Genomic DNA, 57,671 nt, shown 5'->3' on the forward strand with positions numbered 1-57,671 from the left:
CCGACTTTATCAGAGGTTCTGAGTCGGAATTCCCGCCCCCTCCGGGGACTGGTTCCGGTGCACGAAGCGGCCGGGTTCCCGTCTGGGCGGAGCCGTAAACGTACTGGAGCGGGGCGCCTCGATGCAAATCGAGGCGCCCCGCTCCCGGTTCAGGCGTGCCAGGGTCCGACGGACCGTCAGACCTCCACCACCACAGGGAGGATCATCGGCCTCCGTCGGTAGTTGTCCGAGACCCACTTGCCCAGGGTCCGGCGGATGAGCTGCTGCAGTTGGTGCGGTTCCACGACGCCGTCCTGGGCCGACCGTTCCAGGACCTCCGTGATCCGCGGGACGACGTCGCCGAAGGCCGAGTCCTCGATACCGGAGCCGCGGGCCTGGATGTGCGGCCCGCCCGTGATCTTGCCGGTGGACGAGTCCACGACCACGAAGACCGAGATGATGCCCTCGTCCCCGAGGATCTTGCGGTCCTTCAGTGCGGGCTCGCCCACGTCACCGACCGAGAGGCCGTCGACGTACACGTAGCCGGCCTGGACCTTGCCGGAGATCTTCGCCTTGCCCTCGACGAGGTCCACGACCACGCCGTCCTCGGCGATGACGATGCGGTCGTGCGGGACGCCGGTCAGGGCGCCCAGCTCGGCGTTGGCGCGCAGGTGGCGCCATTCGCCGTGTACCGGCATCAGGTTCTTCGGACGGCAGATGTTGTAGAAGTACAGGAGCTCGCCCGCGCTGGCGTGGCCGGAGACGTGCACCTTGGCGTTGCCCTTGTGGACGACGTTGGCGCCCCAGCGGGTCAGGCCGTTGATGACGCGGTAGACCGCGTTCTCGTTCCCGGGGATCAGCGACGACGCCAGGATGACGGTGTCGCCGGGGACGATGCGGATCTGGTGGTCGCGGTTGGCCATGCGGGACAGGGCCGCCATGGGTTCGCCCTGCGAGCCGGTGCAGACCAGGACCACCTCGTGGTCGGGGAGGTCGTCGAGCGTCTTGACGTCCACGACCAGGCCCGGCGGAACCTTCAGATAGCCTAGGTCACGTGCGATGCCCATGTTGCGGACCATCGAGCGGCCGACGAAGGCGACCCGGCGGCCGTACTCGTGGGCCGCGTCCAGGATCTGCTGGATGCGGTGCACATGGCTGGCGAAACTCGCCACGATGATGCGCTTGCCGGCGCCGGCGAAGACCTGGCGCAGGACGTTGGAGATGTCGCGCTCGGGCGGGACGAAGCCGGGAACCTCGGCGTTCGTCGAGTCGGAGAGGAGAAGGTCGATGCCTTCCTCACTCAGACGGGCGAACGCGTGTAGATCCGTGAGACGGCCGTCCAGCGGGAGCTGGTCCATCTTGAAGTCACCCGTGTGGACCACCATGCCGGCCGGCGTGCGGATGGCAACGGCCAGGGCGTCCGGAATGGAGTGGTTGACCGCGACAAACTCGCAGTCGAAGGGACCGACGCGCTCGCGGTGTCCCTCCGCCACCTCCAGGGTGTACGGGCGGATGCGGTGCTCCTGCAGCTTCGCCTCGATCAGGGCGAGGGTCAGCTTGGAGCCGATCAGCGGGATGTCCGGCTTCTCGCGGAGGAGGAAGGGGACACCGCCGATGTGGTCCTCGTGGCCGTGCGTGAGGACGATGCCCTCGATGTCGTCGAGGCGGTCCCGGATGGACGAGAAGTCCGGCAGGATCAGGTCGATGCCCGGCTGCTCCTCCTCGGGGAAGAGCACGCCGCAGTCGACGATCAGCAGGCGGCCGCCGTACTCGAAGACGGTCATGTTCCGGCCGATTTCGCCGAGACCGCCGAGCGGGGTGACGCGCAGGCCGCCCTCGGGAAGCGACGGGGGCGGGCCGAGTTCAGGATGCGGATGGCTCAAAAGACTCTCCTCAAACACGCGCGCCACGTACCGGTGGGCACGTGGCGCGCGTGACGTTCGTGCAGAAGCAGTTGTCGTTGTGGGCGCAGGCACCGGTGGCCTGCTTATTCAGTTGTGAAGTCTGGCCGCGCGACACGCGCGAAGTCTGGTGCTAGAGCTGTACCCCGCCGGCGGCAAGATCGATCTTGAGCTGGGCGATCTCCTCGGGCGCGAGCTCGACCATGGGGGCGCGCAGGGGCCCGGCGGGTAGTCCCTGGAGGGCGAGCGCGGCCTTGGTGGTCATCACGCCCTGGGTGCGGAACATGCCGGTGTAGACCGGGAGCAGCTTCTGGTGGATCTCGGTCGCCTTCTGGACGTCACCGGAGACGAAGGCCTCCACCAGAGCCCGCAGGTCGGGCGTGACCACGTGGCCGACGACCGAGACGAAACCGACCGCGCCCACGGAGAGCAGCGGCAGGTTGAGCATGTCGTCGCCGGAGTACCAGGCGAGGCCGGAGCGGGCGATGGCCCAGCTGGCGCGGCCGAGGTCGCCCTTGGCGTCCTTGTTGGCGACGATCCGCGGGTGCTCGGCCAGGCGGACGAGTGTCTCGCTGTTGATCGGGACGCCGCTGCGGCCGGGGATGTCGTACAGCATGACCGGCAGTTCGGTGGCGTCCGCGATGGCCGTGAAGTGCCGGTAGAGGCCTTCCTGCGGCGGCTTGTTGTAGTACGGAGTGACGACCAGGAGGCCGTGCGCGCCGACCTTCTCGGCCGTGCGGGCGAGCTCGATGCTGTGGTGGGTGTCGTTGGTGCCGACGCCGGCGACGACGTGGGCACGGTCTCCGACCGCCTCCAGGACGGCCCGTACGAGATCCGCTTTCTCCGCGTTGCTGGTGGTCGGGGACTCGCCGGTGGTCCCGTTGATGATCAGGCCGTCGTTGCCTGCGTCCACCAGGTGGGTGGCGAGCCGCTGAGCGCCGTCGAGGTCGAGTGCGCCGTCCGCCGTGAAGGGCGTGACCATGGCGGTGAGGACCCGCCCGAAGGGGGTCTGCGGAGTGGAGGTCGGAGCCATGGGTAACACGCTACTCGCTGCTCCAGGCGTGGTCTGCCTTAGGGGGCCGGGAAAAGTCATGACAAAGAAGGAGCCCGGCACTGCCTGCTCGGGGGTTCAAGCAGTGCCGGGTCCGTTTGATCAGGCTAGATGAACTTCTCTAAATGCCGCAATACGGACACTTCGTGCAGCTGACCCGTACATCTGTGCCCTACGGGAGAACGAGGGTGCGTTACGGGGCCACACGGCCGTTCGTATTGAAGGCCGCGTAGGTGAGTGGCATGAGCCTGGCCCACTCGGCCTCCATCTTCTCGCCGACCATCTCGATCTCCCGCTGCGGGAAGGACGGGACCTTCGCCAGTTCGTGCTGGGTGCGCAGGCCGAGGAAGTGCATGAGCGAACGGGCGTTGCAGGTGGCGTACATCGAGGAGAACAGGCCGACGGGGAGGACCGCGCGGGCCACCTCGCGGGCGACGCCGGCGGCGAGCATCTCCTGGTAGGCCTCGTAGGCCTGGCGGTAGGAGTCCTCCATCGTGCGGGTGACCAGCTCCTGCTGTTCCCGGGTGCCCTCGACGAAGACGTACTTGCCCGGACGTCCCTCCTGGACCAGCCTGCGGTCGGCGCCGGGGACGTAGAAGACCGGCTGGAGCTCGCGGTAGCGGCCGCTCTCCTCGTTATACGACCAGCCCACGCGGTGCCGCATGAACTCGCGGAATACGAAGATCGGGGCGCTGATGAAGAACGTCATCGAGTTGTGCTCGAAGGGGCTGCCGTGCCGGTCCCGCATGAGGTAGTTGATCAGGCCCTTGGAGCGCTCCGGGTCCTTGCCCAGCTCGTCCAGGGACTGCTCGCCGACGGTCGAGACGCGGGCGGCGAAGAGCACGTCGGCGTCGGACGCGGTGTGCTTGACGAGTTCGACGGTGACGTCGCTGCGGAAGCTGGGCTTGAGGTCGTCGGCGGGGGTGTCGGTCACGACTCGGAGGGTCCTTCCATCACTTCTCTCGGGCGGCGTCCACTCTACGGCCCGGCACCGACATCGGTGCTTTCGGTGCCGGGACGCGACAACTTCGGTGAACATCTGCGAATTCGGCGAATCCTGGCACCTTTCGGGGCACCCGCTCGTCTGTGTCAGTGAGAGTCACCCGTTCGATCCCGGAAGGGAGAAGTACCCCCGATGTTCCGTCGGCGCGAACCCGTACCGTTCGCCTTCCTCGCCGAAGCCGACAAGTTCCGCAGCAATGTCACTCCCCCGCCTCGTGAGCGGGCGTCCGTCGGTCAGATAGCCGGACGCTGGCTGCTGGGGCTGACCATCATCTCGGCACTCGCGGGCTCCCTGGTCATCGGGATGCCGGCGCTCAGTCCGGACCAGTCGGCGCAGTCGCAGCAGTCCCAGGCGTCCCAGGGGCGCTGACTGCGTACTGACTCCATCCGGACCCCCTAGGGTGGTGAGCAGGGACACAGGTCGATAACCTCACCGGGCACAGCCCATGCATGGATTGAGTGAGGACCCAGCCGTGCCCCTGCCCTTCCTTACGGCCGACCGCGCATTCGAGGCGGCGGACGACGTCGCGCTGCCGTTCGACGACCGCGACCGCTGGCGGCGCCCCTACCGGCCCGGCCCGTGGCGCGTGGGCGCGGCCGCGATCCTGCTGCTGCTCGCCTCGTACGTGCTGTTCGCGGCCGTCATCATCGCGCTGACCGACTCGGTGTCCCAGGCGGGTGTGGTGCTCGGCATCGCACTGCTCGTCATCGCCGGTGCCCTACGGCTCCTGCGCGTGGGGGTGTGGGTGAGCGCGTACGGGTTGCGGCGTGTGGGTTTCCTGCTCACGCGGACAACGCCCTGGGCGCAGATCACGGCCGTGCGGACGGTTCAGCAGCCGGTGCGCTGGCTCGGACTGCCGCGCACCGTTCAGGGGCAGGCGCTGCTTCTCGTACGGCATGACAGGGCCGCGGACGACGCGCCGGCCCTGCTGACCACGCACAACGCGGACTTCCTCGCGCGGGCCGACGCCTTCGACAGGGCGTCGGACGCGATCGAGGCGTGGGCCGAGGAGTACCAGCGCCCCTGAGTCGGGGCCGATGTCCGACAGCGACGCGAAAGGGGCCGGTCCGCAGGAGTTGCGGGCCGGCCCCTTTCGCGTACCGCAGGGGGTGGGTTCAGGCCTGGACCGGCTTGCCGTCGTGCAGGGCGATCGCCCGTTGCATGGCCTTGCGGGCGCGCGGGGTGTCGCGGGCGTCGTGGTAGGCGATGGCCAGGCGGAACCAGCTGCGCCAGTCGTCGGGCGCGGCTTCCGTCTCCGCCTTGCGCTTGGCGAAGACCTCGTCGGCGGAGTCACGGTCGATGCGGCCGCCGGGGGTGCGCTTCAACTCGTCGACGGGCAGGCCGCCCTGGGCGTCGAGTTCGGCGGCGAGCTGGTTGGCCCTGCGGACGAACTGGGTGTTCTTCCACAGGAACCACAGACCGATGACCGGCAGGATCAGTACCGCCACCCCGAAGGTGACGGTGAGGAGTGTGCCGGTCTGTATGAGCATGACGCCGCGGCTGCCGACCAGGACGAAGTAGATGACCAGGACGGCGGCCGTGATGGCGTAGGTGAGCTTCGCGCGCATGGCAGTCAGGGGCTCAGTTCAGGTCCAGGAAGTGTTCCAGGCCGAAGGTGAGGCCCGGAGTGGTCACCACGCGGCGGGCTCCCAGCAGGATGCCCGGCATGAAGCTGCTGTGGTGCAGCGAGTCGTGGCGGACGGTCAGGGTCTCGCCCTCGCCGCCGAGCAGGACCTCCTGGTGGGCGAGCAGGCCGCGCAGGCGGATGGCGTGCACGGGGACGCCGTCCACGTCGGCGCCCCGCGCGCCGTCCAGGGCGGTGGCCGTGGCGTCCGGTGCCGGGGCGGAGCCGGCCGCGCGGCGGGCCTCGGCGATGAGCTGGGCGGTGCGCGTGGCGGTGCCCGACGGGGCGTCCACCTTGTTCGGGTGGTGCAGTTCGACGACCTCGACGGACTCGAAGTAGGGCGCGGCGATCTGCGCGAACCTCATCGTCAGGACGGCCCCGATGGAGAAGTTCGGCGCGATGAGGACGCCGGTCTCCGGGGACTGGGCCAGCCACCCCTTCAGCTGGGCGAGACGCTCGTCGGTCCAGCCCGTCGTACCGACGACGGCGTGGATTCCGTGCCGTACGCAGTAGTCGAGGTTGTCCATCACCGAGGCCGGCGTGGTCAGTTCGACGGCGACCTGGGCGCCGGCCTCGGCCAGCGTCTCCAGCTTGTCGCCGCGGCCGAGGGCGGCCACCAGCTCCATGTCCTCGGCGGCCTCGACGGCCCGCACCGCCTCGGAGCCGATGCGGCCCTGGGCACCGAGGACCGCCACGCGCAGCTTGCTCATCTTCTTGCTTCCTTACCGGAGTCCGGAATCTCGGAGTGGGTTAGGCGACGGCCTCGTGGAGACGGGACGCCTGCTTGTCCTTCAGCGGGCCGATGACCGACAGCGAGGGCCGCCGGCCCAGGATCTCGCGGGCGACGGAGCGCACGTCGTCCGGGGTGACCGTGGCGATCCGGGCCAGCATGTCGTCGACCGACATCTGCTCGCCCCAGCACAGCTCGCTCTTGCCGATGCGGTTCATCAGGGCGCCCGTGTCCTCAAGGCCCAGGACCGTGGAGCCCTGGAGCTGCCCGATGGCGCGGCCGATCTCGTCGTCCGTGAGGCCGTGTTCGGCCACGTGGTCGAGTTCGTCGCGGCAGATCTTCAGGACGTCGTGCACCTGGCTCGGGCGGCAGCCCGCGTACACGCCGAACAGGCCGCAGTCGGCGAAGCCCGAGGTGTACGAGTACACGCTGTAGGCCAGGCCGCGCTTCTCCCGCACCTCCTGGAACAGGCGGGACGACATGCCGCCGCCGAGAGCCGTGTTGAGGACGCCCAGCGCCCAGCGGCGTTCGTCGGTCCGGGGCAGGCCCGGCATGCCGAGGACGACGTGGGCCTGCTCGGTCTTGCGGCCGATCAGCTCGACACGGCCGGCGGTGCGCAGGGCACGGCGGCCGTCGCGGGGCGCGATGGGGGTCGCGTCCAGGTTCTTGAGGGCGCCCGCCTTCTCGAAGGCGGCGCGGACCTGTCGTACGACCTTGTTGTGGTCGACGTTGCCGGCGCACGCGACCACGAGGTGGGTCGGGTCGTAGTGCTTCTTGTAGAAGCGGCGGATGCGGTCGGCGGTGAGGGCGTTGACGGTGTCGACGGTGCCGAGGACCGGGCGGCCAAGGGGGTTGTCGCCGAACATGGTGTGCGCGAAGAGGTCGTGCACGCAGTCGCCCGGGTCGTCCTCGGTCATGGCGATCTCCTCAAGGATCGCGCCCCGCTCGACGTTGACGTCGTCCTCGACGATCAGCGAGCCGGTCAGCATGTCGCAGACGACGTCGATGGCCAGCGGCAGGTCGGTGTCGAGCACACGCGCGTAGTAGCACGTGTACTCCTTCGCCGTGAAGGCGTTCATCTCGCCGCCGACGGCGTCGATGGCCGACGAGATGTCCAGCGCGCTACGCCGTGCGGTGCCCTTGAAGAGCAGGTGCTCCAGGTAGTGCGTGGCGCCGTTCAGGGCGGGCGTCTCGTCGCGGGAGCCGACGTGGGCCCAGATGCCGAAGGTCGCCGAGCGGACCGAGGGCAGGGTCTCCGTGACGACGCGCAGACCGCCGGGGAGGGTGGTCTTGCGGACCGTGCCGATGCCGTTGGTGCCCTTGATCAGGGTTTGGGTACGGGCGACGGCCCGCGCCTCCGAGGAGGTGCGGGCCGTCGCCGTGGAGTTGTTCGATGTCACTGGTCGCCCGCACCGCTGCTGTCGGAGCCGGCGTCCTTCTCGTCGTCGCCCTCGCCCTCGATCACGGGGATCAGGGAGAGCTTGCCGCGCGAGTCGATCTCGGCGATCTCGACCTGGACCTTGGAGCCCACGGCCACGACGTCCTCGACGTTCTCCACGCGCTTGCCGCCGGCGAGCTTGCGGATCTGCGAGATGTGCAGCAGACCGTCCTTGCCCGGGAGCAGCGACACGAACGCACCGAAGGTCGTCGTCTTCACGACGGTGCCCAGGTAGCGCTCGCCGACCTCCGGCATGGTCGGGTTGGCGATCGAGTTGATCGTGGCGCGCGCGGCCTCGGCCTGCGAGCCCTGGGCGGCACCGATGTAGATGGTGCCGTCGTCCTCGATCGTGATGTCGGCGCCGGTGTCCTCCTGGATCTGGTTGATCATCTTGCCCTTCGGGCCGATGACCTCGCCGATCTTGTCCACGGGGATCTTGACGGTGATGATCCGCGGGGCGTTCGGGGACATCTCGTCCGGCGTGTCGATCGCTTCCATCATCACGTCGAGGATGTGGAGGCGGGCGTCACGGGCCTGCTTGAGGGCCGCGGCCAGGACGGAGGCCGGGATGCCGTCCAGCTTGGTGTCGAGCTGGAGGGCGGTCACGAACTCCTTGGTGCCGGCGACCTTGAAGTCCATGTCGCCGAAGGCGTCCTCCGCACCGAGGATGTCGGTGAGGGCGACGTAGTGCGTCTCGCCGTTGATCTCCTGGGAGATCAGGCCCATGGCGATACCGGCGACCGGGGCCTTCAGGGGCACACCGGCGTTCAGCAGCGACATGGTCGAGGCGCAGACCGAGCCCATGGACGTCGAGCCGTTGGAGCCGAGGGCCTCGGACACCTGACGGATCGCGTAGGGGAACTCCTCGCGCGTCGGCAGGACCGGCACGATGGCGCGCTCGGCGAGGGCGCCGTGGCCGATCTCGCGGCGCTTGGGGGAGCCGACGCGGCCGGTCTCGCCGACGGAGTACGGCGGGAAGTTGTAGTTGTGCATGTAGCGCTTGCGGGTCACCGGGGAGAGGGTGTCCAGCTGCTGCTCCATCCGGAGCATGTTCAGGGTGGTGACACCCAGGATCTGGGTCTCGCCACGCTCGAACAGCGCGGAACCGTGCACGCGCGGGATGGCCTCGACCTCGGCGGCGAGCGTACGGATGTCCGTCAGCCCACGGCCGTCGATGCGCGTCTTCTCCTTGATGACGCGCTCACGGACCAGGGCCTTGGTCAGCGAGCGGTACGCGGCGGAGATCTCCTTCTCGCGGCCCTCGAACTCCGGCAGGAGCTTCTCGGCGGCGAGCGCCTTCACGCGGTCCAGCTCGGCCTCGCGCTCCTGCTTGCCCGCGATGGTCAGCGCGGAGGTGAGCTCCGGGCGGACGGCGGAGGAGAGCGCCTCAAGGACGTCGTCCTTGTAGTCGAGGAAGACAGGGAAGTCGCCGGTCGGCTTGGCGGCCTTGGAGGCGAGGTCGGCCTGGGCCTTGCAGAGCACCTTGATGAAGGGCTTCGCGGCGTCCAGACCGGAGGCGACGACCTCCTCGGTCGGCGCCTCGGCGCCGCCCTTGACCAGCTGGATGGTCTTCTCGGTGGCCTCGGCCTCGACCATCATGATCGCGACGTCGCCGTCGTCCAGGACACGGCCGGCGACGACCATGTCGAAGACGGCGTCCTCGAGCTCGGTGTGCGTCGGGAAGGCGACCCACTGGCCGTTGATCAGCGCGACGCGGACGCCGCCGATCGGGCCGGAGAAGGGCAGACCGGCCAGCTGCGTGGACGCGGACGCGGCGTTGATCGCCACGACGTCGTACAGGTGGTCGGGGTTGAGCGCCATGATCGTGGCGACGACCTGGATCTCGTTGCGCAGGCCCTTCTTGAAGGACGGGCGCAGCGGACGGTCGATGAGGCGGCAGGTGAGGATGGCGTCCTCGGAGGGACGGCCCTCACGGCGGAAGAAGCTGCCGGGGATCTTGCCGGCGGCGTACATCCGCTCCTCGACGTCCACCGTCAGGGGGAAGAAGTCGAGCTGGTCCTTGGGGTTCTTGGAGGCGGTCGTGGCCGACAGCACCATGGTGTCGTCGTCCAGGTACGCCACGGCGGAGCCGGCGGCCTGCTTGGCCAGGCGGCCCGTCTCGAAGCGGATGGTGCGGGTACCGAAGGAGCCGTTGTCGATGACGGCCTCGGCGTAGTGGGTCTCGTTCTCCACTAGTGTTTTCTCCTCGTCTTCGTCCCTCACTGCCCGTGTGGCAGGGGGACGGTTGCGGAGAAGCGCTCCGTCTGGTGCGGGCCGGTCTTCGATCGAAGCACCCGGGTCTCTCTTACCCCGGGGGCCACTACCGAGGACCGGCGGCGGCGAGGCGCGCTTCTCCTCGTTCCTTGTCGTCATGACGCCCTACCCTCTGCGAGTACGCGTCATCACTCTGCGTCGTGCGTATTGCGTTGTGCTACCACAGTACAAAGCGTCAGTGACACTCCGCACGTTTCGGTACGTACAGCAAAGGGAGCGGTCCCGATGATCACGGGAACCGCTCCCCTCACGGCGTCTTACTTGGCGCCCGCCGCACCGCGGCGGATGCCGAGGCGGTCGACCAGCGCACGGAAGCGCTGGATGTCCTTCTTGGCGAGGTACTGCAGCAGGCGACGGCGCTGACCGACCAGGATCAGCAGACCACGGCGGGAGTGGTGGTCGTGCTTGTGGGTCTTGAGGTGCTCGGTCAGGTCCGAGATACGGCGCGAGAGCATCGCGACCTGGACCTCGGGGGAGCCGGTGTCGCCCTCCTTGGTACCGAACTCACTGATGATCTGCTTCTTCGTGGCGGCGTCGAGCGACACGCGTACTCCTCGTAGTCTGTAAGGCCACCGAGTGCCCCCGGTCCACATCTCGGGGGAGCTTCCGTTACTCGGGAGGCGGGGATCCGCTGGGCGCGGCCTCCAGGGCGCTGGGCTCCGGGGGCGCGTACACAAACGGCCACCGCACAGACTACCAGCCTGGGGCGATGCCTCGGACCGGGGTCGTCCCGGGCTTCAGTCGCCGCTCTCGAACCCGTCGGCAAGCCACGGTCCGTCCCCTTCGCCGTCCTCGCTCACCGGCCCGGCGATGCCCCTGGCGGCGAAGAAGACGCGGCCGTGCTCGTAGCGGACGTCCAGATACTCGAAGGGCAGCATGTCGACCGTGCCGAAGAGCAGAAGCAGGGTCTCCTTCCCCGACCGGGGGTCGATGCTCACGGCCGCGCTGGGCGTGTACGCGGAGGACGACTCCCGGACGGCGATGAGCCGGCCGCCGCTCATCCGGACGGGGTACATGGGGCGGCCGGCCCTGGCGTCGAACTTCCGGACGCTCTTGCCGGTGCCCAGGTCGAAGGCGACGATCTCGTTGGCCACCTGTCCATGGGCGCTCGCGGTGCCGGTGCCCCGCGCCTGCGTGGCGACGTACAGCTGACGCTCGTCGACCACCACCGCGTCACAGGTCTCGATCGGGCCGGTGACGTCAATGCCGTCGCCGCACTTGGTGACGTAGGTCTGGACGGGCACCGGGACGGTGGCGCGGAACTCGCCCCGGTCGCTGAGGGAGATCAGGTCGGTGATCACGAGGTCGCCGGCCGCGACGGCTATGACGACGGGGGACGAGGAGACCAGACGAACGTCCTGGACACCTGGCGCGACCGCGTAGGTCCACAGGGGCTTTCCGGTCTCGGGATTCGTCCCCTCCACCCGAAAACGCCTGTTGTCCCTGTTCCCGCACTTGACGACGCGCACGAGTGCCCGGCCCCCGCTGTAGCCGCTGTCCCCGCAGGCCGACCCGGCCGTGTGCGACCAGAGCCTCTTCCCGTCGGCCATGGCGTACGCCGCCGAGCCGTCCTCCCAGGCCGCGACGACCTTTCCGCGCGTCATGGTGACCCTGGCGGGCACGAGTCGCTCCTCCGGCAACTCGACGTGCCACAGCCGCTTGCCCGTGTCGATGTCGAACATCGCGATCCGGTCGCACGGGCCGCTCATGGTCCCACCGCTCGGATCGGTCCTGGTCGGCTCGCTCGAGAAGGCCACGGCGGTCCGGCCGTCCACGGTGACGTGCGGGGTCGCCGCGCAGACGCCGCCGGGGAAGGTCAGCTTCCACGCCTGGCGGTTGGTCGAGATCCTGTACCCCGTGACGCTGTTGCCCAGGGTCTTGGCGAAGGTCCTGCCGGTCGCCCAGGTGCCCGTCGCCTCGATGTTCCGGCCGGCTTCGATGCCCGCTGCGCGGCGCTGCACCGCGATCACCCCTTCCGGGGTCGGCGGCCTCCGCTCGATCGTCTCCCGGACGTCGTCCGGAGATCGACCCGCCGCGGCCGGGCTCCGGCCGGAGGGGGAACCGGTGCCGTCGTACGACAGGGCCCATATCCCCGCCAGCAGCACCGCGAGCGCGGTCGCCGTGGCTGCGAGGGCGAGCAGTCCGCGGCGCTTCCTGCGACTCTCGGCCGCCCGGGCGGACTCGGTGTAGGGGGACGGCGGTGGGCCGAAGCTCACGGACGGAGCCTTTCTGCCGAGGGTGCAGAGGTGTGAGGGAGCTGTCGCCCTTCGTGACGGTCACTCATGAGCAATCGCCTGACCAGGGGGAACGGCTGCAAGTAGGCTGGCTGGACAGCTCGTTGCAGAGGGAAGGACCAGAGATCGCCATGGCCGACACCAAGGACGCGGAACTCAAGGCACGCAAGGAGCGGGAGAGGGACGAGCTGTACGCCCTCGACATCTCCGGCGTCGAGTGGCACAGCGCGCCTGGAACCGAGGAGCACGAGGAGCGGGTCGAGATCGCCCACCTCCCCGAGGGAGCCGTGGCCATGCGGTCGTCGCTCGACCCCGACACCGTGCTGCGGTACACGGAGGCGGAGTGGCGGGCGTTCGTGCTGGGGGCTCGGGACGGGGAGTTCGATCTGGAGGCGGGGCCGCACGACGGGGAGCCTGCCGCGGAGTGATGCCGCGTGGTGGCGGGGAGCCGGCACCCGGCCGGTTTCCCGTCCGTCGCCTCCGTCCCTCCTGCTTCTGCTCCGCCCCTACTGCTTCTGCTGCTCCTGTGCGGTCGATGAGGTCTTCTGCGCCGCGCTCCCGATGCCCAGGACCAGCCAGGTCCAGGTCTTCTTCTCAGGGCCGACCGCCTCCTTGGCACCGAAGAACAGCCGTCCGTGGTCGACGAGGATGTTGTTCGAGTCCGTGACCGTGAGCGTCACGGCCTCCAGCGGCATGCTGAAGTAGAAGTACGGGGTCTCCTTGCCTGTCTCCGGGTTGAGACTGACCAGCGCCATCGGTGAGATGCCGTCGCTGCTCTCGCGCAGCGCGAGGAGTCGGCCGCCGCTCGTCTGCACCGGGCGCAGAAGCTGACCGGGCCCCGAGTCGAACTTCTTGACGGTCTTCCCGGTCTTCAGGTCGAAACCGACGATCCAGTTGTAGGGGTTGCGGGCGTCGCTCTGGTCCTTGCTTCGGAGGAAGACCTGACCGCCGCCGACCGGGATCGTCGGGCAGTCGTCGATGACTCGGAAGTCGAGCTCCTCGTTGCACTCTCCGACGTACAGCCCGCTCTCCAGCCGGATCGTGGCCCGGTTCTCGCCCTGATCGTCCAGGGAGAGCAACTCGGTGAAACCGGTGTCTCCGGCCGCGACCGCGAGGACGACCGGGTCGGTGGACGGCACCGTGACCTCCCGGACTCCCGCCGCGACGGAGTACGTCCACAGGGTCCGGCCGGTACGCGGCTCCACCTTGCGCACCTTGTAGGTGGTCGACTCCCAGGAGGTGGCGGACTTCTCCTTGTCGAAGCATGAGACCAGCACGAGCAGGGCACGGCCGCCGGCGGCGCCGAAGTCCTTGCAGCTGCCGGTGGCCTCGGTACGCCACAGCCGCCGGCCCCGGTCCATGTCGTAGGCGTCGGAGCCGCCACCCCACGTCACCGCGACCGTGGCCTTCGTCAGTGTCACGCTCGGCGTGTCCCAGCGGCCGGGTGTGAACGCGTGCTCCCAGAGCTTCCGACCGTGGTCGAGGTCGACGAAGGCGACACGGTCGCAGAGGGCGTCCTCGTCATCGCTCGACTTGAACAGCACGGCCGTACGGTTCTCGACGGTCGTGTGGAGCGTGTAGCCGCAGATCGCTCCGGAGAGGCGGAGCTTCCACAGCTCGTCGCCGAGCCTGGCGTCCGTTCCGATCCTGAACCCGATGAGGGATTGGTTGATGCCCTTGGCGAGGATCTCGTCCGTGGCCCACATGCCCGGCATCGCGTGGTGCTCAGCGGGACCCATCTCGTCTTCGGAGAAGCGGAACGCCATGGCGCCGGTGGTGCTCTCGGGCTGTCTCTCGACGGTTTCCCTGACGTCGAGGCGACTCTGCGCCGCGGCGGCCGTCGTGCCCGGCTTCGCGGCATCGGGATCCCACAGCAGCCAGCCGGCCCCGGCCAGCACGACGACCAGGACGGCGGCCACCGTGCAAAGCAGAGTCCTACGACGCTTCCTGAGCCGGTTGTTCGCCGTCACGGCGGACTGGGTGTACACGGAGGGGGGTGGCCCGAAGCTCACGCTGACAATCCCTCCGTCAGCTCGTCATCGACCGGGCGGTGGTGTACACGTCGAAGACGGCCAGTGCCAGGGGCACCAGGGTGAGCAGCACGAAGCCCTCTGCGATCTCCAGGAAGCGTCCCCAGAACGGGGTGAGGCCGCCGCGCGAGACGATCAGGCCGATCGCGGTGACGAGCGCGGCCACGGCGGCGATGGCCGCGACGAGCCAGATGGTCCTGACATCGAGGTCGGTTCGGTCGCCCCTGAGCGCCTCATAGACGATCGACTGCGGCGGGTTCAGGGCCAGTCCGAGGCCCAGGAGTACGAGCGAGGCAAGTCCTGCGGCGAGGACGGGGGCGACCTGGCCGGTGTAGCGGAAGAGGTGGGCGCGCATCAGGAGGGCCACCCCGGTCGCAAGGGCGAGGAGTTGGGCCCAGACGTTCGAGGAGAAGCCGAGGACGGCCGAGGCACCGACGGCGGTCAGCGCGCAGCCGCCCACCAGTCCGACCAGGAGCTCGTGGCCGCGCCGCGCCTTGGCAGCGACCCGCTCGGCGTCGACAGGCTCCTGGGGAGCGGGGTCGGTGTCGTACGCACTGCGCGGGGCGGTGTCCGGGGCGTCGAAGCCGATGGGCAGCCGGGCGAAGCGCATCGACAGCCCGGGCAGGAAGGCCAGGCCGCCGACGGCGATCGGGGCGCACAGAGCGGCGATCTCGGAGGGCCTCCAGTCGGCGAGGGTCGCCGCGAACGTGGCGAGCAGGCCGATGGCGGAGGCGAAGACGAAGGCGACGAACGGGCCGTCCCCGCTCGGCGAGCACAGGGTGAGGAGGAAGGAGGCCAGCAGCACCGCCGCGCAGGCGAGGAGGAACTGCAGCTTGCCGATACCCTCCCCGTCGGCGAGCGGCAGGAGCCCCGAGCCCGCCACGCCGACGTTGGGCAGGGCGCCGAGTCCCAAGGCGACGGCCGAGGCCCGGTCGTCGTAGACCCGGGCCCGCACGCACGCGAGGACGACCAGAAGGACACCCGCGACCCCGGCGAGGATGCCGGGGAGGCTGTGCATGTCGTGGAGCGGATCGCCGGTCCAGGCCACGAAGGCGAGCAGGACCGGCAGCACGCCTCCGCCGACGAGGCCCGAGGCGCGCGTCAAGTCGCCGCTCCACAGGGTCCGTTCGCTCGTCACGGCCGAGGCGACCGCTTCGGAGACGTCGTCGAAGACGGCCGGGGGAAGCGACTCGGAGAAGGGGCGCAGCGAGAGGAGTTCACCGTCGAGGATCCGCTGTGCGGCGAAGGACCGGGAGCTGTCGAGGACGGTGCCGTCCCGGCGTACCAGGTGGTAGCCGACGGGTGCGCCCTCGGCGGGGCTTTGCTGGGAGAGCCTGAGGATCTCCGGATAGATGTCGGCGACCGGGATGTCGTCGGGCAGCGCCACGTCGATCCGGCTGTCGGGGGCGACGATCGTGACCCGGCAGAAGCCGAGCCCCGTGCCCGTTCCGGAAGGCCCCGTACCGGTCCCTCCTCCGGTGGCTGCCGCGGAGGCCGTCATGCTCACCTGCTGATCCCCCTCAGTGATGGTTCTGCGCCTGCGGCGTGAAAGTCCTGCGCCGCTTTCCCCGCCCGTCGAGACCGACGCCGTGGCGAGGCTGCGGCTACGGTGCCGCGAGGCTGCCGTCCGGCTTCCGTACCTCGCCAGATCGCACGGAATGTCCCGAACCGTCAGCCCAACTCGCGTGTGCTCACGCGAACATCCGGCACCCTACCGTCCCCTCGTCTCGTATGAAGTCAGTAGGATCACGCGGCGGCCTGCGTCCGCCTGACACGGGGCGGCGGACGGACTCTCGGGGCGGCCAGAAGAATGGGTGACAGTGAGCCACATCGTCGTGAAGCGCCCGCCTCGGGCACTGCCGTCCGAAGTGCCCACGCAGGAGATCGTCCTGCAGCCTCCGCCCGAACTGCCGCGGGGGCACCAGGAAAGCGTGCTGATGCAACTCCTGCCGACCCTCGGCATGGGTGGCTCGGTGGTGTTCTTCTTCACGAACGGGCAGCCGTTCATGAAGATCATGGGCATGATCATGATCGCGTCGACGGTCGCCATGGCCATCGCCATGGTGGTCCGCTTCCGCCGGGGCTCCCAGGGGCAGTTGGCGGACATGCGCCGCGACTACCTGAGCTATCTGGCGCAGACCCGACGTACGGCTGTGGACACGGCGAAGGCGCAGCGGGACGCGCAGTACTTCCTGCACCCCTCGCCCGAGCAGCTGTGGGCTCTGGTCGCCGAGGGCAGCCGGGTGTGGGAACGGCGCCCCGGTGACGAGGACTTCGCCCAGGTCCGCATCGGCCTCGGCTCGCAGGCCCTCGCCAGCGGCCTGGTCGCCCCCGCGACCGCCCCCGTCGAGCAGCTGGAGCCGCTGACCGCCGGTGCGATGCAGCGTTTCCTCGCCGTCCACGGCACCCTGGACGACCTGCCGATGGCCGTCTCGCTGCGGGCCTTCTACCACGTCACCATCAGCGGCGACCCGCAGTCCGTACGTTCCTCCGCCCGGGCCGTGGCCGGCTCGCTGGCCGCGCTGCACTCCCCCGAGGACCTGCTCATCGTGGTCGCGGCCGGCCGCGAGGAGTTGCCCCACTGGGAGTGGGCCAAGTGGCTGCCGCACGTCCAGGCGCCCGGCGCGGTGGACGGCGCGGGCAGTCGCAGGCTGATCGACAGCGATTCCCGCGAGCTGGAGAACCTGCTCTCCACCCGACTGACCGGCCGTCCGCGTTTCCACCCCAACGCGGCGCCCCTGCCGGAGGAACCGCACATCGTGGTGGTCCTCGACGGCGTCTCCCTGCCGCAGGACTCCGTCCTGGCCAACCCCGAGGGCCTGCAGGGCGTCACGGTCCTCGAGATCGTCCCCGGCGAGCTGACGGGAGCCGGCGGCGAGCTCTCCATCGTCGTACGACCCGACGCACTGCACCTGGAGTCGGGGCACGGCGTGGTCTACGAGGGGACTCCCGACGCCCTCTCCCACGAGTCCGCGGAGGCCCTCGCCCGGCAACTCGCCCCGCTGCGGATGGCCTCCGGCGGGGACGACGACGAGCCCCTCCTCGCCAACCTGGAGTTCACCGACCTGCTGAACCTCGGTGACGCGGCGTCCGTCGACACCAGGCGCACCTGGCGGCCGCGTTCGCTGGCCGAGCGGCTGCGGGTTCCGATCGGGCTCGGCGAGGACGGCCGGCCCGTGATGCTGGACCTCAAGGAGGCCGCGCAGGAGGGCATGGGGCCGCACGGCCTGTGCGTGGGCGCCACCGGTTCCGGCAAGTCGGAGCTGCTGCGCACCCTGGTGCTGGGCCTGGCCGTGACGCACTCCTCGGAGACGCTGAACTTCGTCCTCGCGGACTTCAAGGGCGGTGCGACCTTCGCCGGTATGGCGCAGATGCCGCACGTGGCGGCCGTCATCACCAACCTCGCGGACGATCTGACCCTGGTCGACCGTATGGGCGACTCCATCCGCGGCGAGCTCAACCGCCGCCAGGAGATGCTGCGCGACGCGGGCAACTACGCCAACATCCACGACTACGAGAAGGCGCGGGCCGCGGGTGCTCCCCTGCAGCCCATTCCCTCCCTGGTGCTGGTGATCGACGAGTTCAGCGAACTCCTCACCGCCAAGCCGGACTTCATCGAGATGTTCGTGCAGATCGGCCGTATCGGCCGGTCGCTCGGTGTGCATCTGCTGCTGGCGTCGCAGCGCCTGGAGGAGGGCCGCCTGCGCGGTCTGGAGACCTACCTGTCGTACCGGATCGGTCTGCGCACCTTCTCCGCGGCGGAGTCCCGGGCCGCGATCGGTGTTCCGGACGCCTACGAACTGCCGAACGTCCCGGGTTCCGGCATCCTCAAGTTCGGCACGGGCGAGATGGTGCGCTTCAAGGCGGCGTACGTCTCCGGTGTGTACCGCTCCGGCCCGCAGCGTTCGGCACTGAGCGGCGGCCCACTGCCGGTGAACCGGAGGCCGGTGCTGTTCACGGCGTCCGAAGTGCCGGTCCAGTACGTGGCGGTACCCCAGCAGCGTCCCGCGGACGACGGTCCTCAGGTCGACGACGCGCTCGCCGACACCGTGCTCGACGTGGTCGTGCGCCGACTTGAGGCACAGGGCCCGGCGGCCCACCAGGTGTGGCTGCCGCCGCTGGACAGCCCGCCGTCGCTGGACGCCCTGCTGCCCGGTCTCACGGCGGTGCAGGGCCGCGGACTCACCCAGCCGGGCTATGAGGGCGCCGGGCGTCTGGTCGTGCCGGTCGGCCTTCTGGACAAGCCGTTCGAGCAGCGCCGCGACCCGCTCTGGATCGACTTCTCCGGCGCGGCCGGCCACATGCAGATCATCGGCGGCCCGCAGTCCGGAAAGTCGACCCTCCTGCGCACCCTGATCTCCTCGTTCGCGCTGACGCACACACCACACGAAGTCCAGTTCTACGGACTCGACTTCGGTGGCGGCGGCATGGCCGCGGTGGCCGGCCTGCCGCATGTGGGAGGCGTGGCCTCACGCCTGGACCCGGAGCGGGTACGGCGCACGGTGGCCGAGGTGTTCGGCGTGCTGACCCGCCGCGAGGAGTACTTCCGCTCCGCCGGCATCCCGTCGATCGGGGACTTCCGGGCCCGACGGGCCCGGGGCGAGATCTCCGTGACGGACCAGCCGTGGGGTGACGTCTTCCTGGTCATCGACGGCTGGGGCAACTTCCGCACCGAATACGACATGTTGGAGCCGATCGTCCTCGACATCGCGGCGCGCGGCCTGGGCTACGGCATCCACGTGGTCCTCTCGGCGTCGAGGTCGATGGAGGTCCGGTCCAACCTCAAGGACCACCTGATGAACCGCCTCGAGCTGCGGCTCGGCGACCCCATGGACTCCGACATGGACCGCAAGGTCGCCGCGAACGTGCCCTCGGGGGTTCCCGGACGCGGCCAGTCCCCGCAGAAGCTGCACTTCATGGCCGCGGTGCCGCGGATCGACGGACTGAACTCCGACACGGAGCTGTCGGAGGCCACGGCGGCGCTGGCGACCGAGGTCACCCGGCACTGGCAGGCGCCCGGTGCGCCCGAGGTCCGGCTGCTGCCCCGCGAGTTCTCGGCCGCGCAACTACCTCCGGGCGACCGCCTTCCGCAGCGCGGTGTCGCCTTCGCACTAGACGAGGACAACCTCGAACCGGTCTTCGTGGACTTCGAGCAGGACCCGTTCTTCCTCGTCTTCGGCGAGAGCGAGTCGGGCAAGTCGAACCTGCTGCGGCTGTTGATCAAGCAGCTGACGGAACGGTATCCGGGTCACGAGGCCAAGCTGTTCGTCATCGACAACAGGCGCTCGCTGCTGGACGTGACCCCGGCGTCCCACCTGGCCGAGTACATCCCCATGTCCAACGCCATGGACCACCACATGGGCGCCCTGGCCGACCTGATGAAGCGCCGCTCCCCCACGGCCGACGTGACGGCGCAGCAGCTGCGGGACCGGAGCTGGTGGCAGGGACCGACCGTGTACGTCGTGATCGACGACTACGACCTGGTGTCCACGTCGAGCGGGAACCCGCTGTCCGGCCTGACCGAGCTCCTGCCGTTCGCCCGCGACGTGGGCGTGCGGTTCATCATCGCCCGTTCCACGGCCGGTGCCGGGCGGGCGTCGTACGAGGCGTTCATGCAGCGCATCAAGGAACTGGGCGCACAGGGGGTCGTCCTGGCCGGCGACCCGGGCGAAGGCGACCTCCTCGGCGGGGTTCGGGCGCGGCCGATGCCCGCGGGACGGGGCATCTTCGTGTCTCGGCGCCGGGGGAAGCCGTTGGTTCAGGTGGGGTTGGTGGCTGAGAGGGACTACTGAGGTGCCGTACGTGGTACCGGCCGGCGGGGCGCTGCCGCTTGGCGTGGGGATCTTCCTGATCCTGCCGGCTCTGGTACTCGGGGGACTCGGCACGGCCATCCAGCGGGCGCTGTGCTGACGGTTCCAGGCACGCCGGTTCCGGGACCCGGAGGCGAACGAGCCGTCGGACTCCGAGTACCGGTCGAAGCGGATCGTGGCGTTCGCCTGTGCGGCGGTCATGGTGGGTACGGCCGTGTGGTCGTTCTCGATGGCTGCTCAGGTGTGAGGAGCGATGGTGGGCCGGGTTTCAACCATGACCCTCTGCCGATACGCATCGCGGCATGACCGATACGGCAAAGGGTGGGCACCTCCCGCGCGTGCCCACCCTGTCGTGCCGATCCGCTCAGCTCACTGGAAGTAGCTGGCCGCCTTCATGTCACCGGCGCGGTAGTCACCGCCGGCGTCGGTGACCTTCTTGCCGATGCTGACGAGCGCCTGGTGAATGGCGTCGGCGTCGGCGTCCCACTCCTTCATCTTGCCGCCGAACGCGTTCGCGGCCTCGCCTTCCCAGCCCGCGGCGACGCGGACAACCGCGGCCTTCAGCGCCTGGATGTCCGATTCGAGCTTGCTGGCCTGGTTGCCGAGCTCGGTGGTGATCGCGTCGAGACCGCCGTACTTAACAGCGAGACCGTCGTAGTTGACGTTGGCCATCGTTCCTCATTCCTTCATGTGGCTTGTCGCGGGCCTGAGCGAGCCCGGCTGTGCGAGGGGGATCGCTCAGTAGCTGCTGAGCGCCGACTTCTCTCCGCCGTACTCGACATCGATGCTCTGCATGCTGGCGCGGATCGCGTCCTCGCCCGTGCTGTTGATGTTGCGGGTCTCGTTGATGTTGTCGAGGAACCACGTGAGCAGGGCGCCGATGTGCTTCACACGCTCGTTGATCTCGACCTGCTTGGAGTTGAAGGCCGCGGCGCCGATGCCCTGCCAGTGCACCTCCATCGTGTCCAGGGTGCCCTGGAGGCTACTCAGCGTGCCTCGCATCGACTCGTACCGCTCGACCATTTCCTTTTCGAGCAGGATGACTTCGCTGTTACTGAGCTTCTGTCCCTCTGCCACGGCTGGACTTCCCTTCATGGAATTCAGTGTTGTTACGGGGTTGCTTGCGGGGCCGCGGCGGAGCGACGCCTCACCTGAGGCGGAGCGCAGCTGCGGGGAACCGTCAGGGGGTTCGCCTCTTGCGTGCCAGGGCGAAGGCTCCGCCGCCGATCACCACAACTAGGGCGGCGCCAAGGATTACGTACAACTGGGTTTTGTCATCAGATGAGTTCGAGCTGGATCCTGCCGCCGAGGTCGCGTCGCCTGAAGTATCCTTCGGCGCTTGTGACGCGGCTGAGGCGGAAGCAGAGGAAGAGGGAGGGGAGGAGACTCCGGGGATGCCGGTCCCGTTCTCGTAGCTAAGAGGATCCGTGTTGGCGGGGCCCGGGTTGATGCTGCTGCTTTCCAGCACCTTGCGAGGGCGGACCAGGCCGTAGCCGAGGTAGTTGCTCGGCTCATCCTTCGGCCAGTCCCGGCCGGCCGTATCGATCAAGGAGCGGAGGACCTGGTTGGCCGTCCAGTCGGGGTGTGCGGACCAGATGAGGGCTGCGGAGGCGGAGGCGATGGCAGTTGCCATACTTGTTCCTTCTCCGTCGGAGCAGTACGCGCGAAATGTGGCGTCGCACCACGTGGGCACGTTGAGGCCAGGCGCCGCCAGATCGACATAGTTGCCGTGCTCCGAGAAGGATCCGACTGTCCCCGTCTCGTCCGCGGCAGCCACTCCGACGACATAGGGGTAGGCGGCTGGAAAGCCGATGAAGTTCTTGGATTCGGCGTCATTGCCCGTGCCGGCAAACATCAGCTTGCCCTTGGATTGGGCGTACTTGACGGCGGCCTCCTCATCGGGGTTGGTAATATCGCCGCCGAACGACATGCTCAGGATTTGGGCGTCGCTGTCAGCAGCCGCCTTGATCGCATCCGCGATCGACGGAGTCTTCTTTTTGTCGGTGCTGTTCGTCACGCCCTTGGTCAGCACCCGATAGGGAACGATTTTCGCTCCAGGGGCCAGGCCCTGCAGGCCACCTCCGGCCCCTGTACCGGCAATCAACTCCGCCATGCTGGTGCCGTGGCCCAGGTAGTCCTCGGTGGCGTTGTACGAGACCGCACGTGGCACCTCACCTTGGAGCACCTGTCCCTTCAGGGACGAGGTATCGGGATTCACACCAGTGTCCAGCACGGCAACCTTTACGCCTTTGCCAGTGCTGACCTTCCACATCCCTTCCACGTCCATCGGGTCCAAGTACCACTGCTTCGACTGGACATCGGCGGCCACTGCGTTCGGAGCCAGCCCCGAAGACACGACGGCGAACGCGCCGAGTGCCGCGCACACGGCCGACACTCGTCGTCCGGCACGTCCTGCGAAAAGCGCAGTCAATCCGCCACGTGGGCTGGTCCCTGTCATGCCTCTGTAGATCCTCGCTCGTGTTCAGTCAGTCACCGGCGGCGCGTTACGCCGCGGCGGGTCGGGCTGACGTTCGCCTTCACGGACTTCACCATTCGTGTTCCGCCGATTCCCCCTCGGGCCGGGCATGGCGTCAGTACCGCCTCCGGCCGATCCACCGCTTCTCGCAGCGGCGGCTCGCCCCCTGGGCGTACCAACAACGCCGTCAGGATTACCCCCAGCGGAGCGGCCAGTCTGGTCGGTACGAGAGCCGGTAGCAGGATTGGAGTTCGGTGCCCCGATGACTCCACGCTGTCCGATCTGGCCGGCAGTCGCGCGGGAGGCAGTGTTGCCGTCGGCGCCGACGACCGTACCGCGAGGCACCCTGGAACCTGATGGCCCTGGATTGACACTGGTGATGGGCCGTCCTCCGACGACACCATTACCGCGCGACGCCCCTGAACTCGTGCCACCGGCACGGCCACTCGTCGGTCCCGCGATCGGGCGCGCCGTACCACCGGAGACACCTCGCCCCATGGGTGACGCCCCGCCGCCTCGGATTCCCGACTGCCCCGGAGTAGTTGCGCGCCCCATGGGGCCCGTCGCGCCACGCCCGCCAGCGGTGCCACTAGGAGTCGCTGTGCGGCCCTGAGCCGAGATCGGGGCCCTGTTGTTGCCGTTCGCTCCGCCGAAGCCCGAGGGACGGCCGGTCAGCCCACTCGGAGGAGGAACCGCGCCGGGGGAGAATGGCGGGACCGGCCCTCCGTTCCCGCCGCTCGGACCAGGGCCTGTCGTCGGCATGTTGGTCGCCGGCCTCGTGGTCTCCTGAGGCGGGAGAGTTCCTACGCTGTCAATGTTTGTACCGACGTTCACATCCGGGCGGGTGGTCGGGGCGTCCACATGCCGGATCGGCGGTGTCGTGACTTCCGAACGGGGATGTGTGGTTCCTGTGCCGGAGTAATCATTCCCGACCGCCAGGGACTCACGACCGGCCCCAAGGCCCGTGCCGCCTTGCACATCACTGTGATTGAACGGGTCGCGATAGCTCGGATCCGGCTTGGGTACCCCCACATCCGGCATGGCCTCGAACGTAGGCGCCTGCTGATTCGCCAGGTATCCCTCTGACACCTCGTAGAACGAGGCCAGCCGGTTCATCTGGTTGATCGCTTCTTGGCGGTCCTTCTCGACCTTGACCGCCGCCGTGTACTCCTCGTTACCGTCGACCTGCTTGGGCGTCGGGATGTCCTCCACCGTCTTGCGGACGGCCCGGGTGTCGCGCGGCGGCATGGCGCTGCGGACCGACGCGAGGCCCGTGGCCGCTGCGGTGATCTGGGTACCGGCGGTTTCGGCGAAGGTCGCCAGCTCAAGAGCGTGCTTGACGAGGTTTTCGCCCCATGTGTGGAAGGCCGTGGCGGACTCGCCCTCCCACTCGACCCTCCCGATGTGGCTCTTCAGTTCGTTGGCGGCCTTCTCGATGGCGTCCTTGGCGTCCCACAGGGCCTTGCCCGCGGTCTCCAGGTCCTCCGGCTTCGCGGACTCGACCAGGTCGATCATGGCGTTCAGGTCGTGGCTCTCGAAGTCCGTCTTGCCGAAGACGCGAGGGACACCACCACCAAAGGGAAAGGCCCTGCTGACGAATGCCGTTCCCTGATTGATCAAGTCGATGGCGCTGAGCTGCGCGGCTGCGTCTTGCTTCTCCGCCTGGTGCGGATCCTGGTGCTTGCGCTCGTCACTCATCAGAGGCCACCCCCTGCCTGCTTGTCGCCGGAGCGCTTCTTCACGGGCTCCCCGTGCTCTGCCGCTTCCGCGGCGGCCCGCTCCCGCCGCGCTTCCTCTTCCTGCCGCCCGATCTCGGTCTGGATCTCCCAGAACCGTCGCCGCTGCTCCTCTTCGATGTCGCTGAAGTTGCCGCTCGCGCCGTTCACGGCGATCTGGAGCGCTTCGATCTGCAGGCCCAGGTTCTTGGAGAGCGCAGTCAGCCGCTCGTGGACGCGCTCGTACTGCGCGTAGAGCCCGGAAGCCTCGTCGAAGCGACCCGCGCCCTTGAACGACGCCTCTGAGAGACGGTGCGCGCCCAGCTTCTGCGCGCTGCCTTGCGAGCCTTCGAAGTTGGAGAGCGCGGCGTCCACACGCTTCTTGAACTCTCCGAGCGACTCCAGGCGGACTTTGAGAGCCTGGCGCTCCGCAGCAGGCACGATGCCTTCCTTCCCCGTTCCCCGTTTGTGAAGCAGTCGAGCGGTGCACAGGTGGTGGCCTGATCAACACACTCGACGACCACTGTAGTCATTGTGTAAATCGCGGCCAACTGAACTTTGTGTTAGGTGAGTTACGAAGTTGTCGAGACACCATCAGAGGGCCGCTCTGAAACACCCCGAAACGCCTGAAACATGGGCAAGTCACTCGCGCTTCACCCTGCTCGCTTCCTGCCAGGAACGGTCTCTATGGGGCAGATGTCGTACGGGGCGCGTTCTTTGCTATCCCAAAACGTGCCATCGCTCGAGGCCGGCGCGTGGTTGCATGGCGCCCGTCGATGCTCGCCGCGGGTCGGTCGTCGGCGGCCGCCGGGCGACGACCTCGCCGGGATACTCACGCCCCGTTAAAGTGGCGACGCACGCGCCTTGAACCACGTTGCCCATGTCCGCATAACCGGTGTTGGACTACCAGTGGGCCTCAAGGCCGAGGAGCCTCACCACACGCTTGGTGATCGGCCGCGGCCTCTGCGAGTCCGCACGCGCGTCCATTCGTGCGAGAGCCGCTTGAGCAGAGGCAACAGGCCGTGGCCGGACTTGACGCCACTCAGGTTTCCGCCGTCTCCCGGGGCCCGTACTCCGCCCGAGGCGAACCAAGTCGATCGGCGACCAGCGCCAGCCAGCCACTCGGCGAGTACGGGGCCGGCGAGTCGACCTCCATGCCCAACTCGGCGACGGCCAAGGCGTAGTCGGCCTCGTCCAGATCGAGGGCGAGCAGTTCGCGCAGTTCGCCGACGAGGCGGGCCACGAGGTGCGGGTCGGTGGTGGTGCGGTAGTCGTCGACTGCCGTGTCATGGTCGTCGAACTCGTCCGGCATGTCCTGCGAGAACCAGCCGCCGAGGAACTGTCCGAGCTCGGGGAAGCGGGCGTGCCACTCCCAGTGGGTGGCGGGGGTGGCCATGGGCGGAGGAACCTCGCCCTCCTCGACGCTGTGTTTGATGTGGTCGGCAAGGCAGTACAGCCACTGCTGAGTCTCGCCCCCGGGCAGGCCGACGTCGGGGATCGGGTAGAACTCGCGGAGGCGCAACCGGAGTCGGCCGGGCGGGTTGTCGGCGTACTCGCGCAGTTGCCGCTCGGCGACGGCCAGCGCCCACGGGCGGCTGTGCCACGTGTGGCGCAGGTATGCGGTCAGGGCCTGGCTGGGCTTGTCCGCGGTGTCGTCGGCCGACTGTCCGGCGTAGGCACGCATCACCTGGTCCAGCTCGCCGTAGCGGCGGTCGTGTTCGAGGGGGCTCAAGGGCACGGCGATCAGCCTCTACAGGTCTCTACGGGGCTATACAAAGCTCTACGGGGCTCTACAGGTAGACGGGGAAGGTGGCGTGGACGACGAACCCGTGCGGCCGCGACGCGTCCCGCTTCAGGACCACCCGCGCCGCCCGCACATCCACCGGCTCCCGCCCCGCCAACATCATCGCCTGCAACAGCACCCGGCCCACCGGCTCGGGCCGGGACGGCCAGGACGCCTCGATGGCAAGGCGGGGGCGCGTGGAACGGGCCAGCCAGCGGTGGATCACCTGCTCGTTGGAGGTGACGACCTCCTGGGTGGCCCACTGGGCGGTCTCGCGGTCGGGATAGCTGGCGCTACGGGTGCGGACCACGACTGCTGCTGCGCCGTCCATGCCGTCCGTGGTGTTCATGAGAGTCCCATCAGGTGGCGTCGAAGGACCAGAAGGTACCGAGTTCGGACTCGGACACCGCGATCAGGCCGAGATCCCAGTCGTACTGGGACAACGGGGTACAGCCGGTAGTCGCCTCGTAGAAGTCGGGGGGCGTGGCGCGGGTGGCGGTTATCGACCCCGGGTAGCCGGCGTTCGTGAAGAACGACGTCCCCTCCGGGAAGCGGGAGAGGATCACCCTGGCCTTCCGCTCGAGTTCCGGCCGGCGGGTCTCGAAGTGATTGTGGGCGCGTTCGCCGGGGACATCCAGCCAGGTGGTGGAGAGCATGACGAGCAGCCTTTCCACCGATGTCCGGGGCACCGTCCACAGGCCGGCCCGCCATGTCGCCGCGCCTTCCGGGTCGGAAGGCGGCGGGGCGAAGGGAAAGAACGGGTCCTCCAGACGTTCCTCCTCGCCTTCGTCGACGTCGATCCACCTCCAGGACCGAGGATCCGCCGCCTCCCGGCGCATGACGGCCGCTACATCGCGTTCCCAGTCCGGGTGCGTACGGGGTCCCACCAGGACGTACGAGTACCGCCCCTCGAACATGGTGAGCGCCTCGGCCCAGGCCTCGGCATCCGGCGTCGACATCGTGGCTCCCTGTGACGGTCGTGTTCTGTGCGGCAAGGCTTCAGCCTATTTGGGCATGGAGGTGACCACGGCGAAGGGCGGGGTGAGGCCGGCGTCGTATCTGAGGCGGGTGGCAACGCCGTGCGCTTCGGTCACCGGGGTCGCCTGGCCATTGACCATCCTTGAGGTGCGCCCGGTCACCGGGGCCACGGCCAGCGGGTTGTTGGGGTCGGAAGCCACCGAGCTGACCTGGAAGATCGGGCTGGACGGCTGGGGCGGGGGGCCAGTCGCCAGCCACGCGTCGATGGCACCGCTGTTCTGCCGGATGCAGGCCTGGGTGTAATTCTGGGCCGACGCCAGGTCCGTGAAGCTGGAGGCCGCCGGGATGCCGGCCTGGTCGCGCAGGCGCTGGAGAAGTTGGTCGTCGGTCTTGCCGACGTGTTTGTCGATGGTGTGGCCGCCGCCGAGGTCCTCGGCCATCGCGAGGTCGATCGTGTACTTGTACGGAATCGGGTTTTCCCCGTTAAGAAGCTTGTGCTCCTTCTTGAACTCGTTCAACGATCGGCCTGCGAAGGCCTCGGCCCTGGCCGCCTCCGCAATGAACGTGGGCGCACTCTTGAGTGCCTCGTCCAGCTCCCATTCCAGCGCGAGGAGTGTGGTGGCAGCGTCGCTGAACTTCTGCTGGTAGATCTCGACGGCCCGGTCCGCGGCCGCCCGGTCCATGTGCGTGCGGAAGGTGTACACGAGCTTGCCGAACATGAGGGTGCCTGCGAGTTGGAGCAGTTCGAGCGCGTCGAGCCCGGTCGTCAGGTCCTCCACCATCTTCTGGGCCGCCGTTTTGGCCAGGGCGGTGGTGGTCTCCCGACAGGTCTGCGCGGCCTGGGCCAGGTCGTCACAGGTCTTCTGAATGGTGTCAGCGGTGTGGTGCAGCACCTCCAGGATCGGCCTGCGCTGTGCGGGCGCCACGTTTCCCGAGGTTTTCCAACTGCGTCCGCCCTGGTGAGGCTGGGCGATCTGTCCCTGCGAGTTCCGGCTACGGCCCCATGCGGTGGTCCCCCAGATCGACTGGCAGAACGACTTCATCGCGCTCTGCCATTCGTTGTTTCCGTTCGGGTCCGTCATGTAGCTGATGGCTGAGGTGAAATCGTCACCGGCCTTGAGTGCGGTGCTCGCCGCCTCCCGCCACGCGGTGGCCATTCCCTTGAGGTCGTCATCGCGAGCGCCCGGCGTGATCTCATGGGTCTTGCCGAGATTCAGCCCGTGCTCGATGGCCGGCCGGATGACTTCGGCGAGGAAGTCCGGAATCTCTCCCATGGCCCCGGAGATCGCCCAGGAATCGGCGTCCTCGCCGGTCCCGGTCCACTTGATGTCGTTGATCTTCCCGTAGTTGGGCTGTTTGTCGATGACGACGGGAGGACTGCGGCGCGGCGCCGGGCCCTGCATACCGCGCGTGGACCAGTCCGCTGCCTGGTAGTTGTTGGCAGTCGTGGTCAGGCCCACCGCGACGCCGCCGACGCTCACCACGCTGGCGGCCCAGACCTGGACGAACTTCTCGGCTATCTGCATGTAGACCTTGGCGAAGGAGTCCGGGCCCCACCCGGTTCCTGCCGACTGGCTGTACTGGTTGAGCGCACCGACCAGCTTGGTGGCGCCCTTGTCGTAGTCGAACTGCCCGTCGCGTATGACCACTGACGAGTAGTACAGGTGTGGTGGCTGCACGTCGAAACCACCCCCGCTGTCCGGCGCCGCCGGGTTCAGCCGGTCCCGCTCCTCCTTGCGTTCGGCATCGCTTGGCCGGTCTGCCATCAGGCGGCCCCCCAGCCCCGCAGCACCGCCTGGTGCGCCGCCGCGTAGTTGACGTGCCCGGTGGTGACGTACTCGTGCAGCCACTTCTGGGCCGCCTGCAGATCCTGCGCCGAGCGGTCCCACTCGTCGAGCTTGTCGACGAAGACGTCGCGTGTCTCGCCCTCCCAGGACAGCACGACGGGTACGACGCGGTCGTAGAGGCCGTCCAGCTTGCCGTTGAGCTGCTTGAGGATGTCCTCAAGCTCCACGGCGAGGTCGTGGAGCGTGCCGAAGGTGACGGCTATGTGGTCGTCGGAAGCGGGCCCGGTCGACATGATCCCCCAGTGAATGTCGGAAACTACGTCTGTAAGCAGTGCGGATCAGAATCCGTCGAGGCTGCTCCGCGGTGCCGGTGGTTCCGTGTTCGGCGTCGACAGCCTGTCGACCTCACTGCCGACGTCCACAGAAATGGCCCGCATCTGCGCCAGCACCTCAAGATCGTCCTGGGAGAAGCCGTCGCGGCTCAGCCGTACCGCCTCCTCCAGGAGCTTCATCACCTCGCGGATGCGTACTGCGTCCTCGGCCGCCGCCTGGTGGAACTTCCGGTACGCGGTCGCCGCCGGGCCGCGCCAGTCGGCCTCGATGCGGTCGACAACCGCGTCCATGCGTTTGACCTGCTTGTCCAGGTGCTCCTGCATGTCGTCCAGGTCACCCGCGAGCTTGGTCAGATCCTGGGCCGAGACCCGGAGGTTCTTGCCGCCTCCCTGCGCCGAACCTGCTCCGGATCCGTTCACACCCATGTCGTACCTCTGCCCCCGTCGCTTCGGCATCACGAGTCCCGCACTGTTCCGACAATCGTATGATTTTCGGAACCGGCACGCCCAACTCCAGTTCTCTGGGGCCGAGATCGCGTGCGTCTACTCCGCCCCCACAACCCGTCGCGCACGCCTGCGCGCGTCCCGGATCGCCACCGCCGTGCCGCCGAGACCGGCGACGAGTACCGCCGCGCCCACGGCGACGTAGGTGGCGAGGCGGGCGTTGCGTTCGGCGGCCGTTTCGCCGATCTGGAACTTCGCCGGCGTAGGGGCTTCCGGTTTGCCGAGTCCCGCTTGGGGGTTGGGAGACTCCAGCGGTTCGTCGTCCTCCGTGAGAGCACGTACGGGGTCCACCACGCCCCAGCCGACGTAGATGTCGTGACCCCCGGTCGTGCGTTCCGCGGTCTGTTCGATCTGGGCGACGATCTGCTGTGCCGTCCAGCTCGGGTGCTTCGCCTTGATCAGCGCCGCGACACCGGCGACGTACGGCGCGGAGAAGCTCGTACCGTTGTCGGAGCAGTGTCCGCCCTTGGGGACCGTGGAGATCATGTCGACGCCGGGGGCGGCCACTCCGACGAAGTCTCCGGACTGCGAGAAGGAGGCGCGCTCGTTGTTGCGGTCCGAGGCGGCGACCGCGAGGACGCCCTTGTAGGACGCCGGGTAGGTCTTCTTGACGTTGCCGCCGAGGCCGTCGTTGCCGGCCGAGGCCACGACCACGATCTTCTCGGCCAGGGCCTCGTTGATCGCCAACTCCAGGTCGGCGCTCGGCTTCACCGCGTTCGACGTGTCCTGGGAGATGTTGATGACGCCGGCCCCGGCCCGGATGGCGTAACGGATCGCCTGGGTCAGGGTGTCCGCGGTGCCGTGCCCCTCCGCGTCGTTCTGCTGGATCGGGATGATCGTCGCGTCGGGGGCCAGGCCCACGAAGCCGGTTCCGTCGGCGGGGCGGGCCGCGATGATGCCGGCGACCTTGGTGCCATGGCCGACGGTGTCCGTGGTGCCGTTCTCCTTGCCCCGCTCGATCGGGTTGCCGTTGTCGTCCTTGAGGTTCTTCGGCAGGAGGTTGCGGCCGCTCTTCGCGTCGACCGCGTCGGTGAGCTGCGGGTTCGTCACGTCCACACCGGTGTCGATCACCGCTACCCGTACGTTCCTGCCCCTGGACTGGCTCCACAGTTCGTCCAGGAGGACCCGTTGCAGGGCCCAGGGACGGCCCGGGTACTTGCCGTTGGGGAACGTGCACTGTTCCGAGTAGGGGATGCCCGCCGCCACGGCGGGAGGCGCGAGGAGAACAGGGGCGGTCGCCAGAAGGGCCGCGGTCGCAGCGGTCATCACGCGGCGGGACGAGGGCAGGTGTCGCACGTCCGCACTCCTCAGGAGCCCTGCGGCTGGCGTGCCGCCGTGGTCGACAGGCGCGGGCCCGTGGGCAGGAACTCCGACCAGGCCGCGGGAATCGGTGCGGGGTCCACGTCCTTGTAACCCAGCCGGGTCTGGGCCTGTTCGGCCTCCTGCTGGGCCTGCTCGCGCTCCTTGGCCGTCGTACCGATGCCGGAGTCACCCGGGCCGCTGTCGGCGTTGGACTGCAGGACGTAGCGCAGACCCGTGTCGGTGACGAGGAAGACGGGTCCCGCCTTGGTCTCCTCGCCCTGGAACTGACGGTAGAGCTGGCCGGAGCCGGGCGTGACGTAGGCGCTGGAGGAGCCGGTGGGGAGCTTGGCCGGGAAGTCCGTGCCCGCCCATGTGCTCAGCGTGGTCCGGCCGGAGCCGTTCACGTCGCGCAGGACGTTGCAGACGGTGCTGCGGCTGCCGGCCGCGCCGGTGGCCTCGTTGACGGGCTCCGGGTCCTCGGTCGGCCAGACGTGCTCGGTGCCGAACGCCTTGCCCGGCTCGATCGCGCCGGGGCTCATCTCCTTGGCGTGACCGGCCTGTCCGAGGGTGGCCAGGTCCTCGCTGAACAGCAGGAGCTGGGCCACGAAGGCCGAGATGGGGGCGACCCTGCCGGGCAGCACCACGTAGTACTGATCGCTGTTGAGGTCGGACGCCTTGAGCACCATGCCGACCTTGTTGGTCGTGTCGTCCAACTGGCCGGGGGCGCCGGCCGCCGTGCCCGGCCGGCCGGAGATCTCCGGGAAGGAGATCGCGTCACCGGTGTGCAGGGTGGCGATCCACTCCTTGGAGACCTTCTGGGGCTCCCGACCGGAGCCGACGACTGCGCGCAGCAACAGCTCATCGGTCTTGTCGACGGGGTACGCCCGCCCGTTCGCGTCCACGACATAGCGGTTGCCGTCGGGGCCCTCGACGTAGAGGAGTTGACCGCCGGTGAGCTTCTCGCCCTTGCCCTCGGTCGCCTCCATGTCGCGGGAGGCCAGGACCAGCGCCGCCTTCTGGATGGACTCGCCGCCCGCACTGGGGCGTTCACAGACCACCCAGCGCTTCTCGCTGCCCGCCACGGACGCAGAGGGAAGGCGGTCGGGTGCGTACGGGATGCCGATGGTCACACCATGCGGGATCTTGCCGTTGTCGAGGACGGACTCGGCGACGGTCACGACCTCGCCCTTGCCCTCGTTGAGGAGCAGTTTCGCGGACGCCATGTTGAGAACCGGGTGCAGCTGGACCTGCTTGCCGGTTTTCAGGACGACGTACCGGGTGGTCGAGTCGCTGGCGATGATCACCTTGGCGTTGGGAGTGTTCCAGCCCTTGGGTGCGGTGGGCTTGAACATGCCCCACGCCCCGAAGACGGCAAGGACGATCACGCCTACGATGATGCCGGGAAGTACCGACCGCAGCGGGCGGGGCGCCCCCTCCTCCGAGCCGTCGGGCGACGACTGCAGGAAGGCCGCGAGCATGCGGCGCTTCGCGAAGGTGTAGGCATTGAGCTGGTCGCGCCTGGATGCCATCTGTGCCTGTCTCTCCCCGTGTTCACTTGGGCCGCGCTCGCCGGGGTGACCTGGTCCCCCGCCTCCGATGTCAGACCGGGCCCCTACTATGCCTGGTATCCGTGGGGACTTGTGGAGCGGGTAGGGTGCTCGGGCCTTCAAATGCCTTGTGCGGTGCTGAAATACCAGTGAGTTGTGAGCAAAACGGGGGGATGGAGTGATGGCTTCCGGAACGCGTGCCCGGTCCCGTGACCGATCGCGGTCACGGGACTCCTCGGCGCCCCGGCAGACCGGGGCAACACCCCGGCGGACACCGGCGCAGCGGTCGGCCTCGCCGGGCGCGCTCCACCTCAGGGTGCGTTCGGGGCAGGGCGGGGCATTCCGGTTGCAACGCGTCGTTCTGCTGGAGATCGCACTCGCCGTCCTGCTCGTCGGATGGGTGATCGGGCCCGTCGCCCTGGCTGTCGCCGCTGTCGTCGCCGTGTGTCTGGTGCTCCTCTCCTTCCTGCGTCGCCGCGGCCGTTCGCTGCCCGAATGGCTCGCCACCGCAAGGGCGTTGCGGGCGCGTCAGCGCCGGGCGGAGAGCACGCCGATACCGGCGGGCACGGAACCGGGGCTCGCGCCGGCCGTGGAGTGCGACCCGACCCTGCGCACGAGCACGTACGCCGGCCGGGACCGCCGGTCCGTCGGCGTCATCGGGGACGGCACGTTCGTCACCGCCGTCCTCCAGGTGGAGGCCGACGTCACCGCCCTGCGGGCCGAGCGCAACCGGCAGCCGCTGCCGATCTCGCTGGTGTACGACGCGCTGGACGTCGACGACGTCCGGCTCGAGTCGGCGCAGGTCGTGCTGCACACCCAGCCCGCGCCCGCGCTGCATCTGCCCCAGCAGTCGGTGGCCGTCGCCAACTACGCGCCCCTGCAGGAACAGACGGGGGCGCCTGCCGTACGCATCACATGGATCGCCTTGAAGCTCGACCCGGAGCTGTGCCCGGAGGCGGTGGAAGCGCGCGGCGGTGGTCTCCTCGGGGCCCAGAAGTGTGTCGTGCGCGCCGCCGATCACCTGGCGAGCCGGCTGACCGGGGCCGGGTTCCGTGCCACCCTCCTCGACGAGGAGGAGCTGACCTCCGCCATCGCCACCTCGGCCTGCGCCAACCCGCTGGTGACGGCGGAGGCCGGGCGGACGGAGACGCGGGAGCGGCGGACCGAGGAGTCCGGGCGGAGCTGGCGCTGCGACAACCGCAGGCACACCACGTACTGGATCCGCCGGTGGCCGTCGCTGGGCGGTGAGCGGGCGCCTTCGCTGCCGCAGTTGGTCGCCCTGGTCACGGCCGTCCCGGCGCTCGCCACCACCTTCAGTCTCACGCTCAACCGCGGGGAGCGGCAGGAGGTGTCGGTCACCGGCCACCTGCGGGTGACCGGGCGCAGCGACGAGGAACTCGTGGCTGCCAGGCAGGCGTTGCAGGGCGCGGCCCGGCACACCGGCACCGGTCTCGCCCGCCTCGACCGGGAACAGGTGCCCGGCATGCTCGCCACTCTGCCCCTCGGAGGTGTCCGGTGACGGCGATGACCACCCGCGCGGCACAGCCGCCCACCGGTCGCGGCGAGCCGCAGCCCTCCGCCCCGCAGCGGGCACGCGATCTGCTGCGCAGCGGCTTCGGACTGATCGGCCCGCGCCACGCCCGGCACTCCCTGCCGGTGGACCAGCTGGACGCGCTCACGCTTCCCATCGGGGACGACGGCGTCGTCATCGGCGTCGACGCCGACGGCCGGCCCGCCGTACTGGGGTTGAACCGGCCGACGGCGTACGACGTCGTCCTCATCGGCGGTCTGTGGACCGCCCAGGTCATCGCGCTCAGAGCGGCCGCGACGGGAGCCCGGGTCGCCGTGGAGACGGGGCGCCCGCAGGCCTGGATGCAGATGGTGCACGCCATGGGCGGCGGGCAGAACGGCCTGGCGGTGTACGAGGTCGGGCGGGTACCCCCGCAGGGCACCTCGGCCGGTACGCCGGTGCTGGTGGTGCGGGACTGCGGTATGCGTCCGCCGCGCGGCCGGGTGGTCTCCGGCCCCTGGCAGGCGGTGCTGACCCTGCTGCCGTATCTCAGCCCCGTGGCCCCGCGGCTGCTCAGACAGGCGCGGCTCGTCGGTGTGCAGCGCATCTCGCCGGACGAGGCCGCGGAGCTGGGCCGCGCGATGGCGCTGCCCCGGGCCGAGACGGACTCGCTGCCCGGCCTGGCGGACGGGCTCACGCTCTGGTGCACCGACCGCGACCGGCAGTATGTGTTGACCCAGCCCACCGACGCCGAGATCGGATTGTTGGGTATGCCTCGAAGGATGGACTGAATCAGCCGTCACCTGAAGCGAATTGACCATTCGGCGGCGATTGTTCCGCTTTGCCGTACACAAGCACACCCGCTTTCGGGCGGTTTGACTGCCCGGTGTGGCGCCGAGCACGGCACTTCGGGGACGGTTGTGACACTGGCGGCGGGCCCTGCCGGATGGACGGGCCTGCCGAGTTGGGGCGCGTGGTGATTAGGCTGGTACCGGGCGCGATGCCAGAACCCGTGGACCGGGCGTCCGCGCCCCAGGGGGAGCCGGTGAATCGGACGACCTCGAACGACCAAGGCCGACAAGTAATGGTCGCCCCGGCACGGCATGAGGGTGCTCGACCACACCAGGAGGAATTGTGAGCAGCGATCGGGACGGGATCCGCGGGGGCTGGGCCACACCCGACGATGACCAGCCCGACGCGGAGTCCTCCATCGAGATGACCGGCGAGTTCACCATCGACTACGCGCCGCCCGCCTGGTACACGCAGAACGCGGGCGACGGGGCCTCCGGACAGCCTGGCGCCGGCACCGGCGGTGGCGCCCCGAGTGCGCCGGCGCACCAGGCACCCGCGCCGCACAGCCCCTCCCCCGTTCCGCCCCCGCCGGACAACTCCTTCCCGGGACCCGCTCCGACGCCTCCGCCCGCCCCGCACCCGATGGGGGAGCCGACGGCCCCGCCCGGGCCGTACGCGGAGAGTGGCTTCGAGCTGCAGCGACCGCAGGCTCAGCCGGGTGCGCAGACGCCGTGGGCTCCGGCCGCTCCCGACGCGCACGTCGCACCGCCCGCGGCCCCGGTCGCACCCCCGGTGACCCCCGCGCCCCCCGTCACCCCGGCGCCGCCCGTGGCCCCGGCCCAGCCCGCGCCTGTCTCCCCGCCTCCTTTCGGCGAGGACGAGTCCGGGAACGGTGATCTGGAGAGCGGCGCCACCATGCGTTTCTCCGCCGCTTCCCTGAAGCAGGAGATCGCGGAGCTCGCCGCCGCGGCCGAGGCGGCCGGCACCGACACGGGGTCCGGGTCCGGGCAGGCCGGCCAGAAGCCCGCCGACGAGAAGGACGGCGAGGCCGCGGCCGAGGGAACCTCCGCGGACGCCTCCGTCTCGTCCGGTGACGCCGACAGCGACGCCGAGGGCGACAGCGACGGTACGCCCGCGGACTCGACCGGCGTCGGCGGCGATGCCGGCCCGGGCGACAGCGCGGACGCCTCCGTCGACTCCGCCCCCCAGGACGCGGAGAGCGGCGACGACACGGAGGCTGCGGCCTCCGGATCCGAGAGCCCCTCTGCGGCGGACGGTGAGACAGCGACCGCCTCGGCGCAGGACGCCGCCGCCGACGCCGCCGACCAGCCCGGAGCGGAGGCCGCCGCGCAGGCCGCACAGGCCGCCGGCTGGGCTCCCCCGCCGGCGCCGCAGAGCGGGGTGCCGCCGCTGCCGCCGTCGTACCAGCCCGCCGCGCCGACCACCGCGCCGCAGTGGCCCGCACAACCGCAGCCGGATCCCTCGGCGCCCGCACAGGGGCCGGCCGCTCCGGCCCAGCAGCCGCCCTTCCAGCCGCAGGCGCCGCAGCCCGCGCCGACCGGCTGGAACCAGCCCGCGCCGACACCGCCGGGCCCGGACACCCCTCCGTCCCAGCCCCAGCCCGGCTACGGCTTCCCGCAACCCCCCGCCCCCAACGCGCAGGGTGGCTACGGCTTCCCTCACCCCGGCACCCCCACCGCACCGGCGGCACCGAACACCCAGCAGCCCCCGGCCCCGCAACCGGGTGGCTACGGCTTCCCACAGCCCCCGGCACCCAACGCCCAAGGCGGCTACGGCTTCCCGCAACCCCCCGCACCCAACGCGCACAACGCGCAGGGTGGCTACGGCTTCCCGCACCCCGGCACCCCCACCGCACCGGCACCGAACACCCAGCAGCCCCCGGCCCCGCAACCGGGTGGCTACGGCTTCCCACAACCTCCGGCACCCAACGCCCAAGGCGGCTACGGCTTCCCGCAGCCCCCGGCACAGCAGGGCGGGCCCGCGCAACCGCACCCCGGCGCTCCGCAGCCCCAGCCCGACGGCCGGCCCCCGCACGGCGGCCCGCAGGCGCCGCAGTTCGCCCAGCACCCCCACCAGCCGCAGCCCCAGCCGGCCGTCGACCCCCGCACCGGTGCCGCCTGGCCGCAAGCCGTGCAGCACGACCAGCGGGAGCCCGCCAACCCCGGTGCCGCCCCGCTCGGTTACACCGCGGCCGTGGAGCTGTCCTCCGACCGCCTGCTCAACAGCAAGAAGCAGAAGGCGAAGAGCAGCCGACCGGTGGCCGGCGGCAAGTTCAAGCTCGGCGGGAAGAAGGAAGAGGCAGAGCGCCAGCGGAAGTTGGAGCTCATCCGCACCCCGGTGCTCTCCTGCTACCGGATCGCCGTCATCAGCCTCAAGGGCGGCGTCGGCAAGACGACCACGACCACCGCGCTCGGCTCCACACTCGCCACCGAGCGACAGGACAAGATCCTCGCGATCGACGCCAACCCGGACGCCGGCACGCTCGGCCGCCGGGTCCGCCGCGAGACCGGGGCCACCATCCGTGACCTCGTCCAGGCGATCCCGTACCTCAACTCGTACATGGACATCCGGCGCTTCACCTCCCAGGCGCCGTCCGGCCTGGAGATCATCGCCAACGACGTCGACCCGGCGGTGTCGACCACGTTCAACGACGAGGACTACCGGCGCGCGATCGACGTGCTGGGCAACCAGTACCCGGTGATCCTCACCGACTCCGGCACCGGTCTGCTCTACAGCGCCATGCGCGGTGTGCTCGACCTCGCCGACCAGCTGATCATCATCTCGACGCCGTCCGTGGACGGTGCCAGCAGCGCCAGCACGACGCTGGACTGGCTGTCCGCGCACGGGTACGCGGACCTCGTGTCGCGGTCCATCACCGTCATCTCGGGTGTCCGCGAGACCGGCAAGATGATCAAGGTCGAGGACATCGTCAGCCACTTCGAGACGCGTTGCCGCGGCGTGATCGTCGTGCCCTTCGACGAGCATCTCGCCGCCGGTGCCGAGGTCGACCTCGACATGATGCGGCCCAAGGTGCGCGAGGCGTACTTCAACCTCGCGGCGATGGTCGCCGAGGACTTCGTACGCCACCAGCAGATGCACGGCCTGTGGACGGCCAACGGCAACCCGCCCCCGGTGGCGGCACCGCCGATGCCCGGCCAGCAGCAGATGCCGGGGCAGCCGTATCCCGGCCAGGCTCCCGGACAGCCGGGTCCGTACCCGCAGCAGCCGCAGCCCGGCCAGCAGTACCCGGGCCAGCCCTACCCCCAGCCCGGTCAGCCGCCCGCCCAGCCCGGGCAGCCGTACCCGCACCCCGGGGCTCAGCCCTATCCCGCGCAGCCGGGTCAGCCCTACCCCGGTCACCCGCAGCAGGACGGGCAGGCTCCGCCTCCTCCCCCGCCGCAGCAGTAGGAGCACACGAACAGGCGGCCGGTGCCACAGGGCACCGGCCGCCTGTTCGTCGTCGCGCAGGCCTTACCCGGCGGGAGTCGCTGCGGCGATCAGCTCCCGGCACCGCTTGACGTCCTCGGCCATCTGCACCAGCAGTGCGTCCAGCGTGTCGAACTTCGCCTGACCGCGGACGAAGGAGAGGAAGTCCACGGCGACGTGCAGGCCGTACAGGTCGAGGCCGACGCGGTCGATGGCGTACGCCTCCACCGTGCGCTCGGTGCCGTCGAACTGCGGGTTGGTGCCGACGGAGATCGCGGCCGGCATCGCCTCGCCCTGGGTGTGCAGCCAGCCGGCGTAGACGCCGTCGGCGGGGATGGCGGTGTGGGGCAGCGTCTCCACGTTCGCGGTGGGGAAGCCGAGCTCCCGTCCCCGCTGAGCCCCGCGGACGACCACGCCCTCCACGCGGTGCGGACGGCCCAGGATCTCGGCCGCGCCCTCGACGTCGCCCCCGGCGACCAGGCGCCGGGTCAGGGTGGAGGAGAACGGCTCGCCGCCGCCCGCCGTGCCGGACACGTACAGGTCTACGACCTCGACCTCGAAGTCGTAGACCTTGCCCTGCTCGGCGAGGAGTTCCACGTTCCCGGCGGCCTTGTGGCCGAAGCGGAAGTTGGGGCCCTCGACGACCGCCCTGGCGTGCAGCTTGTCGATCAGGACCTTGACGACGAAGTCGGCCGGGGACAGCTTCGAGAACTCCGTGGTGAAGGGGAGGATCAGGAGCGCGTCCACGCCCAGCTCGGCCATCAGTTCGGCACGACGGTGGTACGGGGCGAGCAGCGGCGGGTGGCTGCCGGGGCGCACGACCTCGCTGGGGTGCGGGTCGAAGGTGACGACCACGGCGGGAACGCCCAGCTCACGGGCGCGCTCCACGGCGTGCCGGATGATCAGCTGGTGCCCGCGGTGGACCCCGTCGTAGGAACCGATGGTGACGACGCTGCGCCCCCAGTCCTCGGGGATGTCCTCCAAGCCACGCCAGCGCTGCACTGTGACTGCTCCTCGTCGCAAACTCGTCGAACCCGCGTCCGTGGTGGTCCTCACGCGGGTCTGTCTCACTCGGTCTGTCTCACGCAGGTCTAAGGGTGCCATGCCGGGTGCTTCCTGCCCGCATCGGCATGGGCGCTGTGACCCGGCGCACGTGTACCCGCCGGTGGGGTACCGGTCAGGCGGACACGCGTACGCCCGCCAGGTTCTCGATCATCCGCCGCGCGCTCGGCCCCACCACGGCCGCCCACTCCTGAGGGGTCTCGGTCAGCCAGCCGGTCACCAGCGCGGCGAATCCGGGGATGTGCCGTGCGAGGTCGACGAGGCCGCGGTCGAAGCGGGTCGCGCCGTCCGGGGTGCGCACCAGGAGGAGACCGGCACGGTGGACGAGGTCGCGAACGCCGCCGGGGTCCTCGACGGGCTCGGAAGCGGTGCGCTCGACCGCCGCGTGCAGCACCGCGATCAGGACGGACGGGTCGTGTTCCTCGGCGAGGAGGACCTCGAGGAGTTCCTGGCGCAGGGGGCGGGATACGGGGGTGCCGGGTGCGGCGAGGACGGCCGCGAGGGCGGCCCGCACCTGCTCCGGGCCGCCGTCGAGCAACCCGGTCACCAGGGGGAGCAGGACCGCCCGGGCGGCGGGGCCGTGGTCAAGCCGCCGGTCCACGTACGCCGCCACGTCCACCGCCGTCTCCGGGCGAAGCTCCACCGCCTCCCGGACGAGTGCGGCCACCCTGCGGGCCGGTGCGGGCGTGGTGACGTCGGCGAGCGTGCGCAGCGTCGCCCCGGCGTCCGGGCCGCGCAACCGGGCCCGGAAGGCGTCGAGGACCGGGTCCGGGTGGGTCGCGAGGGCGGGCACCAGCGCGCTCGGCGGCAACTGCGGGTCGTCGGCCGCGAAGAGCGCGAGCGCCTGCGGGAGATGCCGGGCGCGGGTGGCCGGGTCCCGTACCAGCAGTGCGAGCGCACCGCCGTGCAGAGCGCGGTCGGCGGGGCGGACCAGCAGGGCGAGGGCGGCGTAGCGCAGCAGTTCGCGGTCGGCCTCGGTGCCCACCTGCGGGGCGGCGCGCAGTCCGTACGTGACCGCCGCGGCCCGCCGCGTCGGCCGCTCGTCGCGCGCCCACCGGTCCACGGCCCGGCACACGGCCGACGGCTCGTCCTCCGCCAGTACGGCGAGCAGTTCGTCGGCCCTGCCGTGCGCGCTGTCGACGAGCACCTCGGTCAGATCGTCCAGGGCCCGGCCCCGGTGCGTGTGCAGCAGCGCCTGCGCGGCCTTCGCCACGGTCGCGTGCGGGGTGGCGGGCAGCGGCCGCTCGTCGTCGAACCAGCGGGCAAGGAGCGGCTGTACGGCGGTGGGGTCGGCGCCGAGCAGTCGCGCGGCGGCGTCCAGGAACCGCGGGCCGGGCTCGTGGGGCGGGCGGTCGGCGAGGACGAGCCGGCGCAGCAGGTCGAAGCGGTCGTCCTCGTCGAGCCGCAGGGCGGTCCAGAAGTCGGGGCCGAACTCGGCGGGCAGCGGGTGCTCCTCGTGCCGCCAGGCCACCATCCGGTCGGTGAGCAGCCGCAGGACTACGCAGTACGGCGTCGCGTCGGGCACGCGCCGCAGGACCTCGGCGAGGAGGCGCGCGGCCCACCAGGAGTGCGGGTCGGTGTCGAGCGCGTGCACCAACTCCTCCAGGCGAACGGCGAGTTGACGGGGACCTTGCTGGCGGGCGAGGAGTAGCAGGGCTTGGACGACGGGGCCGATGCGGTGGTGCGGCACGGGCGCCGGGTGGTCGCCGTACGGGTGGGTGCGGCGACGGTGGACCAGGGCGTGCAGCGCCTCGTCGAGGTCGAGGTGCGTGCCCTGGAGCCAGTCGGCGAGTTCCTCGTGCGCGAAGCGGTAGCCGCCGCCCGCGGGGACCAGGAGGCCTTCGGTGAGCACGGCTGACGCCCAGCCGGTGCCGCCGCCGAGGCGCGCGGGTGCCAGACCCCACGGGAACACCGTCTCGAACGACTCCCGGTCCAGCTCGCCCTGCCCGGGGCCGAGGCTGCGCCGGGCGGCCTCGTGGACCTGGCCGGAGACCCTCGCCGCGAGTCGGCGGACGGCGGTGCCGCGGAGGCCGGCCTGGGCGGCCAGGCGTACGGCGACGCGCAGGCACATCAGGTCGAGGTACGCGGACAGGACGTCGTGTCGGTCCAGGCGGGATTCGGGGGCGTCGGGGGCGTCCGGACGGGCCGCACGGATCTCGGCCAGGAGGCGGAGGGTGAGGGGGTGGCCGGCATCGGCAGCCGCCAGGACGCCCTCGGGGACGCGGTACCGCGCGCGTGCCCGGCGGGCCTCGTCCTGGTGCAGGTCGCCGAGACGGACGCACGGGGGGATCCGTGCCGGACGTTCCTCGGCTCCGCCGCCGGTCGGCCGGTGCAGCAGCTCCGCCGGGAACCGCACGCCCTCCCAGTACTCCTCCCGACACGCCACCACCATCCGCGCCCCCGTCTCCCCCAGCCACTCCGCGGTCCTCTCGGTCCACTCGGCGAGGCGGTGGGCCAGGACCGGCGGCATCTCCTCGGGACCGTCGAGAAGCAGCAGAAGAGGTCGCCCGGCGGCACGGGCGAGGTCCGCGAGCCGCTCGGGGGAGATGTCCCCGAGGCCGGTCGGCCCGCTGTCCGTGCCGCCCCGGCGAGGACCTCGCTCACCGCTCACGGCGCCGCCGTCTCCCCCACCGCAGCCCCGGTCGGCGCTCGCGGCGTCACCGTCGTGCCGACCACGGCCCCACTCTGCGCGTCCGCTGCCGCCGTCCCGCGCGCCCGCCGCCTCCTCGCAGACCTCCGAGCGGCCCCGCTGCACGCCTGCGACACCGCACTCGTCTTCTCCGTCACTACCGGCCGTCGCCTGGTCCGACGCCGAGACGATGCGGGCCGCGCGGACCAGCGCCCGCCGCGCCGCGTCCGCGACCGACCCGTCGTCGTCCCTGAGATCGGCGCCCCGCAGCCACAGGGTGGGCGCCGGATGCGCACCGTGGTGGCGCCGGGCTGCGAGGGCGGCGAGTTCGGTCGTGCGTCCGCTGCCGGGCGCCCCGACCAGCCCCAGCACGGCGGCCGTCCCTTCGGCGAACGCGGCGAACTCCGCTGTGACGGCGGCGCGTTCGACGGGCACCGCCCCGGCCGGCGAACCCGCGCCCGTCCCCGGCTCAGCCGCACCGGCGCCCGCCTCACCACAAGCCCCCGCCTCCGCCGGCTCCCCGGCCGCCACCGGCGGACCCCCCGCCAACACGCCCGCCGCTCCGTCCTCCCCCACCGACGTGGCCGTCAGCTCCAGCACTCCCGCGAGATTCAGGTCGGCCCCGTACGCGGGGACCGTGGCCGCGTTCACGGTGAGCAGGTCGGTCAGCGGACCGCCGTACGCGGAACGCAGTGGTACCGCGAAGCCGACGTCGCGGTGGCCGCTCTGCAGCGCGGTGCCGAGGACACCGACCACCGCTCCGGTCCCGGCGTCCAGCACCGGCCCTCCCGCCGCCCCGCCGCCCAGGCGCAGCGCGTCCTGCCCCGCGGTGCCGATCGCCAGCTCGAGGGCGTCGCCGAGGAGGTGGAAACGGTCGGTGGCGGTGTAGGTCACGGAGGTCGCGCCCAGCACCCGCGCCTCGCGCCAGCAGCCGGCCAGGACCCTCACATAGGCGCCGGACTCGATCCGGTCCCGCACGGTGATCGGCAGCGGGGCGACGCCCAGGCCCTCGGAGCGGACGAGGGCCAGGTCCAGCTCGGGCAGCGGGGTCACCGACTCGGCGGTCACGACACAGCTGCGGTCCCCGGCGGCGTGCAGAACGAGCCGGGGCAGACCGTCGACGGCCTCGTGGCTGGTGACGACGGTGCCGTGATGATCGGCCACGAAGCCCGTGCCGCGGGGGCGGCCGGCGAGGTCGTGGATGCGGACGAGGGCGTCGTCGCGCCCGGCCGTCCGCTGCCGCGACGGTTCCGCCGCACCGGGGCCCTGTCGGCCGCGCGCGTGCCGGGAACGGTTGCCTTGCTGGGTCGGCCTTGCGGTGCCAGGGGTGTCCCCCGTCCGCGAGCCCCGTCCCGCCATGGTCGAACCTCCCCGCCGTACCCAGCACGTGCCTGTCCGCGATACGCACGCACGTGCTTGATTCGACAGTAGGCATGAGGTGATCAGCGGGACAGATCGCTCGATGAACGCGCCCCCTTCCGCTCCCCCGGTTCACTCCGAGCGCCTGCTCGGACGGGTGAATGGAGGGGGGCGGCTGGATACACCCTAGGGGTGGGGGAACCGAGGGGGACCGTGGAGCGGCGGCAGCGACGACCCCGTGATCGCCGCTCCACGGGCGGATGCCCGGCCGACGTCAGCCGAACACGGCCAGACTCTTCGCCTTGCCCTTCTGTTCCTCGACGAGCGCGAGGAAGCGTCCCTCGGGGTCGTAGACGGCCACCGCGCCCCGGCCGGCGTACTCGTCGGGCATGTCGAGCCGTACGCCGTTGAGGAGCAGCCCCGCCCGCCTGGCGTCGACGTCCCAGCGCGGGAACGCGGCCGTGGCGGCGTCGGCGATCGGCATCACGGCCAGCTCCTGCTGGAGCTCGTCCAGCGTCTTCGCGGAGTCCAGCTTGTACGGTCCCACGCGCGTCCGGCGCAGTGCCGTGAGGTGGCCGCCGACGCCCAGGTCGGCGCCCAGGTCACGGGCCAGCGCCCGGATGTAGGTGCCGGACGAGCAGACCACCGAGACGACCAGGTCCAGGACGGGGGTGCCGTCCTCGGCGACGGCGTCCCGGACGTCGTACACCGCGAAGGAGGAGACCGTGACGGGCCGGGCGGGGATCTCGAAGTCCTCGCCCTCGCGTGCCCGCTTGTAGGAGCGCACACCGTCGATCTTGATGGCGCTGACCTTGGACGGCACCTGCATGATGGCACCGGTCAGCTTGGCGATCCCGGCGTCGACGGCCTCGCGGGTGACCTTCGAGGCGTCGACCGACCTCGTGATCTCGCCCTCGGCGTCGTCGGTCAGGGTCGTCTGGCCCAGGCGGATCGTGCCCAGGTACTCCTTCTCGGTGAGCGCGAGGTGCCCGAGGAGCTTGGTCGCCCTCTCCACGCCGAGGACGAGGACGCCCGTCGCCATGGGGTCGAGCGTGCCGGCGTGGCCGACACGGCGGGTCCGGGCGATGCCGCGCATCTTGGCGACGACGTCGTGCGAAGTGAAGCCCGACGGCTTGTCGACGATGACAAGGCCGTCGGGCGTCCGGTTCTTCTGGGTCATTCGGCGGCGTCGTCCTCGTCCTCGTCCGGCTTGCGGTACGGGTCGGCCTCACCGGCGTACTTGGCGCCGGCGGAGACCTCACGCACCTTCTCGTCGGACATGCGCGCCTTGTCGAGGAGGTCCTCGATGGTCTTGGCGGTGTCGGGCAGGGCGTCGGCCACGAAGGTCAGCGTCGGCGTGAACTTCACGCCGGCGGCCGCTCCGACCGCGGAGCGGAGCACGCCCTTGGCGCTCTCCAGCCCGGCGGCCGCGGCCGCCCGCTCCTCGTCGTCCCCGTACACCGTGTAGAAGACGGTCGCCTCCCGCAGGTCGCCCGTGACCCGGGTGTCCGTGATGGTGACGTGCGAGCCGAGCCGCGGGTCCTTGATCCCACGCTGCAGCTTCTGGGCAACCACCTCTCGGATGAGGTCCGCCAGCCTCTTTGCCCGCGCGTTGTCGGCCACTGGTCGTCTCCCGTTCTTCCTGTTCCGCGTTCACAAAATCTAGTCGTCGTCGCCGTGGAAGCGCCGCCGCACGGACAGCAGTTCCACCTCGGGGCGCCCGGCGACCAGCCGTTCGCACCGGTCCAGCACGTCGGTCACGTGCCCCGCGTCGCCGGACACCATCGCAAGGCCGATCCCGGCCCTGCGGTGGAGGTCCATATGGTCCACCTCGGCGGCGCTCACCGCGTACTTCCGCTGGAGCTCGGCGACGATCGGGCGGACGACGGAGCGCTTCTCCTTCAGCGACCGTACGTCGCCGAGGAGGAGGTCGAAGGACAGAGTCCCCACATACATGTGTGTTGCCGGTTCACCCGCCGGTACGGGATCGATGGCCCCGCCATCCGTGTGGCAGGGACATCAGAAACCGTACAACGAACGGCCGGGGCCGATCGACGGAAATACTCTCCGTCGACCGGCCCCGGACCGGACCGTCCCGGAAACCGGGCGCTTACGCGCGCGGCTTCTCGCGCATCTCGTACGTCGCGATGACGTCGTCGACCTTGATGTCGTTGAAGTTTCCGAGGTTGATACCGCCCTCGAACCCTTCGCGGATCTCGGTGACGTCGTCCTTGAAGCGACGCAGACCGGAGATGTTGAGGCTCTCCGCGATGACCTTGCCGTCGCGGACGAGGCGCGCCTTGGTGTTGCGCTTGACCTCGCCCGAGCGGACCAGGACACCGGCGATGTTGCCCAGCTTGGACGACTTGAAGACCTCGCGGATCTCCGCCGTGCCGAGCTCGACCTCCTCGTACTCCGGCTTGAGCATGCCCTTGAGGGCCGCCTCGATCTCCTCGATGGCCTGGTAGATCACCGAGTAGTACCGGACGTCGACGCCCTCGCGCTCCGCCATCTGCGCCGCGCGGCCCGCAGCGCGGACGTTGAAGCCGATGACGATGGCGTCGGAGCCGGTCGCCAGGTCGATGTCCGACTCGGTGACCGCACCCACACCGCGGTGCAGGACGCGGATGTCGACCTCTTCGCCGACGTCGAGCTGGAGCAGCGAGGACTCGAGAGCCTCCACCGAACCGGACGCGTCGCCCTTGATGATGAGGTTGAGTTCCTGCACCAGACCGGCCTTGAGGGCCTCGTCCAGGTTCTCCAGGGAGAACCGGACACCCCGGCGGGCGAAGTTGGCGTTGCGCTCACGCGCCGCGCGCTTCTCGGCGATCTGACGCGCCGTGCGGTCCTCGTCGACGACCAGGAAGTTGTCGCCGGCACCGGGGACGTTGGTGAGACCCAGGACCAGGACGGGGGTCGAGGGACCCGCTTCCTCGACGTTGTTGCCGTTGTCGTCGAGCATCGCCCGGACACGGCCGTACGCGTCGCCGACAACCATCGTGTCGCCGATGCGCAGCGTGCCGCGCTGGACCAGGACCGTCGAGACGGCACCGCGGCCGCGGTCGAGGTGGGACTCGATCGCAATACCCTGCGCGTCCTGCTCCGGGTTGGCCCGCAGGTCGAGCGAGGCGTCCGCGGTGAGGACCACGGCCTCCAGCAGGCTCTCGATGTTGAGGCCCTGCTTGGCGGAGATGTCGACGAACATCGTGTCGCCGCCGTACTCCTCGGCCACCAGGCCGTACTCGGTCAGCTGACCGCGCACCTTGGTCGGGTCCGCGCCCTCGACGTCGATCTTGTTGACCGCGACGACGATCGGGACGTCGGCCGCCTTGGCGTGGTTGAGCGCCTCGACCGTCTGCGGCATGACGCCGTCGTTGGCCGCGACGACCAGGATCGCGATGTCGGTCGACTTCGCACCACGGGCACGCATGGCGGTGAACGCCTCGTGACCCGGGGTGTCGATGAAGGTGATCTTGCGCTCTTCGTCGTTGACCTGGGTGGCGACCTGGTACGCACCGATGTGCTGCGTGATACCGCCGGCCTCGCCCGCGACGACGTTCGTCTTGCGGATGGTGTCCAGCAGTCGGGTCTTACCGTGGTCGACGTGACCCATGACGGTCACGACCGGCGGACGCGGCATGAGGAATTCCTCGCCGCCCTCGTCCTCGCCGAACTCGATGTCGAAGGACTCGAGGAGCTCGCGGTCCTCCTCCTCCGGGCTGACGATCTCGAGGATGTAGTTCATCTCATCCGCGAGGAGCCTCAGCGTCTCGTCGGAGACGGACTGCGTGGCAGTGACCATCTCGCCGAGGTTCATCATCACGGCGACGAGCGACGCCGGGTTGGCGTTGATCTTCTCCGCGAAGTCGGTGAGGGACGCACCGCGCGACAGGCGGACGGACTGTCCGTTGCCGCGAGGCAGCATCACGCCGCCGACCGACGGGGCCTGCATGGCCTCGTACTCCTGGCGCCTCTGCCGCTTCGACTTGCGACCGCGACGCGCGGGACCGCCGGGACGACCGAAGGCGCCCTGTGTGCCACCACGGCCACCCGGACCACCGGGACGACCGCCGAAGCCGGGACGACCGCCGCCGCCACCACCGGGACCACCGGGACGACCGGCGAAACCGCCACCGCCACCGGGACCACCGGGACGGCCTGCGAAACCGCCGCCACCGCCACCGGGACCGGCCGGACGACCGGCGAAGCCGCCGCCACCCGGACGACCGCCGCCGCCACCGGGACGACCGCCGCCACCGGGACCGCGGCCGCCGGGGCCACCGCCGCCGGGACGCGGGCCCGCGGCGGGACGCTGAGGCATCATGCCGGGGTTCGGACGGGCGCCGCCGGGGCCGCCGCCGGGACGGGGACCGCCGCCCTGCGGGCGGGGCATGCCGCCGGGGCTGGGACGCGCGCCGCCCGGAGCCTGCGGACGGGGACCGCCCGAGGCACCCTGGGGACGCGGGCCGCCCTGGCCCTGGCCCTGCGGACGCGGAGCGCCGCCGGGGGCACCGGGGCCGCCGGGACGCGGGGCACCGCCCGGACGGGGCGCCTGCGGGCGCGCCATACCGGTGGAGCCGCCGGAGGTGAAGGGGTTGTTGCCCGGACGGGGACCGGCCGGACGGGCACCGGGACGCGCGGACTGGCCGCCCGGACGCGGGGCGCCGGGACGGTCACCGCGGTCGCCGCGGTCACCACGACCCTGGCCGCCCTGGCCGGGGCCGGCCGGACGAGCGCCCGGACGGGCGGACTGGCCGGCCGGACGCGGGGCGCCCGGACGGGGGCCGGAGCCGCCGGAGGAGGCAGCCGGCGCGGCCGGCGCGGCGGGAGCCGACGGGGGTGCCGTGAACTCGGGCGTCGTCGGAGCCGGGGACGCCGGGGCGGGCCTCGGCGCGGGCTTCGGGCCCGGAGTGGGACGGGGGCCGGGAGCGGCCGGCGCGGCGGGAGCCGCGGGCTTCTCGGCGGCCGGCTTGGGGGCCGGCGGGCGCGGGGCTGCCGGACGGGCGGCCTGCGCGGGAGAGGGGGCTGCCGGCCTGGCCGGTGCAGCCTTGCGTGCGGAAGCGGGCTTGCCGCCTCCGTTGCCCTGCTGGAGGGCGTCAGTCAGCTTGCGTACGACGGGCGCCTCGATCGTCGAGGAAGCCGAACGAACAAATTCACCGAGTTCTTGGAGCTTGGCCATGACGACCTTGCTCTCCACCCCGAACTCCTTGGCGAGTTCGTATACCCGGACCTTAGCCACTTCGCTCCTTTTAGGTCCGGGTTGCGGCCGGACCGTCGCTACTTCATGGGCGTACTCATCGCGTGCTCATCGAGTGCTCATCGCAATCTCGACCTACTTCCAACTCGCGGGGTACCAGGGCCGCGCGGGGGTTCCGCACGACGCGTCTTACTGTGTTGCCTGCTCGACGTAGAGGCGCAACGCCTTGGTGTCGAGCGCTCCCGGGGCGCGCAACGCCCTTGGGAACATCCGACGGCGTACCGCCAGGTCGAGACAGACCAGGGCGGGATGCACGTAAGCACCCCGGCCGGGCAGCGTACCGCGATCATCGGGGACGCATTCGCCCTCGACCGCCACGATCCGCAGCAAGTCCTTCTTGGCCGCTCGCTCCCGGCACCCCACACAGGTGCGCTCAGGGCATGCGCGGGCTCGCGTCCGGCCAGACACTCTTAAGTCTACCTCCCCGCACCGACCTCACCCCTTCGGGGCAAGAATCGAACAGCTGTTGCGCACCAAACTGTCGTGATCTAAGCGACCTGCGGCTTGGATCTATTCCTCGGGCTGCTCGGTGTCCGGACGGATGTCGATCCGCCAGCCGGTGAGACGGGCCGCGAGGCGGGCGTTCTGCCCCTCCTTGCCGATCGCCAGGGACAGCTGGTAGTCCGGCACCGTCACCCGGGCGGACCGGGCGGCCATGTCCACGACCTCGACCTTGGAGACCCGGGCCGGGGACAGCGCGTTCGCCACCATCTCGGCCGGGTCGTCCGACCAGTCGACGATGTCGATCTTCTCACCGTTCAGCTCACCCATCACGTTGCGCACCCGGCCGCCCATGGGGCCGATGCAGGCACCCTTGGCGTTCAGGCCCGAACGGGTGGAGCGGACGGCGATCTTGGTGCGGTGGCCGGCCTCGCGGGCGATGGCGGAGATCTCGACGGACCCGTCGGCGATCTCCGGCACCTCCAGCGCGAAGAGCTTCTTCACCAGGTTGGGGTGCGTACGGGACAGGGTCACGGACGGGCCGCGGACACCCTTCGCCACCCGGACGACGTACGACCGAAGGCGCATCCCGTGCTGGTACGTCTCGCCGGGGACCTGCTCCTGCACCGGCAGGATGGCCTCCAGCTTGCCGATGTCCACGAGGACGTTCTTCGGGTCGCGGCCCTGCTGGACCACGCCGGTGACGATGTCGCCCTCACGCCCCGCGTACTCGCCCAGCGTCGCGTCGTCCTCGGCGTCCCGCAGCCGCTGCAGGATGACCTGCTTGGCGGTGGTCGCGGCGATACGGCCGAAGCCGGTCGGGGTGTCGTCGAACTCGCGGGCCTCCTGGCCCTCTTCCAGGTCCTCGGGGTCCTCCTTCGCCCACACCGTCACGTGGCCGGTCTCCCGGTTGAGCTCCACGCGCGCGTGTCGGCGGCTTCCCTCGGTGCGGTGATAGGCGATGAGGAGGGCCGACTCGATCGCCTCGACCAGCAGGTCGAAGGAGATCTCCTTCTCCCGTACCAAGCCCCGCAGGGCGCTCATGTCGATGTCCACGGCTACGCCTCCTCCTCTTCCGTCATGTCCTGCTTGTCCTTGCGGTTGAACTCGACCTGGACACGGGCCCGGTCGATGTCCTCGAAGGCGAGTCTGCGGGTGGTGGCCTTGCGGCCCTTCACACCGGGCACTTCGAGGTCGAGGCCCTCGTCGTCCACCTTCAGGATCCGGGCGACCAGTTCGTCGCCCCCGACCAGCTGGAACTTCACCAGCCGGTCGACGGCACGCACGTAGTGCCGGTGCTCCTTGAGGAGGCGCTCCGCGCCAGGGGTTCCGACCTCGAGGGTGTACTCGCCAGCCCCCATCGCGTCCGTCTCGTCGAGCTTCGCCGAGAGCGCGCGGCTCACATCGGCGATCTGGTCGAGGTCGGCGCCGGTGTCGGAGTCGACGACCACGCGCAGCACACGCTTGCGTCCGACCGAGTCCACCGCGATCTCCTCGAGATCCAGGCCCTGGGAGCTGACGAGCGGTTCCAGAAGTTCTCGCAGCCTCTCGCTCTGGGTGGTGCTCATCCGGGTGACTCCTCGGCCGCGTGTGCTGTTGTGGGAAGGTCGCGTGTCTGGTCAAAGGGTATCCGGTCCAAGGGTGTGTTGCCGTCCACCTGCGTGGGGGCGGTGCCGCTGAGTGGTGGCGGGCGGGGGCGCGGGTACCGTGATCACTGGCGGGCCGCCCTTCCCGCCCGTGTTCGTACGAGCCCCCGAGGACGTCTGCCGTGCCGTACCCCCCACCGCCGCGCACCCCCTCGGGGCCGCGCAGAAGAACCCTGCTCGCCTCGGCCGCCGGATCCGCCCTGCTGGTGGGCTGTTCCAGCGGGTCCGGGGAGTCCGACGGCGGCACCGGCGGCAGCCCGTCGGCGGCCCAGCGGGCACGCGCGCGGGCGGCGGGCGAGAGCACGGACCTGGTGGACCGCTACGACGCCGTCATCGCCGTACATCCCGCGCTGGCGGCGCGGCTGGCACCGCTGCGGGCGGAGGTCGTACGGCACGCGCGGGCGTTCGGCGCCGCCGGGCAGGCGTCTGCGCGGGCCTCGGAGGAGACACCCGGGACGTCGGGGGCCTCCCCCTCGGCGGCCCCCTCAGCCTCCCGGCCGGCGGCCGGTCCCCCGGACGTGCCCGTGGACGAGAAGGACGCCCTCGCCGAACTCGCCGCCGCCGAGCGGTCCGTGGCGGACCGGCGGGCCAAGGCGCTGCTCGGGGTGCCGGGCGAGCTGGCACGGCTGCTGGCGTCGGTGGCGGCGGCCGGTGCCGCGCACGCGTATCTGCTGACCGAAGGCGCGAGGTGAGTAACGAAGTGGCGGACGAGGAGCAGCGGCGGGAGCTGAAGGCCCTTCAGGCGGCGCTGGCCGCCGAACACGCGGCGGTGTACGGCTACGGGGTGGTCGGCGGCCGGATCGGCCAGGACCGTCGCGCGGAGGCCAAGGCGGCCTACGACGCCCATCGGGCCCGGCGGGACGCGCTGGTGCGCGAGGTGCGGGACCTGGGCGGTAGGCCGGTGGCCGCGGCGGCGGCGTACGCGCTGCCGTTCCCGGTGGTCGACTCGGCCGCGGCCGTACGGCTGGCCGGCGAGCTGGAGGACAGGGTCGCCGGGGTGTACTCCGACGTGGTGCGGGCAGCCGGGGACGAGCGGCGGGCCACGGCGGCCGGGGCGCTGCGGGAGGCGGCGGTGCGGGCGGTGCGCTGGCGCGGCGAGAGCGTAGCCTTCCCTGGGCTCGCCGAGCGGGCGGCGACGGCTTCGGCAGCGGGGTCGGCGTCGACGACGCCGGCCCCTTGACGCGTACCGGAAGGGAACGACTCGCGCATGGCTTTCGAACCGCCCCCGCGTCTGGTGAGGGCGCTCGGTGAGGCGGCACCGGACGGTGACGCCTGGTTGGAGAGACTCCCCGAGGCGGCCCGGCAGGCCGTCGCGGCGCGTGAGCTGACCGTCGAACGGGTGCAGCTGCCCGGCGGGCGCAGCAGCCTGGTCGTGCTGGTACGGCGGTCCGACGGCACACCCGCCGTGCTCAAGCTGGCCCCGCCCCGGGCCCGTCCGCAGAGTGAGCGGGCCGCGCTCGCGCACTGGGGCGGCCTGGGCGCCGTACAGCTGCTCGAATCTGGCGCGGCCGAGGGGGTGCTGCTCCTGGAGCGACTGCATCCGGACGTGTCGGTGCGGTCGCTGCCGGAGGCGAAGGCCCTGCTGGAGGCGGCGGGGACGCTGCGGCGGCTGTGGGTGGAGCCGCCCGGTGAGGACGGCGCGCACACCTTCGAGACGGTGGCCGAGCGGACCGGGCGGCAGGCCGCCGCGATGCGGGCGAGTGCCGTCGCCGACGCGGGGGTCCTGACCCTGGTGGACGCGGCGCTCGCGGCCCGCGAGGAGCTGTTGGCAGGGCCGCCGGAGCACCGGCTGCTGCACGGCACGTTCCGGCAGAGCAAGGTGCTCGCCGGTGAGCGGACGCCGTGGCTGGCCGTGGGGCCGGATCCGGTGGTCGGGGAGTGCGCGTTCGATCTGGCCCGGCTGGTCCGCGACCGGGTGGAGGACCTGATCGCCTCGCCGTCGGGGGCGGCGACGACCCGGCGACGGGTGAAGCGGCTCGCGGAGTCGCTGGACGTGGAGCAGGAGCGGCTGCGCGGATGGACGCTGTTCCGCGCGGTGGAGTCGGGAGTGCGGGCCCTGCGGGTGGGACGGCCGAGGGACGCGGAGCTGCTGCTGGAGTTCGCCGGGTGGCTTTGAGGGGTGCTCGCCCGTTGCGGACCGCGGGCGCCTCGTGACCGGTCGCGTGGCTCCCCGCGCCCCTTGGGGGCGCTTCAGGTCTTGGACATGACCGCTCTCCGGCCTCGCGACGTTCTGTCACGTCCCGAGGCCGGGGAACAGCCTGAGAGGAGTCCGTCGAGGCGGCCATACGCCTCGACAGAACTCTCTGGGAGGTTTCCTCAGGCGGTCGTGAGGCGCGCGATCGCCTCGTCGACCGTCAACTCCTCGCGCTCACCGCTGCGGCGGTCCTTCAGCTCCAGCACACCCTCGGCGGAACGCCGGCCGGCCACCAGGATCCGCGGTACGCCCATCAGCTCCGAGTCGGTGAACTTCACGCCCGGGGAGACACCGGCGCGGTCGTCCACCAGGACGCGCAGACCGGCCGCGCGCAGCTTCTCGGAGACCTCCAGCGCCAGCTCCGTCTGCAGGGCCTTGCCCGCCGCGACGACGTGCACGTCGGCCGGGGCGACCTCGGCGGGCCAGCACAGGCCCTTGTCGTCGGCGGTCTGCTCGGCGAGGGCGGCGACGGCGCGGGAGACGCCGATGCCGTAGGAGCCCATGGTCACGCGGACCGGCTTGCCGTTCTGGCCGAGGACGTCGAGCTTGAGGGCGTCGGCGTACTTGCGGCCCAGCTGGAAGATGTGGCCGATCTCGATGGCCCGGTCCAGCTTGAGGCCGGTGCCGCACTTCGGGCAGGGGTCGCCCTCCTGGACGACCACGACGTCGACGTACGCGCCGACCTCGAAGTCACGGCCCGCGACGACGTTCTTCGCGTGCGTGTGCTCCTTGTTGGCGCCCGTGATCCAGGCGGTGCCCGGCGCCACCCTCGGGTCGGCGACGTACGTGACCTTCTCCAGACCCTGCGGGCCGACGTAGCCGCGGACCAGGTCCGGGCGGCCCACGAAGTCCTCGGCGGTGACCAGTTCGACGGCGGCCGGCGCGAAGTGCGCCTCGACCTTGTCCAGGTCGACCTCGCGGTCACCGGGCACACCGACGGCGACGATCTCGCCGTCGACCTTCACCAGCAGGTTCTTGAGGGTCGCGGAGGCCGGGACGCCTAGGTGCGCGGCGAGGGTCTCGATGGTGGGGGTGTCCGGGGTGGGGATCTCCTCGAGAGCGGCCACGCCCTCGGCGTCCGCCGGCTTCAGCTCGTAGGCGATCGCCTCGGTGTTGGCCGCGAAGTCGCAGTTCGGGCAGTCCGCGAAGGTGTCCTCGCCGGCGCCGGCCGGGGCCAGGAACTCCTCCGACTTCGAGCCGCCCATCGCGCCCGCGGTGGCGGCGCAGATGCGGTAGTCGAGGCCGAGGCGCTCGAACACCTTCTGGTACGCCTGGCGGTGCAGGGCGTAGGACTGGGCCAGGCCCTCGTCCTCGGTGTCGAAGGAGTAGGAGTCCTTCATCAGGAACTCGCGGCCGCGCAGGATGCCGGCCCGCGGGCGGGCCTCGTCGCGGTACTTGTGCTGGATCTGGTAGAGGATGACCGGCAGGTCCTTGTAGGAGGACGCCTGGTCCTTCACCAGCAGGGTGAAGATCTCCTCGTGGGTCGGGCCGAGGAGGTAGTCGCCGCCCTTGCGGTCCTGGAGGCGGAACAGTTCGGGGCCGTACTCCTGCCAGCGGCCGGTCGCCTCGTAGGGCTCACGCGGCAGCAGCGCGGGGAGCAGCACCTCCTGGGCGCCGATCGCGTCCATCTCCTCGCGGACGATCCGCTCGACGTTGGCCAGGACCTTCTTGCCGAGCGGCAGCCAGCTCCACAGGCCGGCGGCGGTCCGGCGGACGTAGCCGGCGCGGACGAGCAGCTTGTGGCTGAGGACCTCGGCGTCCGCCGGGTCGTCGCGCAGCGTCTTCGCCATCAACTGGGACATGCGCTGGACCGGTGCGTTCGCCATGGTTCTCGTACTCCTGCTGCGTGAGGGTGATGGCAAGGAGGTTAGCCGGGGCGCACGGGACGGTGGAAATCGGTTAACGGCGGCGCAGCGGAAGGGGGGCGCCCATCACGGCGTACGGCTTGGGCGCGCTGGGGAACAGGACCTGGCGGGCGAGGTCCTGGTAGCCGAGGGAGTGGTAGAGGCCGCGGGCCGGGCTGTCCTGGTCGATCGCGGAGAGGATCGACCGGGGTTCGGTGGCGCCGTCGGTGATCGTGGTGATCAGGGCGCGGCCGATGCCGCGGTTCTGGTGGTGCGGGTGGACGTGCAGCTCGGTGATCACGAAGGACTCGTCGAGCCACTCCTCGCAGTGCCGTGCCCGCAGGTACGGCTCCACGACGGTGGACCACCAGTGCGCGCGGTCGTTGGGCATGCCGTAGACGAACCCGACGAGGCTGCCGCGCGAGGTCGCGCCGAAGGACCGCGCTCCCGGGTAGGTCATGTGGCGCAGCACGATCTGGCGGCGTACGGCGACCTCGTCCGGGCCCAGCCCGAAGGCGATGGCCTGGACTGCCAGGGCCTCGTCCACGTGGGCTGAAAGGTCCAGGGGGCCGATGACGAGGTCCATGCGGCGAGCCTACAGGGACGTTTTCGGCTTGCGGCCGGTCAGCTCAGAACAGGACGCTCATGAACGCGCCCACCTCTTGGAAGCCCACTCGCCGGTACGTCCTTCTCGCCGCCGTGTTGAAGTCGTTGACGTACAGACTCACCACCGGGGCCACGTCCGCGAGCGCGTAGCGCAGCACCGCCGCCATGCCGGGCGCCGCCAGGCCCCTGCCCCGGTACTCGGGGGCGACCCAGACGCCCTGGATCTGGCAGGCGCGGTCGGTCGCGGCACCGATCTCGGCCTTGAAGACGACCTTGCCGTCGGCGTCGAGGCGGGCGAAGGAGCGGCCGGAGCCCACGAGTTCGGCGACCCGGGCCTGGTACAGGAGGCCCCCGTCGCCGGCCATCGGGGAGATGCCGACCTCCTCGGTGAACATGGCCACGCAGGCGGGCATGATCGTGTCCATCTCGTCCTTGCGGATGCGACGGACGTAGGGGTCCGGGGCGACGGCGGTGGACGCGCGGTCGGTGACCATGAGGGGCTGGTGGCCGCGGACCTCGCGGGCCGGGCCCCAGCTCGGTTCCAGCAACCGCCAGAGCTGGGAGGTGGGTTCGGCGGGGCCGACGACGGAGGAGCAGCGGCGGCCGGCCCTGCGGGCCCGGTCGGCGAAGGCGCGGACGGCGCGCGGGGTGGCGCAGATCGGGACCAGGTTGGCTCCGGCGTAGCACAGGGACGTGAGCATGCCGTCCTCGTACCAGCCCCACATCTCGCCGCCGAGCCGCCACGGGTCGAGTCCGGCCATCTGGACGCGGGAGGTCACGAAGGCGTTCGCGACCGGTTCGCGGTCGAGAATGGCGAGCGCGGCGTCCAGGTCGCTCGGTTCGAGGACCCGGGAGGTGGTCTGGGTCAACACGGGCGGGGCCTCACACTGGGGTCTGCTGATCTCCGCACTGTACCTGCGGAAGCTGGGCGGCGCCGCCCTGTGTTCGGTGCCGCTCGCCTGTCGGTGACCGTCGGCCTCGGTCCCGTGTCCGGGGCTGCCGCCTGGACCCGCTTCGGCCATGAAAGGCCTCGTCCTCACACGCCGGACGGGCTGACCGGTCAGCCCGCGACCGAGACCGACGGCTCGCCCGACATCACGCCGTCCGCCTCCATCTGTTCGGCGATCTTCATGGCCTCTTCGATGAGGGTCTCGACGATCTTCGACTCGGGGACGGTCTTGATGACCTCGCCCTTGACGAAGATCTGTCCCTTGCCGTTGCCGGAGGCGACGCCGAGGTCGGCCTCGCGGGCCTCGCCGGGGCCGTTGACGACGCAGCCCATGACGGCGACGCGGAGGGGGACCTCCATGCCGGTCAGGCCCGCGGTGACCTCCTCGGCCAGCTTGTAGACGTCGACCTGGGCGCGGCCGCAGGACGGGCAGGAGACGATCTCCAGGCCGCGCTGCTTGAGGTTCAGGGACTCCAGGATCTGGTTGCCGACCTTGACCTCCTCGACCGGCGGGGCCGACAGGGAGACCCGGATCGTGTCACCGATGCCCTGGGAGAGCAGCGCGCCGAAGGCGACCGCCGACTTGATGGTGCCCTGGAAGGCGGGGCCGGCCTCGGTGACGCCGAGGTGGAGGGGGTAGTCGCACTGGGCGGCCAGCTGGCGGTACGCCTCGACCATCACGACCGGGTCGTTGTGCTTGACGGAGATCTTGATGTCCCGGAAGTCGTGCTCCTCGAAGAGGGACGCCTCCCACAGGGCGGACTCGGCGAGCGCCTCCGGGGTCGCCTTGCCGTACTTCTGGAGCAGGCGCCGGTCCAGCGAGCCCGCGTTCACGCCGATGCGGATCGGGGTGCCGTGGTCCTTCGCCGCCCGGGCGATCTCCTTGACCTTGTCGTCGAACTGCTTGATGTTGCCCGGGTTGACGCGCACGGCGGCGCAGCCGGCCTCGATCGCGGCGAACACGTACTTGGGCTGGAAGTGGATGTCGGCGATCACCGGGATCTGCGACTTGCGGGCGATGGTCGACAGGGCGTCCGCGTCGTCCTGCGTCGGACAGGCGACCCGCACGATCTGGCAGCCGGACGCGGTCAGCTCGGCGATCTGCTGGAGCGTGGCGCCGATGTCGGACGTACGCGTCGTGGTCATCGACTGCACCGACACGGGGGCGTCTCCGCCGACGGCCACGGACCCGACCTGGATCTGCCGGCTCTTGCGGCGCTCGGCGAGCCTGGTCGGAACGGACGGCATGCCGAGAGAAATCGCAGTCATCTGCTGTGCAACCCCAAGTCGTGGTTCAAGGCCCAGGTCCCGTCAGCGCGGGCTCCAGGCTTCGAGATTACGGCACCGGCCCGGGCGCGAGCACATCACCGCCGTAATCCCACACGATGGAGGGCGGCCCGGCGCAGAGCGTGCCGGGCCGCCTCCAACGCCGTATGA

At 70.6% G+C, this 57,671-nt stretch carries 47 protein-coding genes; 10 read left to right on the plus strand and 37 right to left on the minus strand.

Features of this window, described 5'->3' with window-relative positions; all coding sequences use genetic code 11:
• Positions 1 to 176: 176 nt before the first annotated feature.
• The 3 genes from AQJ84_RS29035 to thyX form a co-directional block, all read right to left on the minus strand.
• Positions 177 to 1,862, minus strand: a complete 1,686-nt coding sequence (locus tag AQJ84_RS29035) for a ribonuclease J (protein WP_030041137.1) — start codon at positions 1,860 to 1,862, stop codon at positions 177 to 179.
• Positions 1,863 to 2,013: 151 nt separating this feature from the next.
• Positions 2,014 to 2,913: a 4-hydroxy-tetrahydrodipicolinate synthase gene (dapA, locus tag AQJ84_RS29040; protein ID WP_030041136.1), complete on the minus strand. Its 900-nt coding sequence runs from the start codon at positions 2,911 to 2,913 to the stop codon at positions 2,014 to 2,016.
• 211 nt (positions 2,914 to 3,124) lie between these two features.
• Positions 3,125 to 3,865, minus strand: a complete 741-nt coding sequence (thyX, locus tag AQJ84_RS29045; RefSeq protein WP_030041135.1) for an FAD-dependent thymidylate synthase — start codon at positions 3,863 to 3,865, stop codon at positions 3,125 to 3,127.
• 201 nt (positions 3,866 to 4,066) lie between these two features.
• Here thyX and AQJ84_RS29050 point away from each other — a divergent pair, with 201 nt between their 5' ends.
• Together AQJ84_RS29050 and AQJ84_RS29055 are read left to right on the plus strand one after the other, a co-directional pair.
• Positions 4,067 to 4,303 carry a hypothetical protein gene (locus AQJ84_RS29050; protein ID WP_030041134.1) on the plus strand — a complete coding sequence of 79 codons (237 nt, stop codon included), beginning with the start codon at positions 4,067 to 4,069 and terminating at the stop codon, positions 4,301 to 4,303.
• Between the two features lie 103 nt (positions 4,304 to 4,406).
• Positions 4,407 to 4,961, plus strand: coding sequence for a PH domain-containing protein (locus tag AQJ84_RS29055; RefSeq protein ID WP_030041133.1), 555 nt, complete (start codon positions 4,407 to 4,409; stop codon positions 4,959 to 4,961).
• Positions 4,962 to 5,049: 88 nt separating this feature from the next.
• On the opposite strand, the gene AQJ84_RS29060 is transcribed toward AQJ84_RS29055, so the two are convergent.
• The 6 genes from AQJ84_RS29060 to AQJ84_RS29085 all read right to left on the minus strand — a co-directional run bounded on the left by AQJ84_RS29060 (position 5,050) and on the right by AQJ84_RS29085 (position 12,216).
• Positions 5,050 to 5,502 carry a tetratricopeptide repeat protein gene (locus AQJ84_RS29060; RefSeq protein WP_030041132.1) on the minus strand — a complete coding sequence of 151 codons (453 nt, stop codon included), beginning with the start codon at positions 5,500 to 5,502 and terminating at the stop codon, positions 5,050 to 5,052.
• A gap of 13 nt (positions 5,503 to 5,515) precedes the next feature.
• Positions 5,516 to 6,268, minus strand: a complete 753-nt coding sequence (gene dapB / locus AQJ84_RS29065; RefSeq protein WP_030041131.1) for a 4-hydroxy-tetrahydrodipicolinate reductase — start codon at positions 6,266 to 6,268, stop codon at positions 5,516 to 5,518.
• A gap of 40 nt (positions 6,269 to 6,308) precedes the next feature.
• Positions 6,309 to 7,688 carry a M16 family metallopeptidase gene (locus AQJ84_RS29070; RefSeq protein WP_030041130.1) on the minus strand — a complete coding sequence of 460 codons (1,380 nt, stop codon included), beginning with the start codon at positions 7,686 to 7,688 and terminating at the stop codon, positions 6,309 to 6,311.
• Positions 7,685 to 9,919 carry a polyribonucleotide nucleotidyltransferase gene (locus tag AQJ84_RS29075; protein ID WP_030041129.1) on the minus strand — a complete coding sequence of 745 codons (2,235 nt, stop codon included), beginning with the start codon at positions 9,917 to 9,919 and terminating at the stop codon, positions 7,685 to 7,687. The genes AQJ84_RS29070 and AQJ84_RS29075 overlap by 4 nt, the downstream gene beginning before the upstream one ends.
• A 338-nt stretch (positions 9,920 to 10,257) precedes the next feature.
• A complete protein-coding gene (rpsO, locus tag AQJ84_RS29080; RefSeq protein ID WP_030041128.1) occupies positions 10,258 to 10,545 on the minus strand; it encodes a 30S ribosomal protein S15 in 288 nt (95 codons plus the stop codon).
• 192 nt (positions 10,546 to 10,737) lie between these two features.
• Positions 10,738 to 12,216: an outer membrane protein assembly factor BamB family protein gene (locus AQJ84_RS29085; RefSeq protein WP_051869997.1), complete on the minus strand. Its 1,479-nt coding sequence runs from the start codon at positions 12,214 to 12,216 to the stop codon at positions 10,738 to 10,740.
• 149 nt (positions 12,217 to 12,365) lie between these two features.
• Between AQJ84_RS29085 and AQJ84_RS29090 the strand changes: the two genes are divergently transcribed.
• Entirely contained in the window at positions 12,366 to 12,662 is a 297-nt protein-coding gene (locus AQJ84_RS29090; protein ID WP_030041126.1) for a DUF397 domain-containing protein, read from the plus strand.
• A gap of 78 nt (positions 12,663 to 12,740) precedes the next feature.
• Here AQJ84_RS29090 and AQJ84_RS29095 read toward each other — a convergent pair whose 3' ends face one another.
• Both AQJ84_RS29095 and eccD read right to left on the minus strand, forming a co-directional pair.
• The gene (locus AQJ84_RS29095; protein ID WP_030041125.1) at positions 12,741 to 14,246 is read right to left on the minus strand and encodes an outer membrane protein assembly factor BamB family protein; all 1,506 of its coding nucleotides are present in this window, start codon (positions 14,244 to 14,246) and stop codon (positions 12,741 to 12,743) included.
• Between the two features lie 16 nt (positions 14,247 to 14,262).
• The gene (gene eccD / locus AQJ84_RS29100) at positions 14,263 to 15,765 is read right to left on the minus strand and encodes a type VII secretion integral membrane protein EccD (protein WP_053192524.1); all 1,503 of its coding nucleotides are present in this window, start codon (positions 15,763 to 15,765) and stop codon (positions 14,263 to 14,265) included.
• A gap of 319 nt (positions 15,766 to 16,084) precedes the next feature.
• Here eccD and eccCa point away from each other — a divergent pair, with 319 nt between their 5' ends.
• Complete coding sequence (gene eccCa, locus AQJ84_RS29105) at positions 16,085 to 20,056, plus strand: type VII secretion protein EccCa (protein WP_079022728.1); 3,972 nt, start codon at positions 16,085 to 16,087, stop codon at positions 20,054 to 20,056.
• 387 nt (positions 20,057 to 20,443) lie between these two features.
• Here eccCa and AQJ84_RS29110 read toward each other — a convergent pair whose 3' ends face one another.
• The 13 genes from AQJ84_RS29110 to eccB form a co-directional block, all read right to left on the minus strand.
• The gene (locus AQJ84_RS29110; protein WP_030041120.1) at positions 20,444 to 20,746 is read right to left on the minus strand and encodes a WXG100 family type VII secretion target; all 303 of its coding nucleotides are present in this window, start codon (positions 20,744 to 20,746) and stop codon (positions 20,444 to 20,446) included.
• Positions 20,747 to 20,812: 66 nt separating this feature from the next.
• On the minus strand, positions 20,813 to 21,151 hold the full coding sequence (locus AQJ84_RS29115) for a hypothetical protein (protein WP_030041119.1): 339 nt from the start codon (positions 21,149 to 21,151) through the stop codon (positions 20,813 to 20,815).
• Between the two features lie 103 nt (positions 21,152 to 21,254).
• On the minus strand, positions 21,255 to 22,532 hold the full coding sequence (locus AQJ84_RS29120; protein ID WP_198536375.1) for a S8 family serine peptidase: 1,278 nt from the start codon (positions 22,530 to 22,532) through the stop codon (positions 21,255 to 21,257).
• Positions 22,533 to 22,556: 24 nt separating this feature from the next.
• Positions 22,557 to 24,248 (minus strand): hypothetical protein, encoded by a 1,692-nt coding sequence (locus tag AQJ84_RS43215; protein WP_157875000.1) that lies wholly within the window; start codon positions 24,246 to 24,248, stop codon positions 22,557 to 22,559.
• The gene (locus tag AQJ84_RS29130) at positions 24,248 to 24,706 is read right to left on the minus strand and encodes a hypothetical protein (protein ID WP_063753118.1); all 459 of its coding nucleotides are present in this window, start codon (positions 24,704 to 24,706) and stop codon (positions 24,248 to 24,250) included. The genes AQJ84_RS43215 and AQJ84_RS29130 overlap by 1 nt, the downstream gene beginning before the upstream one ends.
• 601 nt (positions 24,707 to 25,307) lie before the next feature.
• Positions 25,308 to 26,003 carry a contact-dependent growth inhibition system immunity protein gene (locus AQJ84_RS29135; protein WP_030041115.1) on the minus strand — a complete coding sequence of 232 codons (696 nt, stop codon included), beginning with the start codon at positions 26,001 to 26,003 and terminating at the stop codon, positions 25,308 to 25,310.
• A 52-nt stretch (positions 26,004 to 26,055) separates the two neighbouring features.
• Positions 26,056 to 26,397, minus strand: coding sequence for an RNase A-like domain-containing protein (locus AQJ84_RS29140; RefSeq protein WP_225877278.1), 342 nt, complete (start codon positions 26,395 to 26,397; stop codon positions 26,056 to 26,058).
• Between the two features lie 10 nt (positions 26,398 to 26,407).
• Positions 26,408 to 27,007, minus strand: a complete 600-nt coding sequence (locus tag AQJ84_RS29145; RefSeq protein WP_030041113.1) for a hypothetical protein — start codon at positions 27,005 to 27,007, stop codon at positions 26,408 to 26,410.
• 45 nt (positions 27,008 to 27,052) lie between these two features.
• Entirely contained in the window at positions 27,053 to 28,792 is a 1,740-nt protein-coding gene (locus AQJ84_RS29150) for an RNase A-like domain-containing protein (protein ID WP_030041112.1), read from the minus strand.
• The gene (locus AQJ84_RS29155) at positions 28,792 to 29,106 is read right to left on the minus strand and encodes a WXG100 family type VII secretion target (RefSeq protein ID WP_030041111.1); all 315 of its coding nucleotides are present in this window, start codon (positions 29,104 to 29,106) and stop codon (positions 28,792 to 28,794) included. The genes AQJ84_RS29150 and AQJ84_RS29155 overlap by 1 nt, the downstream gene beginning before the upstream one ends.
• 45 nt (positions 29,107 to 29,151) lie before the next feature.
• Positions 29,152 to 29,571, minus strand: a complete 420-nt coding sequence (locus AQJ84_RS29160) for a WXG100 family type VII secretion target (RefSeq protein WP_030041110.1) — start codon at positions 29,569 to 29,571, stop codon at positions 29,152 to 29,154.
• Positions 29,572 to 29,688: 117 nt separating this feature from the next.
• The gene (mycP, locus tag AQJ84_RS29165) at positions 29,689 to 30,915 is read right to left on the minus strand and encodes a type VII secretion-associated serine protease mycosin (protein WP_037803072.1); all 1,227 of its coding nucleotides are present in this window, start codon (positions 30,913 to 30,915) and stop codon (positions 29,689 to 29,691) included.
• A gap of 41 nt (positions 30,916 to 30,956) precedes the next feature.
• A complete protein-coding gene (eccB, locus tag AQJ84_RS29170; RefSeq protein ID WP_053192520.1) occupies positions 30,957 to 32,480 on the minus strand; it encodes a type VII secretion protein EccB in 1,524 nt (507 codons plus the stop codon).
• Positions 32,481 to 32,679: 199 nt separating this feature from the next.
• Here eccB and eccE point away from each other — a divergent pair, with 199 nt between their 5' ends.
• The 3 genes from eccE (at position 32,680) to AQJ84_RS29185 (ending at position 38,229) form a co-directional block, all read left to right on the plus strand.
• Entirely contained in the window at positions 32,680 to 34,017 is a 1,338-nt protein-coding gene (eccE, locus tag AQJ84_RS29175) for a type VII secretion protein EccE (protein WP_079022727.1), read from the plus strand.
• 5 nt (positions 34,018 to 34,022) lie between these two features.
• On the plus strand, positions 34,023 to 34,799 hold the full coding sequence (locus AQJ84_RS29180; RefSeq protein ID WP_030041108.1) for a hypothetical protein: 777 nt from the start codon (positions 34,023 to 34,025) through the stop codon (positions 34,797 to 34,799).
• A gap of 343 nt (positions 34,800 to 35,142) precedes the next feature.
• Positions 35,143 to 38,229, plus strand: coding sequence for an SCO5717 family growth-regulating ATPase (locus AQJ84_RS29185; RefSeq protein ID WP_059198883.1), 3,087 nt, complete (start codon positions 35,143 to 35,145; stop codon positions 38,227 to 38,229).
• Positions 38,230 to 38,292: 63 nt separating this feature from the next.
• Here the strand turns inward: AQJ84_RS29185 and AQJ84_RS29190 are convergent, their stop codons facing one another.
• From AQJ84_RS29190 to rimP, 9 genes are all read right to left on the minus strand, one after another.
• Complete coding sequence (locus tag AQJ84_RS29190; protein WP_059198884.1) at positions 38,293 to 39,249, minus strand: bifunctional riboflavin kinase/FAD synthetase; 957 nt, start codon at positions 39,247 to 39,249, stop codon at positions 38,293 to 38,295.
• 175 nt (positions 39,250 to 39,424) lie between these two features.
• Positions 39,425 to 43,297 carry a trypsin-like peptidase domain-containing protein gene (locus AQJ84_RS29195; protein ID WP_053192513.1) on the minus strand — a complete coding sequence of 1,291 codons (3,873 nt, stop codon included), beginning with the start codon at positions 43,295 to 43,297 and terminating at the stop codon, positions 39,425 to 39,427.
• Positions 43,298 to 43,571: 274 nt separating this feature from the next.
• On the minus strand, positions 43,572 to 44,477 hold the full coding sequence (truB, locus tag AQJ84_RS29200; RefSeq protein WP_030041103.1) for a tRNA pseudouridine(55) synthase TruB: 906 nt from the start codon (positions 44,475 to 44,477) through the stop codon (positions 43,572 to 43,574).
• Positions 44,474 to 44,920 (minus strand): 30S ribosome-binding factor RbfA, encoded by a 447-nt coding sequence (gene rbfA / locus AQJ84_RS29205; protein WP_030041102.1) that lies wholly within the window; start codon positions 44,918 to 44,920, stop codon positions 44,474 to 44,476. Before rbfA ends, truB begins: the two co-directional genes overlap by 4 nt.
• A gap of 39 nt (positions 44,921 to 44,959) precedes the next feature.
• Entirely contained in the window at positions 44,960 to 45,253 is a 294-nt protein-coding gene (locus tag AQJ84_RS29210; RefSeq protein ID WP_030041101.1) for a DUF503 domain-containing protein, read from the minus strand.
• A 154-nt stretch (positions 45,254 to 45,407) separates the two neighbouring features.
• On the minus strand, positions 45,408 to 48,536 hold the full coding sequence (gene infB, locus AQJ84_RS41470) for a translation initiation factor IF-2 (RefSeq protein WP_079022726.1): 3,129 nt from the start codon (positions 48,534 to 48,536) through the stop codon (positions 45,408 to 45,410).
• A gap of 147 nt (positions 48,537 to 48,683) precedes the next feature.
• Positions 48,684 to 48,962, minus strand: coding sequence for a YlxR family protein (locus tag AQJ84_RS29225; protein WP_078631968.1), 279 nt, complete (start codon positions 48,960 to 48,962; stop codon positions 48,684 to 48,686).
• 102 nt (positions 48,963 to 49,064) lie between these two features.
• A complete protein-coding gene (nusA, locus tag AQJ84_RS29230; RefSeq protein WP_030041097.1) occupies positions 49,065 to 50,051 on the minus strand; it encodes a transcription termination factor NusA in 987 nt (328 codons plus the stop codon).
• A 2-nt stretch (positions 50,052 to 50,053) separates the two neighbouring features.
• Positions 50,054 to 50,563 carry a ribosome maturation factor RimP gene (gene rimP, locus AQJ84_RS29235; protein ID WP_030041096.1) on the minus strand — a complete coding sequence of 170 codons (510 nt, stop codon included), beginning with the start codon at positions 50,561 to 50,563 and terminating at the stop codon, positions 50,054 to 50,056.
• Positions 50,564 to 50,763: 200 nt separating this feature from the next.
• Here rimP and AQJ84_RS29240 point away from each other — a divergent pair, with 200 nt between their 5' ends.
• From AQJ84_RS29240 to AQJ84_RS29250, 3 genes are read left to right on the plus strand one after another with little or no spacing between them, the layout of a single operon-like run.
• The gene (locus AQJ84_RS29240) at positions 50,764 to 51,333 is read left to right on the plus strand and encodes a hypothetical protein (RefSeq protein WP_030041095.1); all 570 of its coding nucleotides are present in this window, start codon (positions 50,764 to 50,766) and stop codon (positions 51,331 to 51,333) included.
• Positions 51,330 to 51,821, plus strand: coding sequence for a ferritin-like domain-containing protein (locus tag AQJ84_RS29245; RefSeq protein WP_225877276.1), 492 nt, complete (start codon positions 51,330 to 51,332; stop codon positions 51,819 to 51,821). The genes AQJ84_RS29240 and AQJ84_RS29245 overlap by 4 nt, the downstream gene beginning before the upstream one ends.
• A 27-nt stretch (positions 51,822 to 51,848) precedes the next feature.
• Positions 51,849 to 52,757, plus strand: a complete 909-nt coding sequence (locus AQJ84_RS29250) for an aminoglycoside phosphotransferase family protein (protein ID WP_030041093.1) — start codon at positions 51,849 to 51,851, stop codon at positions 52,755 to 52,757.
• 200 nt (positions 52,758 to 52,957) lie between these two features.
• On the opposite strand, the gene AQJ84_RS29255 is transcribed toward AQJ84_RS29250, so the two are convergent.
• From AQJ84_RS29255 to ispG, 4 genes are all read right to left on the minus strand, one after another.
• Positions 52,958 to 54,661, minus strand: a complete 1,704-nt coding sequence (locus tag AQJ84_RS29255) for a proline--tRNA ligase (protein ID WP_053192511.1) — start codon at positions 54,659 to 54,661, stop codon at positions 52,958 to 52,960.
• A gap of 73 nt (positions 54,662 to 54,734) precedes the next feature.
• Entirely contained in the window at positions 54,735 to 55,265 is a 531-nt protein-coding gene (locus AQJ84_RS29260; protein WP_030041090.1) for a GNAT family N-acetyltransferase, read from the minus strand.
• A gap of 43 nt (positions 55,266 to 55,308) precedes the next feature.
• Complete coding sequence (locus tag AQJ84_RS29265) at positions 55,309 to 56,157, minus strand: GNAT family N-acetyltransferase (protein ID WP_030041089.1); 849 nt, start codon at positions 56,155 to 56,157, stop codon at positions 55,309 to 55,311.
• A 188-nt stretch (positions 56,158 to 56,345) separates the two neighbouring features.
• On the minus strand, positions 56,346 to 57,503 hold the full coding sequence (ispG, locus tag AQJ84_RS29270; RefSeq protein ID WP_059198885.1) for a flavodoxin-dependent (E)-4-hydroxy-3-methylbut-2-enyl-diphosphate synthase: 1,158 nt from the start codon (positions 57,501 to 57,503) through the stop codon (positions 56,346 to 56,348).
• Positions 57,504 to 57,671: the final 168 nt, after the last annotated feature.

The organism is Streptomyces resistomycificus (assembly GCF_001514265.1).
GTDB classification, from domain to species: domain Bacteria; phylum Actinomycetota; class Actinomycetes; order Streptomycetales; family Streptomycetaceae; genus Streptomyces; species Streptomyces resistomycificus.

Coding starts and splice junctions, on each gene's coding strand:
- AQJ84_RS29110 (WP_030041120.1), bottom strand. CDS start 20,746: ATGGCCAACGTCAACTACGACGGTCTCGCTGTTAAGTACGGCGGTCTC.
- AQJ84_RS29120 (WP_198536375.1), bottom strand. CDS start 22,532: ATGACAGGGACCAGCCCACGTGGCGGATTGACTGCGCTTTTCGCAGGA.
- ispG (WP_059198885.1), bottom strand. CDS start 57,503: ATGACTGCGATTTCTCTCGGCATGCCGTCCGTTCCGACCAGGCTCGCC.
- AQJ84_RS29155 (WP_030041111.1), bottom strand. CDS start 29,106: ATGTCGACCGGGCCCGCTTCCGACGACCACATAGCCGTCACCTTCGGC.
- AQJ84_RS29145 (WP_030041113.1), bottom strand. CDS start 27,007: ATGTCGACGCCGGATGCCGAGGCCTGGGCCGAGGCGCTCACCATGTTC.
- eccD (WP_053192524.1), bottom strand. CDS start 15,765: ATGACGGCCTCCGCGGCAGCCACCGGAGGAGGGACCGGTACGGGGCCT.
- AQJ84_RS43215 (WP_157875000.1), bottom strand. CDS start 24,248: ATGAGTGACGAGCGCAAGCACCAGGATCCGCACCAGGCGGAGAAGCAA.
- eccE (WP_079022727.1), top strand. CDS start 32,680: ATGGCTTCCGGAACGCGTGCCCGGTCCCGTGACCGATCGCGGTCACGG.
- AQJ84_RS29050 (WP_030041134.1), top strand. CDS start 4,067: ATGTTCCGTCGGCGCGAACCCGTACCGTTCGCCTTCCTCGCCGAAGCC.
- AQJ84_RS29160 (WP_030041110.1), bottom strand. CDS start 29,571: ATGGGTGTGAACGGATCCGGAGCAGGTTCGGCGCAGGGAGGCGGCAAG.
- truB (WP_030041103.1), bottom strand. CDS start 44,477: ATGACCCAGAAGAACCGGACGCCCGACGGCCTTGTCATCGTCGACAAG.
- AQJ84_RS29195 (WP_053192513.1), bottom strand. CDS start 43,297: ATGGCGGGACGGGGCTCGCGGACGGGGGACACCCCTGGCACCGCAAGG.
- AQJ84_RS29090 (WP_030041126.1), top strand. CDS start 12,366: ATGGCCGACACCAAGGACGCGGAACTCAAGGCACGCAAGGAGCGGGAG.
- rimP (WP_030041096.1), bottom strand. CDS start 50,563: ATGAGCACCACCCAGAGCGAGAGGCTGCGAGAACTTCTGGAACCGCTC.
- mycP (WP_037803072.1), bottom strand. CDS start 30,915: ATGACCGCTGCGACCGCGGCCCTTCTGGCGACCGCCCCTGTTCTCCTC.
- dapB (WP_030041131.1), bottom strand. CDS start 6,268: ATGAGCAAGCTGCGCGTGGCGGTCCTCGGTGCCCAGGGCCGCATCGGC.
- AQJ84_RS29150 (WP_030041112.1), bottom strand. CDS start 28,792: ATGGCAGACCGGCCAAGCGATGCCGAACGCAAGGAGGAGCGGGACCGG.
- eccB (WP_053192520.1), bottom strand. CDS start 32,480: ATGGCATCCAGGCGCGACCAGCTCAATGCCTACACCTTCGCGAAGCGC.
- AQJ84_RS29180 (WP_030041108.1), top strand. CDS start 34,023: ATGACCACCCGCGCGGCACAGCCGCCCACCGGTCGCGGCGAGCCGCAG.
- AQJ84_RS29260 (WP_030041090.1), bottom strand. CDS start 55,265: ATGGACCTCGTCATCGGCCCCCTGGACCTTTCAGCCCACGTGGACGAG.
- AQJ84_RS29140 (WP_225877278.1), bottom strand. CDS start 26,397: ATGAACACCACGGACGGCATGGACGGCGCAGCAGCAGTCGTGGTCCGC.
- AQJ84_RS29250 (WP_030041093.1), top strand. CDS start 51,849: ATGGCTTTCGAACCGCCCCCGCGTCTGGTGAGGGCGCTCGGTGAGGCG.
- AQJ84_RS29060 (WP_030041132.1), bottom strand. CDS start 5,502: ATGCGCGCGAAGCTCACCTACGCCATCACGGCCGCCGTCCTGGTCATC.
- AQJ84_RS29210 (WP_030041101.1), bottom strand. CDS start 45,253: ATGTATGTGGGGACTCTGTCCTTCGACCTCCTCCTCGGCGACGTACGG.
- AQJ84_RS29255 (WP_053192511.1), bottom strand. CDS start 54,661: ATGGCGAACGCACCGGTCCAGCGCATGTCCCAGTTGATGGCGAAGACG.
- dapA (WP_030041136.1), bottom strand. CDS start 2,913: ATGGCTCCGACCTCCACTCCGCAGACCCCCTTCGGGCGGGTCCTCACC.